At 61.9% G+C, this 54,156-nt stretch carries 59 protein-coding genes (2 of these 59 cut by a window edge); 25 read left to right on the forward strand and 34 right to left on the reverse strand.

Annotated elements, in window-relative coordinates; all coding sequences use genetic code 11:
• Positions 1-190, forward strand: the final stretch of a protein-coding gene (locus tag AB8B29_RS18865; RefSeq protein WP_037197305.1) for an HPP family protein. 314 nt of this gene lie to the left of the window's left edge; only the last 190 of its 504 coding nucleotides appear in the window; its start codon lies beyond the left edge, outside the window; its stop codon occupies positions 188-190.
• Between the two features lie 7 nt (positions 191-197).
• On the opposite strand, the gene AB8B29_RS18870 is transcribed toward AB8B29_RS18865, so the two are convergent.
• The 5 genes from AB8B29_RS18870 to AB8B29_RS18890 form a co-directional block, all read right to left on the reverse strand.
• Complete coding sequence (locus AB8B29_RS18870) at positions 198-1,487, reverse strand: RsmB/NOP family class I SAM-dependent RNA methyltransferase (RefSeq protein WP_092574464.1); 1,290 nt, start codon at positions 1,485-1,487, stop codon at positions 198-200.
• A gap of 213 nt (positions 1,488-1,700) precedes the next feature.
• Positions 1,701-2,069, reverse strand: coding sequence for a septal ring lytic transglycosylase RlpA family protein (locus AB8B29_RS18875; protein ID WP_037197308.1), 369 nt, complete (start codon positions 2,067-2,069; stop codon positions 1,701-1,703).
• Between the two features lie 398 nt (positions 2,070-2,467).
• Positions 2,468-3,340, reverse strand: a complete 873-nt coding sequence (locus AB8B29_RS18880; protein WP_092574462.1) for an SDR family oxidoreductase — start codon at positions 3,338-3,340, stop codon at positions 2,468-2,470.
• On the reverse strand, positions 3,340-4,497 hold the full coding sequence (queG, locus tag AB8B29_RS18885) for a tRNA epoxyqueuosine(34) reductase QueG (protein WP_092574461.1): 1,158 nt from the start codon (positions 4,495-4,497) through the stop codon (positions 3,340-3,342). Before queG ends, AB8B29_RS18880 begins: the two co-directional genes overlap by 1 nt.
• Before the next feature lie 12 nt (positions 4,498-4,509).
• Positions 4,510-5,202, reverse strand: coding sequence for a glutathione S-transferase family protein (locus AB8B29_RS18890; RefSeq protein WP_037197311.1), 693 nt, complete (start codon positions 5,200-5,202; stop codon positions 4,510-4,512).
• 150 nt (positions 5,203-5,352) lie between these two features.
• On the opposite strand from AB8B29_RS18890, the gene AB8B29_RS18895 reads away from it, so the two are divergent.
• Entirely contained in the window at positions 5,353-6,153 is an 801-nt protein-coding gene (locus tag AB8B29_RS18895; RefSeq protein ID WP_037197312.1) for an undecaprenyl-diphosphate phosphatase, read from the forward strand.
• A 71-nt stretch (positions 6,154-6,224) separates the two neighbouring features.
• Here the strand turns inward: AB8B29_RS18895 and AB8B29_RS18900 are convergent, their stop codons facing one another.
• The 7 genes from AB8B29_RS18900 to dnaN all read right to left on the reverse strand — a co-directional run bounded on the left by AB8B29_RS18900 (position 6,225) and on the right by dnaN (position 11,249).
• Positions 6,225-6,389 carry a hypothetical protein gene (locus tag AB8B29_RS18900; RefSeq protein WP_037197313.1) on the reverse strand — a complete coding sequence of 55 codons (165 nt, stop codon included), beginning with the start codon at positions 6,387-6,389 and terminating at the stop codon, positions 6,225-6,227.
• Between the two features lie 288 nt (positions 6,390-6,677).
• Positions 6,678-7,658, reverse strand: coding sequence for a complex I NDUFA9 subunit family protein (locus AB8B29_RS18905; RefSeq protein WP_037197314.1), 981 nt, complete (start codon positions 7,656-7,658; stop codon positions 6,678-6,680).
• 111 nt (positions 7,659-7,769) lie between these two features.
• Positions 7,770-8,057: a DUF1330 domain-containing protein gene (locus AB8B29_RS18910; protein WP_037197315.1), complete on the reverse strand. Its 288-nt coding sequence runs from the start codon at positions 8,055-8,057 to the stop codon at positions 7,770-7,772.
• Between the two features lie 27 nt (positions 8,058-8,084).
• The gene (pyrF, locus tag AB8B29_RS18915; protein WP_037197316.1) at positions 8,085-8,777 is read right to left on the reverse strand and encodes an orotidine-5'-phosphate decarboxylase; all 693 of its coding nucleotides are present in this window, start codon (positions 8,775-8,777) and stop codon (positions 8,085-8,087) included.
• Position 8,778: 1 nt separating this feature from the next.
• Positions 8,779-9,366, reverse strand: coding sequence for a histidine phosphatase family protein (locus AB8B29_RS18920; protein ID WP_092574460.1), 588 nt, complete (start codon positions 9,364-9,366; stop codon positions 8,779-8,781).
• A 9-nt stretch (positions 9,367-9,375) separates the two neighbouring features.
• A complete protein-coding gene (pmtA, locus tag AB8B29_RS18925; RefSeq protein ID WP_037197318.1) occupies positions 9,376-9,969 on the reverse strand; it encodes a phospholipid N-methyltransferase PmtA in 594 nt (197 codons plus the stop codon).
• A gap of 161 nt (positions 9,970-10,130) precedes the next feature.
• On the reverse strand, positions 10,131-11,249 hold the full coding sequence (gene dnaN / locus AB8B29_RS18930) for a DNA polymerase III subunit beta (protein ID WP_037197359.1): 1,119 nt from the start codon (positions 11,247-11,249) through the stop codon (positions 10,131-10,133).
• A gap of 251 nt (positions 11,250-11,500) precedes the next feature.
• Between dnaN and rsmI the strand changes: the two genes are divergently transcribed.
• The 6 genes from rsmI (at position 11,501) to AB8B29_RS18960 (ending at position 17,225) form a co-directional block, all read left to right on the forward strand.
• Positions 11,501-12,409, forward strand: coding sequence for a 16S rRNA (cytidine(1402)-2'-O)-methyltransferase (gene rsmI, locus AB8B29_RS18935; RefSeq protein ID WP_037197319.1), 909 nt, complete (start codon positions 11,501-11,503; stop codon positions 12,407-12,409).
• The gene (locus AB8B29_RS18940) at positions 12,402-12,770 is read left to right on the forward strand and encodes a YraN family protein (protein ID WP_037197323.1); all 369 of its coding nucleotides are present in this window, start codon (positions 12,402-12,404) and stop codon (positions 12,768-12,770) included. The genes rsmI and AB8B29_RS18940 overlap by 8 nt, the downstream gene beginning before the upstream one ends.
• A 102-nt stretch (positions 12,771-12,872) precedes the next feature.
• Positions 12,873-13,868 carry an endonuclease/exonuclease/phosphatase family protein gene (locus AB8B29_RS18945; protein WP_037197326.1) on the forward strand — a complete coding sequence of 332 codons (996 nt, stop codon included), beginning with the start codon at positions 12,873-12,875 and terminating at the stop codon, positions 13,866-13,868.
• A gap of 96 nt (positions 13,869-13,964) precedes the next feature.
• Entirely contained in the window at positions 13,965-14,465 is a 501-nt protein-coding gene (locus AB8B29_RS18950) for a cupin domain-containing protein (protein WP_173410299.1), read from the forward strand.
• Positions 14,466-14,558: 93 nt separating this feature from the next.
• Complete coding sequence (gshB, locus tag AB8B29_RS18955; RefSeq protein WP_037197328.1) at positions 14,559-15,506, forward strand: glutathione synthase; 948 nt, start codon at positions 14,559-14,561, stop codon at positions 15,504-15,506.
• 186 nt (positions 15,507-15,692) lie between these two features.
• Complete coding sequence (locus AB8B29_RS18960; RefSeq protein ID WP_047641103.1) at positions 15,693-17,225, forward strand: YifB family Mg chelatase-like AAA ATPase; 1,533 nt, start codon at positions 15,693-15,695, stop codon at positions 17,223-17,225.
• A 72-nt stretch (positions 17,226-17,297) separates the two neighbouring features.
• Here the strand turns inward: AB8B29_RS18960 and cysK are convergent, their stop codons facing one another.
• Both cysK and AB8B29_RS18970 read right to left on the reverse strand, forming a co-directional pair.
• Positions 17,298-18,266: a cysteine synthase A gene (cysK, locus tag AB8B29_RS18965; RefSeq protein ID WP_037202915.1), complete on the reverse strand. Its 969-nt coding sequence runs from the start codon at positions 18,264-18,266 to the stop codon at positions 17,298-17,300.
• 136 nt (positions 18,267-18,402) lie between these two features.
• Positions 18,403-19,020, reverse strand: coding sequence for a LysE family translocator (locus tag AB8B29_RS18970; protein ID WP_037202917.1), 618 nt, complete (start codon positions 19,018-19,020; stop codon positions 18,403-18,405).
• 129 nt (positions 19,021-19,149) lie between these two features.
• Between AB8B29_RS18970 and AB8B29_RS18975 the strand changes: the two genes are divergently transcribed.
• The 3 genes from AB8B29_RS18975 to AB8B29_RS18985 are packed head-to-tail and all read left to right on the forward strand — an operon-like array spanning position 19,150 to position 21,002.
• Positions 19,150-19,707, forward strand: coding sequence for a cysteine hydrolase family protein (locus AB8B29_RS18975; protein ID WP_037203308.1), 558 nt, complete (start codon positions 19,150-19,152; stop codon positions 19,705-19,707).
• A gap of 30 nt (positions 19,708-19,737) precedes the next feature.
• Positions 19,738-20,370, forward strand: a complete 633-nt coding sequence (locus AB8B29_RS18980; RefSeq protein ID WP_037202919.1) for a LysE family translocator — start codon at positions 19,738-19,740, stop codon at positions 20,368-20,370.
• Positions 20,370-21,002 carry a hypothetical protein gene (locus AB8B29_RS18985; RefSeq protein WP_037202921.1) on the forward strand — a complete coding sequence of 211 codons (633 nt, stop codon included), beginning with the start codon at positions 20,370-20,372 and terminating at the stop codon, positions 21,000-21,002. The genes AB8B29_RS18980 and AB8B29_RS18985 overlap by 1 nt, the downstream gene beginning before the upstream one ends.
• 2 nt (positions 21,003-21,004) lie before the next feature.
• Here AB8B29_RS18985 and AB8B29_RS18990 read toward each other — a convergent pair whose 3' ends face one another.
• Both AB8B29_RS18990 and AB8B29_RS18995 read right to left on the reverse strand, forming a co-directional pair.
• Positions 21,005-21,307, reverse strand: a complete 303-nt coding sequence (locus AB8B29_RS18990) for an NIPSNAP family protein (RefSeq protein WP_037202923.1) — start codon at positions 21,305-21,307, stop codon at positions 21,005-21,007.
• A complete protein-coding gene (locus tag AB8B29_RS18995; protein WP_037202925.1) occupies positions 21,304-22,218 on the reverse strand; it encodes a DMT family transporter in 915 nt (304 codons plus the stop codon). Before AB8B29_RS18995 ends, AB8B29_RS18990 begins: the two co-directional genes overlap by 4 nt.
• 108 nt (positions 22,219-22,326) lie before the next feature.
• Here AB8B29_RS18995 and AB8B29_RS19000 point away from each other — a divergent pair, with 108 nt between their 5' ends.
• Positions 22,327-22,791 (forward strand): Lrp/AsnC family transcriptional regulator, encoded by a 465-nt coding sequence (locus tag AB8B29_RS19000; protein WP_092574457.1) that lies wholly within the window; start codon positions 22,327-22,329, stop codon positions 22,789-22,791.
• Here the strand turns inward: AB8B29_RS19000 and AB8B29_RS19005 are convergent.
• Together AB8B29_RS19005 and dut are read right to left on the reverse strand one after the other, a co-directional pair.
• Complete coding sequence (locus tag AB8B29_RS19005) at positions 22,788-23,681, reverse strand: GNAT family N-acetyltransferase (RefSeq protein ID WP_092574456.1); 894 nt, start codon at positions 23,679-23,681, stop codon at positions 22,788-22,790. The genes AB8B29_RS19000 and AB8B29_RS19005 overlap by 4 nt on opposite strands.
• On the reverse strand, positions 23,681-24,151 hold the full coding sequence (dut, locus tag AB8B29_RS19010) for a dUTP diphosphatase (protein WP_037202928.1): 471 nt from the start codon (positions 24,149-24,151) through the stop codon (positions 23,681-23,683). The genes AB8B29_RS19005 and dut overlap by 1 nt, the downstream gene beginning before the upstream one ends.
• 90 nt (positions 24,152-24,241) lie before the next feature.
• On the opposite strand from dut, the gene AB8B29_RS19015 reads away from it, so the two are divergent.
• From AB8B29_RS19015 to tsaA, 3 genes are all read left to right on the forward strand, one after another.
• On the forward strand, positions 24,242-25,825 hold the full coding sequence (locus AB8B29_RS19015; protein WP_037202929.1) for a peptide chain release factor 3: 1,584 nt from the start codon (positions 24,242-24,244) through the stop codon (positions 25,823-25,825).
• A 159-nt stretch (positions 25,826-25,984) separates the two neighbouring features.
• Positions 25,985-27,010 carry an iron ABC transporter substrate-binding protein gene (locus tag AB8B29_RS19020; RefSeq protein WP_047641101.1) on the forward strand — a complete coding sequence of 342 codons (1,026 nt, stop codon included), beginning with the start codon at positions 25,985-25,987 and terminating at the stop codon, positions 27,008-27,010.
• Between the two features lie 25 nt (positions 27,011-27,035).
• Positions 27,036-27,560 (forward strand): tRNA (N6-threonylcarbamoyladenosine(37)-N6)-methyltransferase TrmO, encoded by a 525-nt coding sequence (gene tsaA, locus AB8B29_RS19025; protein ID WP_047556265.1) that lies wholly within the window; start codon positions 27,036-27,038, stop codon positions 27,558-27,560.
• Between the two features lie 53 nt (positions 27,561-27,613).
• On the opposite strand, the gene AB8B29_RS19030 is transcribed toward tsaA, so the two are convergent.
• Both AB8B29_RS19030 and betC read right to left on the reverse strand, forming a co-directional pair.
• Complete coding sequence (locus AB8B29_RS19030; protein WP_034489026.1) at positions 27,614-27,823, reverse strand: TOBE domain-containing protein; 210 nt, start codon at positions 27,821-27,823, stop codon at positions 27,614-27,616.
• A gap of 66 nt (positions 27,824-27,889) precedes the next feature.
• The gene (gene betC / locus AB8B29_RS19035; protein ID WP_092574454.1) at positions 27,890-29,404 is read right to left on the reverse strand and encodes a choline-sulfatase; all 1,515 of its coding nucleotides are present in this window, start codon (positions 29,402-29,404) and stop codon (positions 27,890-27,892) included.
• A gap of 162 nt (positions 29,405-29,566) precedes the next feature.
• On the opposite strand from betC, the gene AB8B29_RS19040 reads away from it, so the two are divergent.
• A complete protein-coding gene (locus AB8B29_RS19040; protein ID WP_092574453.1) occupies positions 29,567-30,493 on the forward strand; it encodes a choline sulfate utilization transcriptional regulator in 927 nt (308 codons plus the stop codon).
• Here the strand turns inward: AB8B29_RS19040 and otsA are convergent.
• Together otsA and otsB are read right to left on the reverse strand one after the other, a co-directional pair.
• Positions 30,480-31,856 (reverse strand): alpha,alpha-trehalose-phosphate synthase (UDP-forming), encoded by a 1,377-nt coding sequence (otsA, locus tag AB8B29_RS19045; RefSeq protein WP_092574452.1) that lies wholly within the window; start codon positions 31,854-31,856, stop codon positions 30,480-30,482. The genes AB8B29_RS19040 and otsA overlap by 14 nt on opposite strands.
• 49 nt (positions 31,857-31,905) lie before the next feature.
• Positions 31,906-32,700, reverse strand: coding sequence for a trehalose-phosphatase (gene otsB, locus AB8B29_RS19050; protein WP_047556260.1), 795 nt, complete (start codon positions 32,698-32,700; stop codon positions 31,906-31,908).
• A gap of 601 nt (positions 32,701-33,301) precedes the next feature.
• On the opposite strand from otsB, the gene AB8B29_RS19055 reads away from it, so the two are divergent.
• Positions 33,302-34,117 carry a class II glutamine amidotransferase gene (locus AB8B29_RS19055; RefSeq protein WP_037202940.1) on the forward strand — a complete coding sequence of 272 codons (816 nt, stop codon included), beginning with the start codon at positions 33,302-33,304 and terminating at the stop codon, positions 34,115-34,117.
• On the opposite strand, the gene coaBC is transcribed toward AB8B29_RS19055, so the two are convergent.
• Positions 34,104-35,315: a bifunctional phosphopantothenoylcysteine decarboxylase/phosphopantothenate--cysteine ligase CoaBC gene (coaBC, locus tag AB8B29_RS19060; protein WP_037202941.1), complete on the reverse strand. Its 1,212-nt coding sequence runs from the start codon at positions 35,313-35,315 to the stop codon at positions 34,104-34,106. The two genes, AB8B29_RS19055 and coaBC, sit on opposite strands and share 14 nt — an antisense overlap.
• Positions 35,316-35,559: 244 nt before the next feature.
• Here coaBC and AB8B29_RS19065 point away from each other — a divergent pair, with 244 nt between their 5' ends.
• Complete coding sequence (locus tag AB8B29_RS19065; RefSeq protein ID WP_174156930.1) at positions 35,560-36,006, forward strand: nuclear transport factor 2 family protein; 447 nt, start codon at positions 35,560-35,562, stop codon at positions 36,004-36,006.
• 161 nt (positions 36,007-36,167) lie between these two features.
• Here AB8B29_RS19065 and AB8B29_RS19070 read toward each other — a convergent pair whose 3' ends face one another.
• Positions 36,168-36,932, reverse strand: a complete 765-nt coding sequence (locus tag AB8B29_RS19070; protein WP_037202945.1) for an SDR family oxidoreductase — start codon at positions 36,930-36,932, stop codon at positions 36,168-36,170.
• A gap of 119 nt (positions 36,933-37,051) precedes the next feature.
• On the opposite strand from AB8B29_RS19070, the gene AB8B29_RS19075 reads away from it, so the two are divergent.
• Positions 37,052-37,957, forward strand: a complete 906-nt coding sequence (locus tag AB8B29_RS19075; RefSeq protein ID WP_037202946.1) for a LysR family transcriptional regulator — start codon at positions 37,052-37,054, stop codon at positions 37,955-37,957.
• Positions 37,958-38,060: 103 nt separating this feature from the next.
• Here AB8B29_RS19075 and AB8B29_RS19080 read toward each other — a convergent pair whose 3' ends face one another.
• Positions 38,061-38,936 carry a LysR family transcriptional regulator gene (locus AB8B29_RS19080; RefSeq protein WP_037202948.1) on the reverse strand — a complete coding sequence of 292 codons (876 nt, stop codon included), beginning with the start codon at positions 38,934-38,936 and terminating at the stop codon, positions 38,061-38,063.
• A gap of 97 nt (positions 38,937-39,033) precedes the next feature.
• Between AB8B29_RS19080 and AB8B29_RS19085 the strand changes: the two genes are divergently transcribed.
• The 5 genes from AB8B29_RS19085 (at position 39,034) to AB8B29_RS19105 (ending at position 42,066) form a co-directional block, all read left to right on the forward strand.
• Positions 39,034-40,317 (forward strand): MFS transporter, encoded by a 1,284-nt coding sequence (locus tag AB8B29_RS19085; RefSeq protein ID WP_037202949.1) that lies wholly within the window; start codon positions 39,034-39,036, stop codon positions 40,315-40,317.
• A gap of 15 nt (positions 40,318-40,332) precedes the next feature.
• Positions 40,333-40,719, forward strand: coding sequence for a VOC family protein (locus tag AB8B29_RS19090; protein ID WP_037202951.1), 387 nt, complete (start codon positions 40,333-40,335; stop codon positions 40,717-40,719).
• 129 nt (positions 40,720-40,848) lie between these two features.
• A complete protein-coding gene (locus AB8B29_RS19095) occupies positions 40,849-41,190 on the forward strand; it encodes an ArsR/SmtB family transcription factor (RefSeq protein ID WP_037203309.1) in 342 nt (113 codons plus the stop codon).
• Complete coding sequence (locus AB8B29_RS19100; RefSeq protein ID WP_051964460.1) at positions 41,174-41,656, forward strand: SRPBCC family protein; 483 nt, start codon at positions 41,174-41,176, stop codon at positions 41,654-41,656. The genes AB8B29_RS19095 and AB8B29_RS19100 overlap by 17 nt, the downstream gene beginning before the upstream one ends.
• Positions 41,657-41,661: 5 nt before the next feature.
• A complete protein-coding gene (locus tag AB8B29_RS19105) occupies positions 41,662-42,066 on the forward strand; it encodes a GFA family protein (protein ID WP_037202952.1) in 405 nt (134 codons plus the stop codon).
• Positions 42,067-42,180: 114 nt separating this feature from the next.
• On the opposite strand, the gene AB8B29_RS19110 is transcribed toward AB8B29_RS19105, so the two are convergent.
• The 9 genes from AB8B29_RS19110 to ubiE all read right to left on the reverse strand — a co-directional run bounded on the left by AB8B29_RS19110 (position 42,181) and on the right by ubiE (position 53,211).
• Complete coding sequence (locus AB8B29_RS19110; RefSeq protein ID WP_047556240.1) at positions 42,181-42,849, reverse strand: spermidine synthase; 669 nt, start codon at positions 42,847-42,849, stop codon at positions 42,181-42,183.
• A gap of 126 nt (positions 42,850-42,975) precedes the next feature.
• Positions 42,976-44,637 carry a urocanate hydratase gene (locus tag AB8B29_RS19115; RefSeq protein WP_047556238.1) on the reverse strand — a complete coding sequence of 554 codons (1,662 nt, stop codon included), beginning with the start codon at positions 44,635-44,637 and terminating at the stop codon, positions 42,976-42,978.
• Between the two features lie 200 nt (positions 44,638-44,837).
• Positions 44,838-45,167 carry a TfoX/Sxy family protein gene (locus tag AB8B29_RS19120; RefSeq protein WP_092574448.1) on the reverse strand — a complete coding sequence of 110 codons (330 nt, stop codon included), beginning with the start codon at positions 45,165-45,167 and terminating at the stop codon, positions 44,838-44,840.
• A gap of 17 nt (positions 45,168-45,184) precedes the next feature.
• Entirely contained in the window at positions 45,185-46,285 is a 1,101-nt protein-coding gene (locus AB8B29_RS19125; protein ID WP_092574447.1) for a DUF917 domain-containing protein, read from the reverse strand.
• Positions 46,286-46,288: 3 nt separating this feature from the next.
• Complete coding sequence (locus AB8B29_RS19130; RefSeq protein WP_037202961.1) at positions 46,289-47,563, reverse strand: Zn-dependent hydrolase; 1,275 nt, start codon at positions 47,561-47,563, stop codon at positions 46,289-46,291.
• Complete coding sequence (locus tag AB8B29_RS19135; protein ID WP_037202962.1) at positions 47,560-48,945, reverse strand: dihydroorotase; 1,386 nt, start codon at positions 48,943-48,945, stop codon at positions 47,560-47,562. The genes AB8B29_RS19130 and AB8B29_RS19135 overlap by 4 nt, the downstream gene beginning before the upstream one ends.
• A gap of 27 nt (positions 48,946-48,972) precedes the next feature.
• On the reverse strand, positions 48,973-50,556 hold the full coding sequence (locus tag AB8B29_RS19140) for an aromatic amino acid lyase (protein WP_037202964.1): 1,584 nt from the start codon (positions 50,554-50,556) through the stop codon (positions 48,973-48,975).
• Positions 50,557-50,797: 241 nt separating this feature from the next.
• Positions 50,798-52,372 (reverse strand): 2-polyprenylphenol 6-hydroxylase, encoded by a 1,575-nt coding sequence (gene ubiB, locus AB8B29_RS19145; RefSeq protein WP_037202966.1) that lies wholly within the window; start codon positions 52,370-52,372, stop codon positions 50,798-50,800.
• A gap of 62 nt (positions 52,373-52,434) precedes the next feature.
• The gene (gene ubiE / locus AB8B29_RS19150) at positions 52,435-53,211 is read right to left on the reverse strand and encodes a bifunctional demethylmenaquinone methyltransferase/2-methoxy-6-polyprenyl-1,4-benzoquinol methylase UbiE (RefSeq protein WP_037202967.1); all 777 of its coding nucleotides are present in this window, start codon (positions 53,209-53,211) and stop codon (positions 52,435-52,437) included.
• Positions 53,212-53,458: 247 nt separating this feature from the next.
• Here ubiE and mutM point away from each other — a divergent pair, with 247 nt between their 5' ends.
• A protein-coding gene (mutM, locus tag AB8B29_RS19155) for a bifunctional DNA-formamidopyrimidine glycosylase/DNA-(apurinic or apyrimidinic site) lyase (protein ID WP_112440082.1) crosses the window boundary here: on the forward strand, positions 53,459-54,156 show its 5' portion. It continues 193 nt past the right edge of the window; only the first 698 of its 891 coding nucleotides appear in the window; the start codon lies at positions 53,459-53,461; its stop codon lies off the right edge, out of view.

The raw sequence follows: 54,156 nt of genomic DNA on the forward strand, positions 1-54,156 counted from the left end.
CGCCGCGATGCTTATTTTAAGGGTGACGCATCCGCCGGCCGGCGCCGTGCCGCTGGTGGCATTCGGATCGCATCTGTCGGCGTGGACACTGTTCACCGTTGTCGGCCTTGGCGGCCTGCTGCTCATCGTCATTGCCGTGCTGCATCACCTCATCCCGCCCCGACAGCAATATCCGCTGCGGGCGGATTGATTTCACCTCACGCTTTCCGCTGCAGACGGCAGAAGAAGAAGCCGTCCGTATCGGTCGATGCAGGTGTCAGCGTAATGGTCTTGCCATCGGATGAGCGCGGCCGCGGCGCATCTTTGCCGAACAGCTTTTCCCAGGAACTCAACGCCTCCACGACGTCGAAATCCGGGTTCTGGCTGGCGAAACGGTTCACCTGCACTTCGTTTTCCTCGGGCAGCACAGAGCAGGTGACATAGAGCAGCGAGCCGCCGGGGCGGACGAATTCGCCGGCCTGGGCCAGCGCTTCCTGCTGTTGGCTGGTACGCTCGTCGAGGTTCTTCTGCGTCAGCCGCCACTTCGTGTCGGGCCTTCGGCGCCAAGTGCCCGTGCCGGTGCAGGGCGCATCGACCAGAACCTTGTCGAATTTGCCGCGCAGCGGCAACAAACCGTTGCGCTCGTCATGGACCTGGACATTGCGGGTTCCGGCCCGCTTCAAGCGCTCGATGATCGGCGCCAATCGCCGCCGGTCGGAATCATAGGCGTGGGCCTGACCCTTGTTGTGCATGGCAGCCGACATGGCGAGCGTCTTGCCGCCGCCGCCCGCACAATAGTCGAGCACTTGGTCGCCCTCTTCAGGCAGAACGAGATCGGCGACGATCTGTGAGCCCTCGTCCTGCACTTCGAACCAGCCCTTCTGGAAGGAAAGCTCGGCGGTGACGTTCGGCAACCGGGATGCACCTTCGCCGGCGGGAATACGGATGCCGAAACGGGCGAGCTTCGATGCCTGCGCGCCTGCGCGATCGAGCGCCTTCACCACCTTGGCGCGGTCCGCCTTCAGCGCGTTGGCGCGAAGGTCGAGCGTCGGGCGTTCAGAGAGGGCGTGCGCTTCGGAGAGCCAGTCTTCGCCGAAGGCGCGCTCAAAGGAAGGTTCGACCCATTCGGGGATATCGCCCTGGATGTGCCGGGGCGCATCTTCGAGCTTGCGGGCGGCAAAGGCAGCCAGCGCCTCGGCGCTCGGAGCCTCGGGGGCGAATTTGTCACCGTCGAGTTCGGCAGCCAGCGCCTCGGGCGTCAGGCCCCATTGGCGAAAGAGCACGGCATGGGCAAGTGCCGAAGGGCTGTCGTCGCCCATGAGCCAGGCATGGGAAAGCCGCATGCGTAGCGCGTCGTAGACGATATTGCCGATCGCGGCCCGATCGCCGGAGCCCGCAAAACGATGAGCGAGCCCCCAATCCTTCAGGGCGTCGGCCACCGGTCGCTTGCGCGTTTCGATATCGGCAAGAACCTCGATGGCCCCCTGCAATCGGCCGCCCAGACGCATTTAATACTCTCCTGCTTGCGCATGGTCCCGAAACTCGGTGGAGCTGTCGGGAAATGGCATGCGCTGCCAAAATGTCGCTGACGTCTCATCAATCCGCACGAATAGCGCACATGGCGGCGGATTATTGAGACGTCCCAACCGCGTGGTAGCCGCGATTGACGGAGAGAGCAAGCGTTGTGCCGAAATGCCCTATGCTTCCGGCCTGATCGCCGATTACTTCGAGGCGACGACTTCGTAGCAGACGCTGGCGGTGCCGGAGGCGACCATGCCGATATCCTGGGCCGCGGCGCGGGAAAGGTCGAGGACGCGGCCGCGAATGAACGGCCCGCGGTCGTTGATGCGAACGACGACGCTACGACCATTGTGCTTGTTGATGACCCTGAGACGCGTGCCGAAAGCAAGCGAGCGATGGGCGGCAGTAAGGTTTCTGGAACTCATACGTTCCCCGGACGCAGTTTTGGAGCTTCCTCCGTACCATGAGGCGCCTCCGCATCCATTCGAAGCTAATGCCGGTGTCGAAAGAAGAGCAAAGGAGGCGGATATAGTTGCGGCGATTGCCAAAGAACGTCTGATGTTCGTCAAACCGAATTTTCCCTCAAGCTGTTGAACTTGCGCCTTGCGTAGGCGGCGGGGCTTAAATCCGGCCAAAAATGGCGAAAAAGTGCCTGGTTTGATCACGGAATATTACAATATGTAACATTCGTGATGCAAAGCGAACTACATGACTAATAGTTGGATTTATCGATTTGTGGAAAAAATCTAATAAAATCAGTTGAAAATGGAACAATTATTCTTGTCGGCATACGGCGGCGCATAAGTTCACGAAAATCGGAAAAATAATTTTCCGGCCTTGCCACAATTGCTGCCGCATTTGGGCCAATTTAGAGGTCGTTAACCATAATTGTGGAGTAAATTGAACTAGGAGAGGCGGACAAGTAGGAATTTTCATGCGATTCCTCTTGATTGAAAGACGGGTTTTCCTAGCCGCGCCACCGCCCCGATGACCAGAGCTCCGCAAGCGACATGCGGTATTCGGGAAAGCGAAAGGCAAAACCGAGGGCGCGTAGTTTCGCGTTCGAGACGCGCTTGTTCTCGCCATAGAAGGACCGCGCCATCGGCGTGAGCTCGGCCGTTTCGAAAGGCTGTTCCGGGGGCGGTTCGACACCCATGAGACGGGCGGCTTCGGCGACTATATCCTGTGGCGGCGCGGGCTCGTCGTCCGTGACATTATATATACCGCCGAGCCTGCGGTCCGACAGGAACCGCGCGCAGGCGCCGATGTCTTCGACGCGGATACGGTTGAAAACCTGATTTGCCTTGATCAGCCGCCGCGCCGTGCCCTTTTCCAGATTGCTGAAGGCGTTGCGACCCGGGCCGTAAATGCCGGAAAGCCTGAGCACCGCAACGGGCAAGTCGAGCCTTACGCCGACGCGAAGCCAGCCGTCTTCCGCCTCGACACGCTCCACGGAGCGATCCGCGATCGGATGCAGCGGGGTCTCTTCGCTGATCCAGGCGCCCTTGTGGTCGCCATAGACGCCGACAGTCGACAGATAGCAGATCCATTCCAGCTTCGGCATCAGCGCACGCAAATTGAGCTGCGCCAGTCGCAGCAGCGGATCCCCCGCCCTGCCGGGCGCGATCGATTGCACCAGATGCGTTGCGGATTTCATCGCCTCACGGAGAGCCGGATCGAGCGTCTCGCCGTCGAAGACAAAGGCTTCGATGCCTTCCGCGGCCAATAGCTCCGCCTTGTCGGCCGAACGGGTGGTGCCCGTGATGCGAATGCCGGAGCCCGCGAAAGCCTTGGCGATGGCCGTCCCCGAGTAGCCACAGCCGAAAATCACCACATGCATCACATCGCCCCCGCTATTTTCCATTCCGCGCGAACCTCTTCGTCCGGCTCGTCATCCCTTTCTGCCGCAAATGCGCGAAATTCGCCAGCCGTCATCAGCCGCGACAGCGCCCAGACGGCCATGCCGCGCACGACGGACGAGGGGTCCTTAGCCAGATCGCGGCATAGCTCGATCAAAGCGCGTTCGCCGGAATTGCCGGCGGCGATGAGCACATTGCGGATAAAGCGGTCGCGGCCGATGCGCTTGACCGGCGAGCCGCTGAAGAAGGCGCGAAAGGCCGTATCATCCAATGTCAGCAAAAAGGCGATCGACGGCTCCTTCAGCTCTTCGCGTGCAACCAGCTTCATCTCGGAGGCAGCGCTTGCGAACTTGTTCCAGGGACAGGCGGCAAGACAGTCGTCGCAGCCATAGATACGGTTGCCGATCATCGGCCGGATCTGCGGATCGATCGGTCCCTTGTGTTCGATGGTGAGGTAGGAAATGCAGCGGCGCGCATCGAGTTGATAGGGCGCGGGAAAGGCGGCGGTCGGACAGACATCGAGACAGGCGCGGCAGGAGCCGCAATGATCGATTTCCGGCTCGTCCGGCTCCAGATCGGCCGTGGTGAACATCGATCCGAGAAACAGCCATGAGCCGTGTGTGCGGCTGACGAGATTGGTGTGTTTGCCTTGCCAGCCGAGCCCTGCTGCGGCCGCCAGCGGCTTTTCCATGACCGGCGCGGTATCGACGAAGACTTTTACGTCCTCCTTGGAGCGCGCGGCAAAGCGGGTGGCAATCTCCTTCAGTCGCCCCTTGATGACATCGTGATAATCACGGTTGCGGGCATAGACGGAGATTGCTGCCTTGTCGGTCTTCTCCAGAATGCCGCGCGGATCTTCGTCCGGACCGTAATTGAGGCCGAAGACGGCTATGGAGCGAGTCTCACGCCAGAGGACGCGCGGATCGCCGCGCCGATCGCGCGTCTCCTCCATCCAGCTCATGGTGCCGTGATGGCCCTGTTCCAGGAACTGGCCGAGCCTGACGGCTGCTTCGGGGATGGCGTCCGGTCGCGTGATGCGGCAGAGGTCAAAGCCTTGGGCGCCTGCCTCTTCGCGCAGAAAGGCGGTCAGTGCGCGCCGTCGCTTGCCGGCTTTTTCCGCTTCACGATCCTCGGGCATATCTAGCCCTCGTTAGAAATCCAGGTCGGCGTAGTGCGAAACCGGAGTTACACCGCGTACGCGCTCCGCCAGGATCGGTCGGAAGGACGGACGCGACTTCAGCCGCTGATACCATTCCTTGGCGACCGGCGATTCCGTCCAGTCGATCTCGCCGAGATAGTCGAGCACGGAAATCGAGGCGGCGGCTGCCAGATCGGCATAGCTCAGCCGCTCACCGGCGAGCCACTGCCTGGAGCCCGCAAGCCAGGAAAGATACTTCATATGCTGGCGGATATTGCCGCGCGCCATGCGCATCACCTTGGAATCGGGTGCGCCGCCGCCCTGGTCCGCGGTCATCTGCAGCTTGAAGACGCGCTCGCGCGTCAGAGGCCGCGTCACGTCCTGTTCCATCTTCTGCATGAACCATTCCGTCAGCCGGCGAATCTCGGCGCGCTGAAACGGATCCTCGGCCAGAAGGCGGCGATCCCGCTTCAGGACGCCGTGCGTCTCGTCGAGATATTCGGAAATGACAGTCGCGCCACAGAGCGCCCTCATGCTGTCATCGACATAGACGGGCAGGGTTCCCGCGGGATTGAGCGCCAGGAAGTCGCGGCGCTTTTCCCATGTCTGCTCCTCTATCAGCTCCGTCTGATAGCCATATTCGGTCAGGATCAGACGGACGAACCGTGAAGAAGATGACATTGGGTGATGATACAGCGTCGGCATTGATACTCGGGTGTTTCCAATTGGTGCTACGGAGTTTTTCGGGTCGCGATCCTGCGGCCCTAGTCATTTGTCATGGGTTGAAGCTATAGGAGCTTGGCCTAGTTTGCACAAGCGAATCGGGCCGCCCTGCCGTTTGACAAAGGACACGATATGGCTGAACAAATTATTATCGCGCTGGTTTTGGGTCTTGTGGAGGGGCTTACGGAGTTCATTCCCGTCTCCTCCACCGGCCACCTGATATTGCTCGGACACTTCCTCGGCTTCAAGGAAGCCGCCACATTCGACGTTCTGATCCAGCTCGGTGCGATTCTCGCCATCCTGCTTGTCTATTTCAATCGCCTCGTTCAAATCGCCAAGGCGCTGCCTGTGAGCGTCAAGGCCCGCCATTTCGTGCTGGCTGTTCTGTTCGGCTTCCTGCCGGCTGCCGTCATCGGCGCGCTCGCGCATGACTTCATCAAGACCGTTCTGTTTGATTCACCGCAGCTTATCTGTATCTCGCTGATCCTCGGCGGCATTGTGCTGCTCGTCATCGACAAGATCCAGTTCAAGCCCAAATATACCAGCGCCTATGAGTTCTCCTGGCCGATGGCGATCAAGATCGGCTTCTTCCAGTGCCTGGCAATGATTCCGGGAACGTCGCGTTCGGGCTCCACCATCGTCGGCGCCTTGTTGCTCGGAGCCGACAAGCGATCGGCCGCAGAATTTTCCTTCTTCCTCGCCATGCCCACCATGGCGGGCGCCTTTGCGCTGGATCTTTGGAAGAGCCGACATGATCTCAGCACGGACCAGGGTCTGCTGATCGTCATCGGTTTCGTCACCGCCTTCATATCGGCGCTGCTCGTCGTGCGGGCGTTGCTCGACTTCGTCTCACGCCGCGGCTACGCCCCCTTTGCATGGTGGCGCATTGCCGTCGGCACCCTCGGCCTGATCGGACTTTACACGATCGGCTAATACGGACGGACTGACGTCGCAATCCTGGAGAAAGATGGGGGCCGGTGAGAACCGGCCTTTTTCATGCTCGATCAGTTCGACGAGGAAGCGCCGATGGAGCCTGTCGTGCAGGGGTCGACGCCATAGGCCGGCGCACATTCGCCCTTCACTGAGGCGATGCTGCCGCGGGCCATGAAGGATCCGGCGAGAATCACCAATGCCGCGCACGCAAACAAAAGCGCGATAGACTTACCCATCGAAGAATGCCTTTCCGCAGAAGTGTGAAGCGCCCCTCAGACCAGCTCACTGTCCAAGCCTGAGACGCGCGGTTGTGTTAGTCAGTGGAATGAGCAATAGCAATAAATGTTCATATTAAATTTGACGTTAATGCTACTATTTCCACACTGCGTCTTTTGAGCAACGCTGAGCTGTGAATGACGGTGCTCTGCCAGCCTGCTGGAGCAGGTTTCTGCCGTTAAGGAGCAATAAAAAACGCCGCTCGGCAAAGCCGGGCGGCGCGTGAATTTCGTGGAATGGCCGAATCGTTAGGCTGCTTTGCCCGAGCCGGTGAACTGACCCTGCGGACGATAGCGGACCAGATAGGACGGCAGCACGGAGATGAGCAGCGTCGGCAGCAGGCCGATGTCCTTCAGCGTCCGTCCTTCCGCCTCGGCCTGCTTGGAAACGACATTGTCGCTCTTCAGCAGCGTGACCTGGTCTGGCGTGATCGGCGGCGTGATGAGCGGCACCAGCGACGCGATCGAGCCGATCAGCGAGGCGACGGCGAACGGGATCGAGACGAGCGTCTTCTTCCGGTTGATGACGGACAGCGTGGTCTCGAGACATTCGCGGAAGGTAAGCACTTCCGGGCCGCCCAGTTCGTAGGTCGTGCCGGCCTTCAGCTTGCCGTCGACGCTGCGCGCAACGGCCTCGGCGACATCTTCGACGTAAACAGGCTGGAATTTGGTCTCGCCGCCGCCGATCAGCGGCAGGAAGGGTGCCGTGCGCGACATATCGGCGAACTTGTTGAAGAAGCCATCTTCAGGTCCGAAGACGATCGAAGGCCGCATGATCACTGCATCCGGCTTTATCGACAGGATGGCTGCCTCGGCGCGGGCCTTGGTGCGGGCATAGGCCGAAGCGGAATTGGCATTGGCGCCGAGCGCGGAAATATGCGTCAGCGAAGCGCCGACGCCGCGCGCGGCCTCAGTGATGGCCTTGGCGCCGAATTCCTGCACGGCGTCGAAGGTGTTGCGGCCGCTTTCGGCCAGGATACCGACGCAGTTGACGACATGCTGCGCGCCTTCGACGGCGCGGTCGATGGAATTGCGATAGCGCACATTGGCCTGGACGATCGAAATCTGGCCGAGATTACCGGCCGGCACCAGGAAACCGGCAAGGTCGGGACGGCGTACGGCGACGCGGATGCGATAGCCACGCTTGGCAAGCGTGCGCACCACATGCCGCCCGATGAAGCCTGATCCTCCGAACACGGTAACGAGCGGCGGGAGGTCGGACAGGGTCATGGCAGGCTCCTCGAAAGGCTTTGATTGGGCTGATCTGATTTCGTCTTAACCGATCGGAGCGCCGAGGTGAAGTGCTATCGCGCTGCATCGCAGCGTCACATTTCGAAGGGATCAAATCCCTTCGACGACGACCATTTCCGCATCCGCTACTTCATGGCGGATTTTGGCGGCCGCCTGGTATTCCGGCGAGTTGTAGCAATCGACGGCATGTTGCAGCGACGGAAATTCGATGACGACGTTGCGGCCGCGGGCCTGCCCCTCAAGCGGGGTGAATGCACCACCACGGGCAAGGAAATTCGCGCCGTATTTCTCGAAAGCCGGCTTGGCGCCGGCGACGTAGTCCTTGTAGCGCTCGAGGTCGCGAACATCGACGCGTGCAATCCAGTATCCCTTTGCCATATTTGCCTCCCTGTTTCCCGTAATGATCTAGAGTGCGGCGTCGATCTCGGCGAGGATGGCCCGGGCCGCCTCCTTGGGATCGGCTGCCTTGACGATGGGCCGGGCGACGACGAGATGGCTCGAGCCGGCCTTGATGGCGGCGGCCGGCGTCATCACACGCTTCTGGTCGCCCTTGTCGCTACCATCAGGCCGGATGCCGGGAGTTACCAGCGCCATGTCCGGGCCGATGATCTTGCGCACGGCGGCTGCCTCCTCGGCCGAACAGACGATGCCGCCCATGCCGGCGAGACGCGCCTGCTCGGCGCGGCGCAGCACCAGCGTATGCGGATCATATTCATAGCCGGCGGCAATCAGATCCTCTTCGTCCATCGACGTCAGCACGGTGACGCCGAGCAGGCAAAGATCCGATCCCTTGGCTGCGGCGACGGCCGCTTTCATTGCCTTTGGATAGGCATGCAGCGTCAGCATCGACATGCCCATCTTGACGATGTTCTCGACGCCGGAGGCCACCGTGTTGTCGATGTCGAGCAGCTTCATATCTAGGAAGATCCTCTTGCCGTCGGCGGCGAGATCGCGCGCGAATTCCAGGCCGCCGGCAAAGGCGAGCTGATAGCCGATCTTGTAGTGGAGGATATCGTCGCCGAGGGCGCCGACCACTTTTTCGGCCTCCGGAAGGTTTGGGACATCCAGTCCAACGATCAAGCGGTCGCGTGCGGTCATCTCAAGCCCATCCCATCCAATCTTCCATGGGTGTCCAGTCGCATGAGACGACACGCTTCGCAAGATCGAAACAGAAAAGATTGCCGCCGCCGGGAGGCTGATCGGCCTGCCGCGCGATCGGCTTTCCTTCCAGATGGCATCTCAGCAGCGTGCCGACGCCGCCATGCCCGACGAAGGCCATCGGCACCTGCGGATCATGCCGCGAAAGTACGGCATCGACATTGGAGACGATCCTCGCCTGCGCATCGATGGCGCGCTCCCAGCCTTTGAAGCTCTCGTGCGGATGGGCAAAGAACCAGTCCGCCGCCTTCTCGAATTCCGGCGGGGTCAGGAAGCCCGTGGCGCTGCGGTCGTTTTCATGCATGGCCTCGATGATTTCGACCGATGCACCGCTTGTGGCCGCGAGAATTTCGGCTGTTTCTATCGCCTTGCGTTCGCCGCTGGAGACGATCAGGCCGAGCCTGTGCGCCCAGGGGTGTGTCGCCGCCAAGCGTGCTCTTGCCGCGCCGATCTCGGAAAGTCCCCATTGCGGCACGGGAATGTCCGGGTCGATGCGCACCTGGGGGTGCGTGACATAGAGGGCGTACATGGGATTGCCTCAACCGCGGCTGTAGATCCAGAGCTGGGCCGGCGGAATATTGCGGACGATGAAGTCGAAGTGGCGGATGTGATAGCGATCCGGCCTGGCGATGATCGGCGAGACCGGCCCATAGGAGATCTGCACGACGGGACGGCCAGGCGGCATGCGGTCCAGCAGGCTCTCCAGCAGCGCGACACGCGCCTGCATCGGGAAATTAAGGAGCGGAATGCCTGACACGACGGAATCGAACGTCTGGCCGCGCAGGACGCCGAGCGTCTTGTCGAGATCGAAGGCATCGCCATTGATGAAATGGACGCCGGGATAGAGCTTGACGAGGTGATTGTAGAAGTCGGTGGAATATTCGATGGCGACGAGGTTCTGGGGCTCAACGTCGCGCGCCAGGATTGCCTTGGTGATGGCTCCCGTACCCGGGCCTAATTCCAGCACCGGCAGCCCGGATTGCGTGTTGATGATGCTCGCCATCTTACGGGCGGTGATCGAGGACGTCGGGGCGATCGAACCGACTGTCTTCGGCCCCTGCATCATGCCCTTGAAGAAACGGATCTCCTCGTCGAATTTCTTGCCCAGCCGTTCCTTGAGACGCAACGCCATGCTCTCCCCCACCAGATGTTATGGTCGCGACTTACATACCGCTTATCGCGAATCTTGCAATGCGATGACGCAATAACAAGAGAAAATGTCGCAATCCACAAAGGAAAAAATAAAAGCACCCTTTGCGTCTGAGAAACGCATGAAAGGGCGCTTTGGTTTCGTCAGACGCGCATCGGCATCAGAACATACAGCGCGTCGTCGCCGGCCGTATCGCGAATGAGGGTCGGCGAGCCGGCGTCGGCAAGCAGGAATACCGCCGATTCGCCCGAGAGCTGCGCCGTGATATCGAGCAGATATTTGGCGTTGAAGCCGATTTCCATCGGATCCATCTCGTAGCCGACAGCCACTTCTTCCGTCGCACTTCCCGAATCCGGATTGTTGACCGTCAGCAGCAGCTGACCGTCGGACAGCGCCAGCTTCACCGCGCGGCCGCGCTCCGAAGAAATGGTCGACACACGATCGACGGCCTGGGCGAAGGACTGGCAATCGACCCGCATTTCCTTGTCGTTGTTGGTCGGTATGACCCGCTGGTAATCGGGGAAGGTGCCGTCGATCAGCTTCGATGTCATGACGATGGACCCGATCGTGAGGCGGATCTTGGCGTCGGAGACCTCGACGGTCACGATCGCATCCGGCGTGTCCACCAGCTTCTGCAACTCGCCGACCGTCTTGCGCGGGATGATGATGCCAGGCATGCCTTCGGAGCCCGAAGGGGCGGTGACATCGGCGCGGGCAAGGCGATGGCCATCGGTGGCGACGGCCCTCAGCTTCAGGTCGCCATCGCTTTCGATCGTGTGGAAAAAGATGCCGTTCAGGTAATAGCGGGTCTCTTCGGTGGAGATCGCGAACTGCGTCCGGTCGATCAGCATCTTCAGATCCGCCGCCTTCAGCTTGAAGGAATGGCTGAAGCTGCCGGCGGTGAGATCCGGAAAATCGGATTCCGGCAGGCATTGCAGCGAGAATTTCGACCGGCCGGAGGCAACCGTCATGGAGCTGCCGTCGGGGTTGGTGGCGAGAAGCACTTCCGATCCATCGGACAGCTTGCGCACGATATCGTAGAGCAGGTGCGCCGGCACGGTGGTGGCACCGGCCTGCTCGACATTGGCGGGCGTCGCCTCGGTGATTTCGAGATCGAGGTCCGTCGCCTTCATGTCGAGGCTTGCGCCCTCGGCCTTCAGCAGCACGTTGGACAGGATCGGGATCGTATTGCGACGCTCGACCACGCGATGCACGTGGTTCAGCGACTTCAGGAGGTTCGACCGCTCAATTGTAATACGCATGGATGCTACCGCTTTCGACCGTGACTTTCCGGGCGGCCCGAAGCGCCCGAATGACATGTTTTCGGACGAGGCCCGAAAGATTGGACGGGCAAAATGGCAGACTTCAGCATGCGAATGCAAGAGGCATGGGGCGTTTGTCGCGTGCCAATTGAACATTTGGCCGACAATGCTCACAGGATTTGCACCGCTCTTGCCGTCGGGCCGAGCCTCGCCCATAAAGGCGATGAATCCGAGGCGAATTCAGGACAGGCATGAACGAAGACCATTCAAGCGGCGGGGCGCGCAGTTTCCGCCTGCATAATACCACGGTTCCAGCCCGTCCTCTCGAACCGGCGCTCTACCTTGTCGCCACGCCGATCGGCAATCTCGGCGATATCACGTTGAGGGCGCTGGAGACGCTGGCGGGCGCCGATGTTCTGGCCTGCGAGGATACCCGCGTCACCCGCGTCCTGCTCGATCGCTACGGCATCCAGAACAGGCCTTATGCCTATCATGAGCACAATGCCGATGAAGCAGGGCCGCGTCTGCTGCAGGCGCTGGAGGCCGGCCGTTCAGTGGCGCTGGTCTCCGACGCCGGCACACCGCTCGTCTCCGATCCCGGCTATAGGCTGGCCCGGCAAGCCATCGAGGCGGGATACAAGGTCGTTCCGATTCCGGGCGCCTCGGCGCCGCTGGCGGCTCTCGTCGGCTCCGGCCTGCCCAACGATGCCTTCTTTTTTGCCGGCTTTCTGCCAGCGAAAGACAAGGGCAAGAGGGACCGGCTGGCGGAGCTTGCGGGCATCCCCGCGACCCTCATCTTCTTTGAATCGCCGCATCGTATCGCCGCCACGCTTGCCGCCGCCGCCGATGTGCTCGGGGCCGAACGCCCAGCCGCCGTCTGCCGGGAGCTCACCAAGACCTTCGAGGAATTCCGCCGCGGGTCGCTCGCCGACCTCGCCGCCTTTTACGACAAGGTCGACAACGTCAAGGGCGAAATCGTCTGGCTCGTCGGCCCGCCGGCGGAGAGCGTGACGGCCGAGGCTGATGTCGATGCCATCCTTGCCGACCTCGCGGGAACAATGCCGACGGCGAAGGCCGCAGCGGAAGCCGCCCGGCTGACCGGCCTGCCGCGCAAGGAGCTTTATCAACGGCTTCTCGACATGAAGGGGCCGCATGGGTGAGCCGGGCGAAAGGCTGAAACGGCGAAAAGCCTGGCGCCGCGGCCATGTGGCCGAATATCTGGCGGCGGCCTTTCTGCTCTTCAAAGGTTATCGCATCCTGGCCGTCCGTCATCGCACCAAGCTCGGAGAGATAGACATCGTGGCCCGCAAGGGCGATCTCGCCGTCTTCGTCGAGGTCAAGTCCAGGCGAGGCGCGCAGGAGGCGATCGACGCCGTTTCCTTCTCTTCGCAAAAGCGCATCCGCGCCGCCAGCGACCTCTGGCTGGCGCGGCAACCGGATTTCGCCCGTCTGTCGCAACGCTACGACATCGTCGCCATGCTGCCCGGACGCTGGCCGCGGCATTTTCCGGATGCCTTTTGAGGACAGCGTTACAGGAACGTCACAAAATCAGCCTATTGGCGGGCGAAACGCGTTCGCGATCTTTTCGGCGGCGCTCTTCATCTCGTTTCGACAGGCTTCCCCATGATCCGCAGCACCGTTTCCGCTTTCTCCGTTCCTTCGCAAGAGGAGCGCAAAAGCTTCATCTCGCTCGAAAAGACGCCGGCCGTTCACGCTGCTGTCCTGGCATCGCTTGCCTGCATGAACACGGTGCGGATCGGCGGCGCCACGGCGAAGACTGGCGCTTTGTCCTTCCCCTTCACCGTCGCGGCCTGGAACCTCGAACGTTGCCTTTTTCCGGAGGAAGCCGCGGCCAAGCTGCGGACGACTGAAGCGCCGCTGGTGCTGCTTTCGGAGATGGACTACGGCATGGCCCGCACCGAGCAGCGTGACCCGACCGCCGTCATCGCCGGCGAACTTGCCATGAACTACGCCCATGGCGTCGAATTCCTGGAACTCAGTCTCGGCTCGGAAATCGAGCGTTCCTACTGCCGTGACGACTTCAACGAAAAGGGCTTTCACGGCAATGCTTTGATGGCTTCCGTTGCCCTCACGGATGCTTTCCTCTTCCGGTTGCCGGGTGAAGCCGTCTGGTTCAATGACGACAATGAGCAGCCGCGTGTCGGCGATCGCTGCGCCGTCGGCGCGATCGTCGAAACCGAGGCCGGCCCTTTCGTCGCCGTTTCGGTCCATCTCGAAAGTGTGGCAACTGCTGCCTATCGCGAGCGGCAGACGGCGGCGCTGATCGACGCCGTCGAGGCCTTCGCGCCCGGCCTTCCGATCCTGATCGGCGGCGATCTCAACACCGGCAATCATACCGGCGGCGACTTCTCGACCGATACTCTCTTCGCGATGGCGGAGAGCCGCGGCTTCGAATGCCATGGCGGCCCGCTCGATCAGACAAGCACGCGCCCAAGCCTTATCACCCGCTTTCCCGATCGCGCCATGAAGCTCGACTGGTTCCTGAGCCGGGGCCTGAAGATCAGCGAAAGCCATCTCGTTTCCTCGCTGAACGAGGACGGCAAGCCGCTTTCCGATCATGACATGATCGTCTGCACCATCGAGGGTTTTGTTGCCTGATCGTTGCAACTGTTAAAATGCGAGGTTTTTCCTGAACCGCGCCGTTACCTCTTCCATGCCATGAAGGTCGTGACGCGCATGGAATTGGGGGATTGCATGGTCTTGAAATTGATGTTGGCAAGCATGGCCGCATTCGCGGTTCGTGCCGCTCCGGTGGTGGCATTGCCACAATCGAAGAACTTCGTGGCCGGTTCTGCCGGTGAGATGGAAATGAAACCGGCGCCGATCGAACCGTCCTGGATTGTGGCCGGCGCGCCGGTCGCCCGCATTGCCGAGCATTCGCGCGGGCAGGACGATGCCGCGTTGACGGCGCTGTGGGATTGCACGGCGGGCGAGTTTCGCTGGTACTTCGGCTGGGACGAAACGGTGATGATCCTCGAAGGCGAGGTGCATATCACCACGGAGGACGGCGTCGAACGCACGCTCAATGCCGGAGACGTGGCTTATTTTGCCGGCGGCACATGGGCGACGTGGCGCATCGATCGCTATCTGCGCAAGGTGGCCTTCTGCCGCAAGCCGTTCCCGAAGCCGTTGACCATGGCCTATCGCCTGCGCAATCTCGTCAGGCAGGGCGGCACCCAGGGTCTCGCGGCCTGAGCGCGGCGAGCCTCTGCGGAAGCTCTTGAATAGCCGTTGCGTTTGAAGGCGGGCCGACCTACATCTGTCCGCGAATTCGAGCGAGGGCTGACTATGGCGAAGATTAGGAATGTCGCGGTCCAGATGGACCATGTCCGGGGCATCAACATTGCGGGCGATTCGACCTTCGCCATGAGCCTCGAGGCCCAGAACCGCGGCTACAAACTTTTCCATTATACGCCGGAACAGCTGAGCATGCGCGACGGCAAGGTCTATGCCTCCGTCGAGCCGATGATCCTGCGTGACGTCAAGGGCGATCATTTCGAGCTTGGCGAGCCGGAACGTGTCGATCTCTCAACCATGGATGTGGTGTTGCTTCGCCAGGATCCGCCCTTCGACATGGCCTACATCACCTCGACGCATCTCTTGGAGCGCATCCATCCGAAGACCCTCGTCGTCAACGATCCCGCCTGGGTGCGCAACTCGCCGGAAAAGATTTTCGTCACCGAATTCGCCGATCTGATGCCGAAGACGCTGATCACCCGCGATGCCGGCGAAATCCGCCGCTTTCGCGAGGAGATGGGCGATATCATCCTGAAGCCGCTTTACGGCAATGGCGGCGCCGGCGTTTTCCACTCGACGCGCGACGACCGCAATTTGTCATCTCTGCTTGAAATGTTCGGCCAGCTCTTCCGCGAGCCCTTCATCGCCCAGCAATACCTGCCTGACGTGCGCAAGGGCGACAAGCGCATTATCCTCGTCGACGGCGAGCCTGTCGGCGCGATCAACCGCGTGCCGGCCGAACATGACAGCCGCTCCAACATGCACGTCGGCGGTCGCGCCGAGGCCACCGAGCTGACGGCGCGCGAACAGGAAATCTGCGCCCGCATCGGTCCGGCGCTGAAGGCCCGCGGCTTCCTGCTCGTCGGCATCGATGTCATCGGCGACTATATGACCGAGATCAACGTCACCTCGCCAACAGGCATCCGCGAAGTGAAGCGTTTCGGCGGCGTCGATATCGCCAGCCTGCTCTGGGACGCGATCGAATCCAAACGGGCCTGATCGGCGGATCTGTCCACTCATTCCAGCCCATGACCTGAGAAGCCGGCGCTTGGTCTCCGGCCGATTTATGATGTCTATGTTCATTTATTGTTCTTGTTTCATTCCCTGTCTTGTGCCAGATTGCAACCCGTGGTTTGCTGCGTGGGGCAAATAGCGGCAAACGAGTCCGATGACAGGGGGCAGGGCATGGTGGCGCGCGTCAGTACGGTTGCGTTTCAGGGTATCGAGGGCGTGCCCGTCGAGGTTCAAGTGATGATCGCGCCGGGCAAGGTGCTGATGCACATCGTCGGCCTGCCTGACAAGGCGGTGGCCGAAAGCCGCGAACGGGTCCAGGCCGCACTCCACGCCTCCGGCCTGGCGCTGCCGCCGAAGAAGGTGACGGTCAACCTTGCGCCGGCAGACCTGCCGAAAGAAGGCAGTCACTTCGATCTTGCCATCGCTCTCGGCCTGATGGCAGCCCTTGGCGCAATCCCGGCCGATGCCTTGTCCTCCTATGCGGTCATCGGCGAGCTCAACCTCGATGGCACGATTGCTCCCGTCGCGGGCGCCTTACCGGCGGCCATCGCCGCCAATGCCGTGGGCAAGGGGCTGATCTGCCCCGCCGAGAGCGGGCCGGAAGCCGCCTGGGCGGGCAAGGAGATCGATATTCTCGCGCCCCGCAGCCTGATCGCGCTCGCCAATCATTTCCGCGGCACACAGGTCCTGTCCCGCCCGGAGCCGTCGATCCGCGCCGCCGCCGCCAATCTGCCCGATCTTGCCGACATCAAGGGGCAGGAGAGCGCCAAGCGGGCGCTGGAAGTGGCGGCAGCAGGCGGCCACAATCTGCTTTTCGTTGGCCCGCCCGGTTCCGGCAAGTCGATGCTCGCCTCGCGCCTGCCGTCGATATTACCGCCATTGTCGACGGCGGAACTGCTCGAAGTGTCGATGATCCATTCCGTCGCAGGCCAGCTTTCGGGCGGCAAGCTCTCCGACCGGCGGCCCTATCGCGCGCCGCATCATTCCGCCACCATGGCAGCGCTCGTCGGCGGTGGTCTTCGCGCCAAGCCCGGCGAGGCCTCGCTCGCCCATCACGGCATTCTCTTTCTCGATGAGCTGCCGGAGTTCTCGCCGCAGGCGCTCGATGCATTGCGCCAGCCGCTGGAGACCGGCGAATGCGTCATTGCCCGCGCGAACCATCGCGTTTCCTACCCCGCCGCCATCCAGCTCGTCGCGGCGATGAACCCTTGCCGATGCGGCATGGCCGGCGAACCGGGCCACACCTGCGCCCGCGGGCCGCGCTGCGTGAGCGATTATCAGGGACGCATTTCCGGCCCCTTGCTTGATCGCATCGATATTCGCATCGACGTGCCCGCCGTTTCCGCCGCCGATCTGATCCGGCCGACGACGGCGGAAAAGAGCGCCGATGTTGCGTTGCGTGTTGCTCGCGCCCGGGAGCGGCAGCGAGAGCGTTTCGAGAGCGCCGGCATGAAGGGGATCGTCACCAATGCCCGCTGCTCGACCGCGATGATCGAAACCATCGCCGAGCCGGATGCCGCCGGTCTGCAATTGCTGCGGGATGCGGCGGAGAAGATGAAGTTTTCGGCTCGCGGCTATCACCGCATCCTCAAGGTGGCGCGCACGCTCGCCGATCTCGACGACAAGCCGACCGTCGGGCGCATTCATCTGGCCGAAGCCATCTCCTATCGCATTGCTGGCGAGCGGCTGACCGCGGCTGCGTGAAACCCGCAAGGACCAGAAATGACAAAGGGCGCTGCGGCGCCCTCTGAATGCTTGGCAAGGGGGTAGGTCTTGTCAGCCGCCCAGACCCTCGAACAGCGCCGTCGACAGATAGCGTTCGGCGAAGGAGGGTATGATGACGACGATGGTCTTGCCTTCGGTTTCCGGGCGCTGGCCGACCTTGATGGCCGCTGTCAGCGCAGCACCCGAGGAGATACCGACCGGCACGCCTTCGAGCTTCGCCACGAGCCGGGCCAGCTGGAAAGCCTCGTCATTGGTGACGGTGACCACCTCGTCATAGACATGGGTGTCGAGGATCTTCGGCGCGAAGCCGGCGCCGATGCCCTGGATCTTGTGTGGGCCGGGATTGCCGCCCGAAAGAACCGGTGAATCCGCCGGCTCGACAGCGATGACCTTGACGTCAGGATTGCGGGCCTTCAGCACCTGGCCGACGCCGGTGATCGTGCCGCCAGTCCCGATGCCCGACACGAAGATATCCACCTTGCCCTCTGTGTCGTTCCAGATTTCCTCGGCCGTCGTCTTGCGATGGATTTCCGGATTGGCCGGGTTTTCGAACTGCTGCGGAATGATGGCGTCCGGCAGCGTTGCGGCCAGTTCCTCCGCCTTGGCGATGGCGCCCTTCATGCCTTTCGGCCCTTCGGTCAGCACCAGTTCGGCGCCGAGCAGCGCCAGCATCTTGCGGCGTTCGATCGACATGGTCTCCGGCATGGTGAGGATCAGCTTGTAGCCCTTGGCGGCGGCGGCGAAGGCGAGCGCGATGCCGGTATTGCCTGACGTCGGTTCGATCAGCACGGTCCTGCCGGGGGCGATCTTGCCCTGGCTTTCCAGGCTCTCGATCATGGCAACGCCGATGCGGTCCTTCACGGAGGCGATCGGATTGAAGAATTCGAGCTTTGCCAGGAGGTTGGCCTTGACGCCCTTCTCCCTCGCCAGCTTGTCGAGACGGACGATCGGCGTATCGCCGATGGTCTCGGTGATCGAGGCGTAGACGCGGCCGCGGCCTGGTTTGCGGGTGTCGGACATGGGTAGCTCTCCCTATATTTGAATTGTGGAGTGACAATAGGATCAAACGCCTGCGGAAACCAGAGTGCGCTCATTCTCCCGGCTTGTCGCCCGTGAGAAAAGAATCTCTCAAGAGGCCTGTTCAGAGAAGGTTTTTTCAGGCCGCGCGGGCGGCGATAAAGGCGGCCGTGCCGGCGAGAATGCTGGCGGCGACCCTGTTCAATATCCGCAGGGCTCTCGGCTTCTTCAGAAAGGTTCGAGCCCGCGAGGCAAGCAGCATGTAGGGCACGAGGACGATCAGAAGAACGACGAAGGTTGCAGCCAGCAGCATGGCATATTCACGCAGGCCGATATTGCCGATGTCGATGAGCGTCGGCACGAGCGCGACATAGAAGAGCATGGTCTTCGGGTTGCCGAGCGTCACCAGCAAGCCCGAGAGAAAGGCCATGCCGGCGCCGTTCGATTTCTTCGCCACGACATCGGTCGACAGCAGACCGGCGGTCCAGAGCTTCCAGGCGATATAGCCGAGATAGAGGGCGCCGGCGATCTTGATGACGAGAAAGACCTCGGTAAAGGTCTGCGCCACGAAGGCAAGGCCAAGGACGACTGCCGTCAGGTAGATGGTGTCGCCGAGCACGAGGCCAAGGCCCATGAAGAAGGTCTCGCGGAAGCCGGAGCCGAGCGCGCGGGCCACGATCGCCGTAATGCCCGGGCCGGGAATTGCCGCGGCGATGAAGAGAGCGCCGCAATAGGCGAGCAGGGATGCAAGCGTCATGGCAATTTCCTCCTCAGATGGTGCTTGCTCTATCGCACCACCTTTGCGTTTTCAAGCGATTGCGCTGATGCTGCGAACAGATTACCAAGGAGTTAACGGCGCGTCGAAACCGCTTTGCCCAAGGATATCATGTCTTCTGCATTGCTCCTGATCGATCTTCAGAATTCCATCCTGACCGGCCTCGGCAAGCCGGGCCGGCAGCCGGCGATCGATGCGGCACTGGAGGCGGTCGTCGCAAAGCTTGCGGCGCTGAAGCACAGGGCGCGTGCCGCCGGCATCCCGGCCTTCATCGTCCAGCATGATGGCGGTCCGGGTCATCGCCTGGTCAAGCGCAGCGAAGGCTGGCAATTGCGCCGGGAAATCGCCCCCGAGGCCGGCGATGTGGTGGTGCACAAGGCGAGCTGCGATTCCTTCTTCGAAACCGATCTCGAGACGAAGTTGCGGGCCCGAGGCGTTACCCGTCTTTTCCTCGGCGGCTGCATGACGCAATTCTGCGTGGACACGACAGCGCGCCGCGCCGTTTCTCTCGGCTTCGACGTCTCGCTGATCTCGGATGGTCACACCACTGCTGACATGGGCAAGCTGGCATTCGAAGAGATTGTCTCCCATCACAATATGCTGCTTGACGGCTTCGATGCCGGGCCGCATGAAATCAACTTGATCGCGTCTAGCGAAATTCTCTTCTGAATTCCTTCGTCCCGCCGCCGGAGCTCCCCGATGCCGCATCTGACCAGCATGATCGCCTTTGCCTTGATCGCTCTCGGCATGGTTTTGACCCCCGGGCCGAATATGATCTATCTGGTGTCGCGATCGATCTCGCAGGGGCCGGCGGCAGGGCTGATCTCGCTCGGCGGCGTGGCCTTGGGCTTCGTCTTCTACATGCTCTCGGCCGCGCTCGGCATCACAGCTTTCGTCCTCGCCGTGCCCTTCGCCTATGATGCATTGCGGCTGGCAGGCGCCGCCTATCTCGCTTGGCTGGCCTGGAATGCGCTGAAGCCCGGTGGTCGTTCCGCCTTTCAGGTCCGCGAGCTGCCGAAGGACAGCAAGCGCCGGCTGTTTTCGATGGGACTGGTGACCAGCCTGCTGAACCCGAAGGTCGCAGTGCTTTATCTTTCGCTGCTGCCGCAGTTCATCGATCCCGCCAACGGCAGCGTCTTCACGCAATCCGTCGTCTTCGGCTTCGTCCATATCGCCGTCAGCCTGACCTTCAATGCCATTTTCGCGCTGACCGCCGGTTCCGTCGCGCTGTTCTTCGTCCGCCGCCCGTCCTTCGCGCTGGTGCAGCGCTGGTTGATGGGCACGGTGCTGGCGGGCCTTGCTGTTCGTATGGCTTTCGAAGCGCAGCGTTGATGCGGAGGCTTCCGCTGCGGCTGGCCGCAGGCTTGCTTGCACTCGCATCATGCGGTTTTGTCTCCGCAGCTTCCGCGGCGGAGACGTCGACACGCACGATCGTTTTCCTGCGCCATGGTGAAAAGCCGGAGGCCGGTCTCGGCCAGCTGAGCTGTCAGGGGCTCAACCGCGCGCTCGCCTTGCCGCCAGTGCTGACGCGGCTCTTCGGTCATCCCTCAGCGATCTTTGCGCCCGATCCATCGAAACGGAAGGAAGACTCCGGCACCTCCTACGATTATGTGCGCCCGCTCGCGACCATCGAGCCCACCGCCATCGCACTCGGGCTGCCGGTCGATACCAGCTTCGGCTATGAGGATATCGACGGCCTGAAGGCCGCGCTCGAAAAGCCTGATTATGCCGGCAAGCTGATCTTCGTCGCCTGGGAGCACAAGCAGATTGTCGATCTCGCCCGTCAATTGATGAGTGAGAATGGCGGTGACGCCAAGGCGGTGCCGAAATGGCATGGCAAGGATTTCGACAGTCTCTATGTCCTGCATCTCGGCGGAGACGGGACGAAGCCGAGCGCGAGTTTCGAGAAACTGACCGAGGGTCTCGACGGCCAGCCGGAAACCTGCCCGCAACCAGCCAAATAAGCCTAGAAGACCGGCCGCATGAAGCTGCGTTCATAGCTGACGATGCAGCGCGTTTCCTCGCCATAGGCAAAGGCGGCGCGGCATTCCGCATCCTCGGCCATCTCTTGCCGATAGTTCTCGTAGGCGGCAAGGCTCGGGAAGCTGAACAGCGCCAGCGCGATGTTATTGGCACCTTCATGCGGCATGAAATAGCCGTGATGCGTGCCGCCCAGCCGGTTGACGAGCGGGATCCAGAGCTTGGCGTAATGTTCGAATTGGGCGAGCTTGTAGGGATCGATCGTATAGCGCAGATAGCAGGTGATCATTCGGCTGTTCCCTTTGATAGACGCCCGCTTTTAGGACGGGGCAGGGGGATCGTCCAGCCGAGATTCATGCCCGCCGCAGCCCCCAGAATGACGACGGCACCGGTGATCTGCGTGACGCCGAGCACATGGCCGAAGGCGAAGCGATCGACGACGATGGCGGCGATCGGATAGATGAAGGACAGCGCGCCGGTAAGGTGTGTCGGCAGCCTCTGGATGGCGCCGTAGAGCAGCACGTACATCAGGCCGGTATGGACGATGCCCATGGTGACGAGGATGGACCATCCGCCTGCATCACGCGGCACGGCGGCGAAATCGGTGAAGGGAATAAGCATCAGGACGCCGGTGGAGACCTGGATAAGCGCGATCAGGTGCGGCGGCGTACCCTTCAGCCATTTTGCGGCAATTGCCGCCAGCGCGTAGAAGAAGGCAGCACTCAGCGAGAGCAGGATGCCGATCGCATAGCTTGCCGCGCCGCCCGTTTCCGTCGGCTTGCCCTCGACGATGACGACCATGCCCGCAAAGGCGAGGCCGAGCCAGAAGAGCTTTGTGAGCGTGATCTTTTCGCCGAGGAATAGCGCGCCGAGCCCGAGAAGCATGAAGGGCTGCGTGTTGTAGACGGTCGTGGCGATCGAGATCGAGGCATGCGAATAAGCAGCGAAAAGCAGCAGCCAGTTGAGGACGATGGCGACCCCGCCGGCAACGGCGATCGAAAATGTTTTCGCGTTGAGCATGCCGGGGCGCAGCAGGCCCATGGCCGCGCAGACGACGAGAAGCGTCATCGCCCCGAAGAGGCAGCGCCAGAATACCACGCCGGTCACCGCCTGCCCCGACATCAGAACGAACCAGCCGATCGTCCCCGAAATCAGCATGGCCGCCGTCATTTCCATCGTACCGCGTCTTATCTCGCTCATTGCCATGGCTCCCGCTTGTGGGAGCAAATAATATTGCCAGGGAAGCCTTGATGATATAGTTTAGATAAGGAATTATGGCCATTTTTCCTAATTATATAAGGACAAAACATGGGTGTGCCTAATGCGGCGATCGGTCTTGATGAGACGGACCAGCGGATGCTGGAGGCGCTGGCGCACAACGCCCGGATCTCCTTGAAGGAGCTGGCGGAGGCGGCCGGCCTGTCGTCGCCGAGTGCTGCGGAGCGGCTGCGTCGGCTGGAAGAGCGCGGTGTCATTTCGGCTTTCACGGTGGATATCGCGCTGGAGGCGATCGGTTACCCCATGCAGGCGATCGTCCGCATCCGGCCTCTGCCCGGGCAACTGCACGTCGTCGAGCGCATCATTCAGGAAACGCCGGAATTCATCGAATGCGACAAGGTGACCGGCGATGATTGCTTCATCGGCCGCCTGGTGGTGCGCTCCATGGGCGAGCTAGACGGCATTCTCGACAAGATCACCGAGCGGGCGGAGACGAATACGTCGATGATCAAGGCAACGCAGGTCAAGCGGCGCCTGCCGCCGCTTTCGCGCTAAAATTCCGCCATAGGCGAGAGCATGATCGGCCCGACAATATCGTCTGCCGCTTTGCCGCGCACCATCAGCATCGTGTAGCCCTCATAAGGCTCCAGCGATACCTCGCAATCCAGGCGATCCGGACAAAAGCAGATCTCGATGCGATCGGGTTCGATATCAAGCGCGGGCAGGATGGTCGACAGGGACGGAATAGCCGTTCCCGCTACATCCAGAAGCCAGAAAGTTGCGCCATCAAATGTCCATGCAATCACCGCCTCATCCCCGATTGCCGTCAGGCGGATCGCAGGATTGAAGCAGGCATTCAGCAAAAACATCTCCATCTGCCTGATGACGGCAAAACGGGCGGAAACCGGCTGCCGACCTTGTAGAAGCGTCTTGATCAGGCGCAGATCATCAGGCGCTTCCAAGGAGAGCTGCCGGGCAGTCCAGTCGGATTTCTGGGGCTTCGGCGCCTGCGCAATGAAGACATGCTGCGGCAGGGTTCGAAAACCGTAACGCTCATACAGCGCCGGCTTGTCGGTGAGCAGGAGATCGAGTTCGTAACCCTCGGCTGAGGTTCGATCAAAGGCGCGCTGCATGAGGTCGCGATAAAGGCCGCGTTCGCGCCATTCGGGCCGAACCGCACCGGATTGATAGCCCGCCGCTTTGATGGCACGGCCATTGATCATCATCGGCATGGAGAAGGCGCTGAAGTTGGCGACGCAGCGACCGTCGGCATCGAAATAGCCGAACGGCATGCTGCTGGGATCAGGACCGCCGAATTGATCTTGCACACCGACGTCGATGGAAAACGTGTCTTGCAAAAGATCAACCAGCCCCTTCCAGGCGAGGGGATCGCCGAAATAATCCTGGCGGAAGGTCAGGCCATGCTGTCCGGCGAGATCCGTCATCACACGCCGGTGGAGCCGAAGCCGCCGGCGCCGCGCGCGGTCTCGCTGACTTCGGTGATCTCCGCAACACGCACTTGCGTGACCGGAGCGATGACCATCTGAGCGATTCGCATACCGCGCGTGATCTCGAACGGCTCTTCGCCAAGATTGACCAGTAGAGCGTTCACTTCGCCGCGATAGTCGCTGTCTATGGTGCCGGGGGAATTCAGGCAGGTGATGCCGTGCTTGAATGCAAGGCCGGAGCGCGGGCGGATCTGCGCCTCATAGCCTTCCGGAATCTCGAAGATAAAGCCTGATGGAACGAGCGCCCGTTTGCCGGGAGCGAGCGTCAGCGTTACGCCGTCCTTGAGGGCTGCGCGCAGGTCCATGCCGGCCGCGCCCTTGGTCTCATAGGCGGGCATATCAAGGCCTTCGCCATGTGGCAGGCGGATAAGGTTGAGGGTCGGACGGGTGTCTGTGTGAATGGTCATGCGGCATTAGTTTGCGCTCGAACGGCCAAGGTCAATTGCAATCCAGCCTCTGAAACGCTAGATACGCCGCAATTCACAGGATTCACACGCATGGCCGAAAGTCTCGCCGAGGCGGTCTCCCGCCGCCGCACATTCGCTATTATCGCCCACCCGGACGCGGGCAAGACGACGCTCACCGAAAAGCTGCTGCTGTTCGGCGGCGCCATTCAGCTTGCCGGCGAGGTCAAGGCGAAGAAGGATCGCATCCAGACGCGCTCCGACTGGATGAAGATCGAGCGCGAGCGCGGTATCTCGGTCGTCACCTCGGTCATGACCTTCGAATATGAAGGCAATGTCTTCAACATTCTCGATACGCCCGGCCACGAAGACTTCGCCGACGACACCTATCGCACGCTCACCGCCGTCGACGCCGCCGTCATGGTCATCGATGCCGCCAAGGGCATCGAGCCGCGGACGCTGAAGTTGTTCGAAGTCTGCCGCATGCGCGATATCCCGATCATCACCTTCATCAACAAGATGGACCGCGAAAGCCGCGATCCCTTCGAAATTCTCGATGAGGTGGAAGAAAAGCTGGCGCTGGACACGGCGCCGATCACCTGGCCGATCGGCCGGGCGAAGAGCTTTTGCGGCTCCTATCATCTGGCCGATAACACCGTGCGCGGCTCAGACAGGGAAATCGAACCGACCCACGTCAACGGCCCGCAAGCCGTTGCCGACAGGCTACCGGAAAACGAGCGGCAGGCCTTCATCGACGAAACGGAACTGGCGATCGAAGCCTGCCGTCCCTTCGATCGGCAATCGTTCCTCGAAGGTCATATGACGCCGGTCTTCTTCGGCTCGGCGTTGCGCAATTTCGGCGTTCGCGATCTCATCAATGCGCTCGGCGAATTCGCACCGCCGCCGCGCGATCAGGTCGCCGATATCAGGACGGTTCACGCAACCGACGACAAGATGACGGCCTTCGTCTTCAAGATCCAGGCCAATATGGATCCGAACCACCGCGACCGCATCGCCTTTGCGCGCATCTGCTCGGGCAAGCTGGAGCGAGGCATGAAGGCGCGTCTGTCACGCACCGGCAAGCAGCTCGGCCTGACCGCGCCGCAATTCTTCTTCGCCTCGCAGCGCCAGCTTGCAGATACGGCCTATGCCGGTGACGTCGTCGGTATTCCCAACCACGGCACGCTCCGCATCGGCGATACGCTGACGGAAGGCGAACCGCTGGTCTTCCAGGGCGTGCCGAATTTCTCGCCGGAAATCCTGCGCCGCGTGCGTCTCGAGGATGCCATGAAGGCGAAGAAGCTCAAGGAAGCGCTGCAGCAGATGGCCGAGGAAGGCGTCGTGCAGCTCTTCTCGCCGGAAGACGGCTCGCCCGCCATCGTCGGCGTCGTCGGTGCACTGCAGCTCGACGTGCTGAAGGAGCGGCTGATGGGGGAATACGGCCTGCCGGTTTCGTTCGAGATGTCGCGTTTCTCCGTCTGCCGCTGGGTCTCCGCCGACCAGGCGGCCGACCTCGAAAAATTCGTTACTGCCCGCCGCGGCGATATCGCCCGCGATCTCGACGGTGACCCGGTTTTCCTCGCCCAGGATGGTTTCTCTCTGCGATACGAGTCCGAACGTTATCCGGCTATCAAAATGGTCGCCATCAAGGAATATCACGCTGTCAAGGCGGCGTGATATTTGCGACCATTGCTCTGCCGCTGTCCGCTCTACTGAGCGGCGTTCATCGGTTCGACGTGTTTGGCTTTGGAATAGTGTTGTCGCGATGTTCCATCCAATATAGCGCTATGCCATAGTGCCGCCCCGGGATCTCTTCGATCATAGCGGGCGACTTTCATGATGAAATTTTTTGCGGTTCTTGCTCTGGCATTTGTCGGACTATTGCCTGTTCCGGCCGAGGCACGAATCATCACCGACGCGGCGGGGCGTACGGTATCGGTGCCGGACAAGATTAACCATATCCTGGTTGCCGGGCCGCCGGCCGCCGTTTTGGTCTATGTTCTCGCACCGGAGAAGCTGGTCGGCTGGGTTCACGCCCCCGATGATGCCGCGAAAGCCTATCTGATGCCGTCGGTGCGCGCGCTTCCGACCATCGGGCGCCTGACGGGCAAGGACGGCATGATCGGCTCGCAGGCCGTGACGGACGCCAAGCCGGATATCATCCTCGATGCCGGCACGGTCGATCCCACCTACAAGGCGCTGGCCGACAAGGTGCAGGCCGAGACCCATATTCCCTATGTCCTTATCGACGGCAGCTTTGGCCGCACCGGCGACACAATTCGCGATGTCGGTGCTCTCATCGGCGTCGAGGATCGTGCCAACAAGCTTGCGGATTATGCCGATTCGGCAATCAAGGATCTGAACGACAAGCTGGCGACGTTGCCGAGCGATCCGCGGCCGCGCGTCTATTACGGCCGCGGCGCCGATGGCCTGGAGACGGGATTGTCAGGCTCGATCAATCTCGAGATCCTCGATGTTGTGGGTACGATGAACGTCGCGGCCGCCGCCGGCAAGGGTGGATTGACCAAGGTGACGCCGCAGCAGGTCGTCGGCTGGAATCCGGATATCATCATCGCCGATGACCCAAATTTCGCGGCGTCGGTGAGGAGTGATCCGCAGTGGGCAGGCATCAAGGCCGTCAAGGATGGCAAGATCTTCGTGCCGCCGTCCATGCCTTTCGGCTGGTTTGATTCGCCGCCCGGCGTCAACAGGCTCCTCGGCGTGCGCTGGCTGGAAAGGCTGCTCTATCCGAAGCTCTTCAGAAGCGATTTCGCCGGCGACGTGAAGACGTTCTACAAGCTGTTCTATCAGGTCGATTTGACGGATGCTCAGCTGGCCGCCCTGCTGAAGGGCGTGAAGTAACCGGCACCGGTGAAGGAGGCAATCCATGGTCCGTGAGAACGAGATTCGCGACAACGAGGTGGCCGTCGAGCCACCTACGGCATCGGATGCCGGTCTCACCTTCATCGGCCGCATCTCCACGCCCTGGACATCCCGCATGGAGACGCCGCGCCAAGGCCGGCATGACGGGCCGCTGTGCCGGATCGAGATTTTCGACCCCTGGGTGCCGGCGCTGACGGGCGTGGAGGCTTTCGAGCGCCTGGAAATTCTCTATTGGCTGGATCGTTCGCGCCGGGATCTCGTGCTGCAGAGCCCGGCGAGCAACGGCAAGGTGCACGGCACCTTCTCACTGCGCTCCCCGGTTCGGCCCAATCCCATCGGCACATCGATCGTCAAGCTCGAAGCCGTGGAGGGTGCCGTATTGCTGGTGCGTGGGCTCGATTGCCTGGACGGAACGCCCTTGCTCGATCTGAAGCCGGATCGGACGCTGTTCAAGCCGATCGCGCCGCCGCAGCCTGGCGATTTCCAGACCGGCGACGGCGGGACGGCGCATTACTGCCAGAAGGCCTAGGCATCTTCCCAAGGCACGGAACGGCCTTCGAGGGATCATGCCCGCTTCTGATATCAGTCGACGGCGACCATGACGTCGGATGCCTTGATCACGGCATAGGCCGCTGATCCCACAGTCAAGCCCAGTTCGTCGACCGCCTCGTTGGTGATGGAGGAGGTAACGATGGAGCCGTTGCCGATATCGATGCGGACATGGGCCGTCGTCGCGCCCTTGGTGATCTCGACGATCTTGCCCTTGAGACGGTTTCTCGCGCTGATTTTCATGGATATTTTCTCCCTTGTGCCGGCGCGACGATATCGTCTCGGTTTGCGGCGGGCTACCCCGAGATCCTACTCGCCGCGCGGAAAGCGCTTGTTCTCCTCCAGGACGTTGAGATCCATGTGGTTGCGCATGTATCGCTCCGAGGCCTTCTGCAGCGGCTGATAATCCCAGGGATAGTACGCGCCGTTGCGCAGCGCCGCATAGACGACCCATCGCCGCGCCTGGCTTTCGCGCACCGCCGCGTCGAAGCTCGCCAGGTTCCAGCGCTCCATGGCCTGCGCGGTCAATCGGTGCAGCGTTTCGGCATGGGCGGGATCGCCGGCGAGATTGGTCATTTCCTTCGGATCGGCCTCGACATCGAAGAGCATCGGCGGGTCCTTGTCGCACAGCGTCAGCTTGTATCGGCCATCGCGCAGGCCGACGAGCGGAGCTTCGGACCCTTCTGCGGCATATTCCATCGGCACGAGATTGCGGCTTCCGGTTCCAAGGGCAAGCGGACCCAGGTCCTCGCCATCGGTCCAGCGGCGCAACGATGTGATATCGAGCCCGGCCAAGCCGGCAAGCGTCGGCGTCACGTCGAGCGTCGAAACCGGCTGATCGATCCGTCTCGGCTGCCAGCCGGGTGCCATGATCATCAGTGGCACGCGCGCGGAGCCTTCGAAGAAGTTCATCTTGAACCAGAGGCCGCGTTCGCCGAGCATGTCGCCGTGGTCTGAGACGAAGAGAATGATGGTGTTGTCGGCCATGCGGCCGCGCTCCAGCGCCTCCAGTATCTCGCCGATCTTTTCGTCGACATAGGAGATATTGGCGAAATAGCCGCGCCGCGCCCGGCGTATCTGCTCCGGCGTGATGTCGAAGGCGGTATGATCGCATGCCTTCATCAGCCGCTGGGAATGCGGATCCTGCTTGTCGAAGGGGATTTCGCCGACTTCGGGGTCAAGCGCGGGGCAATCCTCATAAAGATCCCAGAAGCGGCGGCGCGCAACATAGGGATCGTGCGGATGGGTGAAGCTGACCGTCAGGCACCAGGGCCGATCGTCCTGGCCACGCGAAAGATCGTAAAGCTTGCGGGTGGCGTGATAGGCAACCTCGTCGTCATATTCCATCTGGTTGGTGATCTCGGCGACGCCGGCCCCGGTCACCGAGCCGAGATTGTGATACCACCAGTCGATGCGCTCGCCGGGCTTGGTGTAGTCAGGTGTCCAGCCGAAGTCGGCGGGATAAATGTCGGTCGTCAGCCGCTCCTCGAAGCCGTGCATCTGATCGGGACCGACGAAATGCATCTTGCCTGACAGAGCCGTCTGATAGCCGGCGGCGCGTAGATGATGAGCGAAGGTGGGAATATCCGAGCAAAATTCCGCTGCATTGTCATAGACGCGCGTGCGGCTCGGCAATTGGCCGGACATGAAGGAGGCCCGCGCGGGGGCGCAGAGCGGGCTTGCCGTATAGCTGTTGGCAAAGCGCACGGAGCGTTGCGCCAAGGCTTTCAGAACCGGCGCATGCAGAAACTCCGCCGGCCCGTCGGGAAACAATGTCCCGTTGAACTGATCGACCATGAGAATGAGGATATTCGGGCGCGACATGTAAGTGTTTTCCTTGGAAATCAGAGGCCGGCTGCGAGCCAACCCATGGCGGAAATGCGCATGATGATAGCTCCCTTCTTGCTATTGGATTATTTTATTGAACATCACTAGCGTTCTTGCTGTAAAGCGGGCATTTTTTGATGGATGCCAAAAGGAAATTCTATGGCTGAACGTTCGGTCGATCTTGGCTGGCTGCGAATTTTCCTGGAGGTCGGGCGCTCCGGCAGCCTGTCTTCCGCGGCCCTGGCGCTTGGCCTGACGCAGCCGGGCGTCAGCTACCAGATCCGTCGCATCGAGGAGCAGATGGGCGTGTCCCTGTTCCACCGCCAGCATCGCGGCGTCAAGCTCTCGCCTGAGGGACAGCGTCTGCTCGAAATCGTCGAGAAGGCAGTCGGCGGCGTCGATATGCTGGTGCGCAGCTTTCGCGCAGAGGCGGAGCGCCCTTCGGTCAGGCTACGAACCGACTACGCCTTCTCAGCACTTTGGCTGATTCCCCGTATGCATGCCTTCCGGCTGCTTCACCCTGAAGTGGATATCCAGATCGTCGCGACACAGCGGCTCGATCGCGGCGCACCGGAAAGCAGCGATATCGTCGTCGTTTTCGGCGCACGAAACGAGTTCGGTCCGGGAGCAACGCTGCTGTTGCCGGAAAAGGTCGTGCCGATCTGTACCCGTGGCTTCGCAGATCGCCACGGCCCATTCACCGATCCCTCGCAACTGGCGCGCGCCACGCTCGTGCATCTCGATTCCGATATGCCGTCGCCATGGTTCGACTGGGAAAGCTATCTTGCGGCATTCGGCATTGCCCGCGACAGCTATGCCGGCCGTGGCGACCTGCGCTTCAATACCTATTCCCTGGTCGTGCAGGCAGCACTCAGCGAGCAAGGAGTTGCGATCGGCTGGATGGGCCTCATCGATTCGCTTCTCACCGCACGTACGCTGGTGACGGCAGGTCCGATGCTGGAAGCACCGGGGCGCGGCTATTGGCTCCTGCCGCCGGCAGCGCCGAGCCTGCATGCGGAGCGGCTGGCTCAATGGCTGCTGGCAGAGGCGGCCATCGCTGAGCCGCAATCGCTTACTCCGCCGTAAGATCGGTCAGAAATGTCTCGCACCAGTGCAAGACATCGTGTTCCAGCAGGTAGTCCATCATGCCGCGCCACCGTTCCTGTCGCTCCTGCAGCGGCATGTTGACGGCGCGCGCCAATGCGTTGGCAGTTCCGTCGACGTCATAGGGATTGACCAGCAAAGCACCGTGCAGCTTGCGCGCCGCGCCGGCAAACTGTGACAGCACCAGCACGCCGGGATCTTCCGGATCCTGCGCCGCGACATATTCCTTGGCGACGAGGTTCATGCCGTCGCGCAGCGGCGTCACCAATCCGACCTTGGCGAGCCTGTAGAGACCGGCCAGTATCGGGCGGCTGATCGAGCGGTTGATATAGCGGATCGGCACCCAGTCGACTGTGCCGATGGCGCCGTTGACCCGGCCGGCCTGTTCGGCGACGGCGTGCTGCATCGCCTCGTATTCCGGCACTTCCGAGCGCGATTTTGGGGTGATCTGCAGATAGGTGACGCTGCGCTGGTGAGCCGGATTGTTGGTGATGAACCGCTCGAAGGCGTCGATGCGCTGCGTGATGCCCTTGGAGTAATCGAGCCTGTCGACGCCGAGGATCAGGTCGCGGCCTTCGATGCTCTTTCGCGCCTTTTGCACCATGCTGTGCGACGCGGCCTTGCGGGCGAAGGCAGCGAAGCCTGCCGTTTCGATGCCGATGGAATAGGCGCCGCCGCGGAAGTCGTGGCCGTGGGCGTTGAAATGGCCAGGACTTTTCTCGATGCCCATGCCCTCGCGCTTCAGGCAGCCCGCGAAGTTTTCAAGATCATGATCGGTCTGAAAGCCGAGCAGGTCGTAGGAGGTGAGGCCGCGCATGATTTCTTCATGCACCGGCATGGCTTGCACAACGTCTGCCGGCGGCCAGGGAATGTGCAGGAAGAAACCGATGCGGTTTTTCAGCCCCATCTGCCGCAGCTCGGCCGCCAGTGGAATGAGGTGATAGTCGTGAACCCAGATGACGTCGTCGGGTTTGATCAACGGCGCAAGCCGGTGGGCAAAGAAGCGGTTGACCCGGAAATAGCCGGTCATTTCCTTGCGGGCATATTCCGCAAGATCGAGCCTGTAGTGGCAGATCGGCCAGAGCACACGGTTGGCAAAGCCCTGGTAATATTCCTCGACGTCGGTCTGGGTCAGATCGGTCAGGGCATAGGTGATATTGCCGTCCTGCGTCAGCTGCAGCGGCTCCGGCTCAGCCTCGCCGCTCGATTTGCCGGACCAGCCCATCCAGACGCCGCCGCGTTCGGCAAGGGCTGCCTGCAGCGCCACGGCAAGGCCGCCCGCAGCTGCGGCACCCTTGTGATCGGGCACGGAAACGCGATTGGAAACGATGATGAGACGACTCACGGATTATTCCTTTCAAGAGGGCTGGGAGGGCGCCGCAATGATTGGGAGATTATTTGACGAGCGTTCCCAGCACGTCCCTTAAACGCGCAGGCGAGCCAATGGATGCACGTGCCAGCGTTTTTCCGTTGCCGTCGCCGATGCGCACGGATTGACCGCCCAGCCGGTTGGCGGCGGCGAACATCGTCTCATCGGTCACGTCGTCGCCGATCGTGACTGGACGGCGCCCCTCGAAAGGAGCCTCACCGAGGAATGCCTCGATGGCGTGCCCTTTGCTGGCATGGGCAGGGCAGATTTCAACCACCATCTTGCCGTGCTGCAGGCTCCAGTCGGGGCCGGCATCCTCAAGGTGGCGCTGCATCGCCGCGGCGATCTCGGCTTCACTCCCAGGCGCATGCCGAAAGTGAACCGCAACGGCGGCACCCTTGTCCTCGACGATAGCGCCCGGCCAGGCATGGGCCTCGCGAGCGATGGTCTGCTTCATCTGCTGGAAGGCAGGCGGAATATGCGTGCGCCGCAGCCGTCCGGCCGCATCGCGCCGCTCCGCGCCGTGCAGGCCGGCAACCGGAAAACGGAAAGGCGCAAACAGCGGATCGACAAATTCGATCGAGCGTCCCGTCACCAGCGCCAGCGCGCCGCCGAGCTGGCGGGAAAGCGCATGGAGCGTAGCGGGAAGATGGTCCGGTATGACGATCGCCTCGGGCCTCTCGGCGAGATCGAGCAATGTTCCATCGATGTCGAGGAACAGGGCCCAGTCCCGAGGATACAGTGAGAGTGCGGTGAGTGCCGGCTCTTTGAGCGGCCTCGGTTCGGCTTCGCCCTGATCGGGCTGTTCCTGAGAAGACATGTATAGTTAGCTAAGGCGCTGTTCCCATTCGGCAAGGAAAAAAACGAACTTGTTATGGATCAAGGTCGGCAGCGATCTGCTGAAATCGTCAGGATACTGATGCCCAGGAATGCAAAAAGGGGCCGCGTTAGCGACCCCCCATGAGCTTTGGCCCGTAACTGGCCTGAAGCGCCAGGCGCTTCCGGAAGGCGTTGATCAGTGCGAGGGCTGCCTCGCAACGTTCACGACCATTTCCATGCCCGGTACGAAGACCGAAATCTCACTAGACATTGGATCACCTTCCTTTCGTTACGTTTCAGATATGACAAACGTAGCTCAAATTTCACCCAATGCAAGGGTTTCGGCGCCGGCGAACTTCACACTTCTTGTCGCAGCGAAATGCTTTTCACGAGATTCCTTCGACGAAAGCCTTGCCGGCATGGGCTCACGAAGAAAATGTTGCGATGCGAAATGTGATCGGACGAGGCGTCAAATATCTGTCATCTTGGCTGTCAGGGAATGGAAAATTAAGAGTTTGTTACCCATTCTGCATGAACAATCGTCCAAGATTTGCCATTCTCTCGCGGGACAGAAAAACAGCCGGAATCGGAGTGAAAGACGCATGTGTCGCTGGGCAGCCTATCGTGGAGACCCCCTCTATCTGGAGGAGCTGGTGTCTTCGCCCGCCCACTCCCTGATCGAACAATCCCATTGCGCCACGCGCGCCAAGACGGCGACCAACGGTGACGGCTTCGGCATCGCCTGGTATGGTGATCGGCCGGAGCCGGGCCGCTATCGCGACGTCCTGCCAGCCTGGTCCGACTGCAATCTCAAGAGCCTGGCGCGGCAGATCCGTTCGCCGCTCTTCCTCGCCCATGTCCGTGCCGCCACCGGCGGCGGCACGCGGCGCGACAACTGCCATCCCTTCGTTCTCGAGAACTGGACGTTCCAGCACAACGGGCAGATTTCCAACTTCGACCGTCTGCGACGTCCGATGGAAGCCATGCTCGATGACAGGCTGTTCCACGCGCGCAGCGGCACCACCGATTCCGAGCTTCTGTTTCTGCTGGCGATGCAATTCGGCCTGGCGGCCAATCCGGTCGCGGCGATCGCGGAGACCATCGGCTTTGTCGAAGGCTTGTCGATCCATCTGACCGGCTCGGCGCTCGTGCGATTCACGGCAGCCTTCTCCGACGGCAAATCGCTGCACGCAATACGCTATGCCACCGACCGCAAGGCGCCAACGCTCTATGCATCGCCCGTCGGCTCGGGATACTGCCTGGTATCGGAACCTCTGAACGACGATATCGACGCCTGGCGGGAAATTCCCGATGGCAGCGCCGTGCTGATCGACGATACCGGCGTTCATGTCACGCCCTTCCAGCCGGAAGAACGCGCTTCCGGCGAGAGCCGGACGCCAGCCGCTATCCCTGCTTGAACTGCTCGGCGATCAGCGCCGCCAGCCGCACCGCCACGTCGTCCTTGTCTAGATCTGGCCATTGCTCGACACCGTCGTGACGGATGATCTTCACGCGGTTGCGCGTGCCGCCCATGATGCCGGTCGCGGGCGAGACATCGTTGGCAACGATGATATCGGCGCCCTTGCGCTCCAGCTTTGCCCGCGCATTGCTCTCCACGTCCTGCGTCTCGGCGGCAAAACCGATGACGAGCTTTGGCCGCTGCGTATGATGGCCGACGGTCTTCAGGATGTCGGGGTTTTCCGTCAGCGCCAGCGTCGGGAGGGATTCGCCCGGATGCTTTTTGATCTTCTGGTCCGAGGCGGAAGCCACCTTCCAGTCAGCGACGGCGGCGACCATGACGGCGATGTCGGCCGGCAGCGCCGCCAACACGGCATCGCGCATGTCGTCGGCGCGCTCGACATGGATGACGTGCATGCCCGCCGGATCGGGAATGGTGACAGGCCCCGAGACCAAGGTGACATCGGCGCCGAGCGCTGCCAGCGCTGAGGCGATGGCATGGCCCTGCCGGCCCGACGAGCGGTTGGCGATGTAGCGCACGGGATCGATCGGTTCGTGCGTCGGGCCCGAGGTGATGATGGCCTTCTTTCCGGCAAGCGGCTTGGCACCGTCATGGAGCCGCATCTCGACGGCAGCGACGATCTCAAACGGTTCCGCCATCCGGCCCGTGCCTGTCTCGCCGCTTTCGGCCATTTCCCCCTTCATGGGGCCGACGAAAGCGATGCCGTCGCCACGCAACATCTCGACATTGCGCTTCGTTGCGGCATGGGCCCACATTTTCGGGTTCATGGCCGGCGCGGCAAGCACCGGCCGGTCCGTGGCGAGCAATATGGTGGAGGCGAGATCGTCCGCCAGCCCGTTTGCCATCTTGGCGAGCAGATCGGCGGTCGCGGGCGCGATCAGCACGAGGTCGCAGTCGCGTGCAAGCCTTATGTGGCCGACATCCTGCTCGTCCTGGCGGGAAAACAGATCGGTGAAAACGTGATCGGCGGCGAGGGCTCCGACGGCAAGCGGCGTGATGAACTGCTGGGCGCCCGCCGTCATGACAGGGCGCACGCTCGCACCGCGTTCGCGCAGTCGGCGGATCAGATCGAGGCTCTTATAGGCCGCGATGCCGCCGGAGATGATGAGAAGGATGCGCTTTCCTGCGAGAACCATGGTTGAACCCGTCGCCTGTTCTTTTGGCAATCAGCCTAAGCCTTTGGCGGATAATAGGCAATCGCAGCGTTCCGGCATCGTCGTCAATGCTCCGGCGGTGGGCGGCAATGACGTTCAGATCGAGCAGCTCGGCCAAGGTCTCCAGGCAGACGGTTACCGGGCATCACAGCCTTGTCATTTGCGACGCTCGTCCTGCTCAACGAGACTGACCGGGTCTGATCGAAGGAGTAACGCTTTGAAATTGATGAAAGTTGTGATGATCGCCCTGCCGATCGTGGCCGCCGCCGTGCCGGCTTTGGCGGAGCGGGCCTATTCGCCGCAGGAGCAGAAGAACAAGGAGATCGTTCTGGATTTCTACCAGAAGGCGCTGAATGACAAGAACTTCGACGCCGCCTCCAAATATCTCGGCAAATATGTCCAGCACAACCCGCTGGCTGCCGATGGTCCGGAAGGCCTGCGCGGCTTCCTCGAGTACCTGAAGAAAGACTATCCGCAGTCGAAGAGCGAGATCAAGCGCGTCATGGTCGACGGTGACTTTGTGATCCTGCGTGTCCACACTATTCGCCAACCGGGTGATAGGGGCAGCGCCATCGTCGATATTTTCCGCGTCGAGAACAACAAGATCGAGGAGCACTGGGACTCGGTGCAGCCGATCCCGGAAAAATCGATGAACAATAATACGATGTTCTGAACGGAAAGGCTGCCGCGGGAGCAGAACCCACGGCCAGTTCCTATCCATTCAGAGCATTCCAGCGACATGATCCCGCAGCCAATTCAGGCTTTGCGGGATCATATCGGCGTTCTCTAGATTGCTGATGCCGCCGACGATAATTGCGTCATGAAAAGGGGCGGTCAGGTGCGCGTGATCGATACGCCGCCATCGACGAGCGACGCCGTGCCGGTGACGAAGCTTGCGTCATCGGAGGCGAGATAGAGGACCGAGCGGGCAATTTCTTCGGGACCGGCGACGCGCTTCAGCGCATGCAGATTGGTTATGAAAGCCTGCTTGTCGGATGTGTCGTTCATCTCGCGATACATATCGGTATCGACCGCGCCTGGCAGTATAGCATTGACGCGCACATTCTGCGGGCCAAATTCCGCGGCAAGTGTTTGCGTCAAGCCGATCAGGCCGGACTTGCTGGCGGCATAGGCGGCAACGCCTGGGAAGCCAACGGTATGGCCGACGAAGGTCGAGGTGAAGATCACCGAGCCGCCGCCGTGCTTGACCATTTCGCCGATCTGGTGTTTGGCGGCCAGGAACGATGCGGTGAGGTTGATCGCCAGGGCTTCGGCAAAGCCTGCCTCTGAAACCTCGGTGCTGGGACCGGCCTCACCGAGCGTGCCGGCATTGTTAAAGGCGATATCCAGCTTGCCATAACGCTCGACCGCAAGGGCAACCAGCGCCTTGTGGTAGTCTTCCGAGCGGACATCGCCGGCCAACGCGGCCGCATCGCCGCCCGCGGCTTCGATGTCCGCGACAAGGCTTTCCAGTTCCGCGCCGCGGCGGGCGCCGACGATAACCTTGGCGCCTTCGGCGGCGAAAAGCTTTGCGGTGGCGCGGCCGATGCCGGAGCTGGCGCCGGTGACGATCGCGACTTTTCCATTCAAGCGGTTCATTGTTCCATCTCCTGTGTGAGGACGTGTCTTTCGGTCTGCCCGATACGCGGAAGATGGTCTTTTCCGATCGTTCGGATTAGTCTTCAAATCATGGAACTCGAATTCGGAATCGCCGAACGATGTTGAAGATTGACGGGATCACTGCCTTCGTCGCCGTTGCCGAGGCGGGGTCGATCAGCGAAGCGGCGCGACGCCTGCGCCTGTCAAAATCCGTCGTCAGCGAGCGCCTGTCGGAAATGGAGAAGGCGTTGGGGGCGACATTGCTTCATCGCACCACCCGCAAGCTGACCTTGACGGAGGATGGCGCCGCCTTTCTGGAGCGAGCGACACGTATCGCCCACGAGGTACGCGAGGCCGCTGCCGATCTTGCTGAACGGCGCGGGACATTGACAGGACCGCTGCGCATCGCAGCGCCCGTCACCTTCGGCCGCAAGCATCTCGGCCCGGCTCTCTATCCGTTTCTCGCCGATCACCCCGGGATCGAGCTGACATTGGACCTTGACGACCGCCGGGTCGATGCAGCATCGGAAGGCTATGATGCGATCATACGCCATGGGTTGATTGCCGATTCCCGCTTAGTCGCATGGACGCTCGCCCGCAGCCGCCGTCTTCTCGTTGCAGCACCGGACTATCTCAGCCGCTACGGCAGGCCTGCCTCATTGGCCGATCTCGAAAACCATCGCGGTATCTTCTACGCCAATCGTGGCGTCGCCGATTGGCGTTTCCAGGGGCCGGATGGCGCCGTCATCATCAGGGGAAAGCTGGCATTCGGCGTCAACAATGGCGACGTCATGCATGATGCGGCAATTGCGGGGCTGGGGATCGCGCTGTTGCCGACCTTCATCGCGGGTCCGGCGATAAAGGAGGGGCGGCTCGTCGAAATCGATGTGGGTTGTCGGCCGGAGGCGGAGTTCATCTTCATGGCGCATCCCGAGGGGCGCAATCCCTCGGCAAAGCTGCGCGCCATCGCCGATCACTTGAGAAAGGCGTTCGGCGATCCGCCCTATTGGGACCGGGAAGGATAGAGCGGTTTCGCTTTTCTTCGAATCGCGAAAACGCTCTATCTTTTTGTTTCTTTACGCATTCCAGACGGAAAACCGCTTCGCACTTTTCCTGGAATTGCTCTAATCAGGCAATCAGGCTCATGAGGTTGGCGACGACGGGCGAACGCTGCGCCTTGAGGCTGGCAAGGCCGAGACGCGCGGCGAGCGCCGGCCCGTCAATGGGGCGATAGGCGACGCCGTCGAGCTTGATCTGCGCGATCGAGGCGGGAACGATGGAAACGCCGAGATTGGCGGCGACGAGATTGACGACGGACGGGATCTGCGGCGCCTCCTGCGTCACGACCAGCTCGAAGCCGGCCTCGCGGCAGGCCGCGACGATATCGTCATAGAGGCTGAGGCCGACCATGCGCGGGAATAGAATGAAAGGCTCGCCGGCAAGCGCTGCGACCGGCAGGCGATCTCTAGCGGCAAGGGGATGATGGGCCGGCAGCGCAATCAGCATCGGCTCGTCGGCAAAACGCTTCAACCGCACATCGCGCGGATCTTCCAGACCTGGCCGGATGAAGGCGGCGTCGATCTCGCCGCGTATCAGCCGCTCCATCAGCGCGTTGGTATTCATCTCGGTGAGCGACAGCCGTACCTCAGGCCAGTGATCGCGAAACTCGCGGATGGTCGCCGTGACGATGGTGTTGAAGGCGGAGGAGGCGGTAAAGCCGAGCGACAGGCGGCCGATCTCGCCGCGATTTGCGCGCTGAGCTGCAAGCTTCGCCTTTTCCGCCGCATCGACGGCGGTTTTCGCCTCGGCCAGAAAGGCTTCGCCGGCCGCCGTCAGCTCGGCACCATGCGGCACGCGGTGAAACAGCTGCGCCCCCACCTCGTTCTCCAGATCCTTGATCTGCTGGCTGAGCGGCGGCTGCCCGATGCCGAGCTTGGCGGCGGCGCGGGTGAAGTTCCCTTCTTCCGCGAGCGCCAGAAAATAGCGGATATGACGCAACTCCATCGCTATCTCCAAAACCTATTGAAATCGCCTGTTCCATATATTGGACTAATGAAGCGCTATTGACTAGATTTCTGGACAACAAAGGTTGGATCCCCCCATGTTCGGCGCTGCTGAAAAGCAAGAAATCACCGCTTCCGAAGTTCCCTCCCGTCCGGAATTGACGCTCGTCAGGAGCGCGCCAACGGTTGAGCCCCGTCAATACCTCACGCGCGGTACGCCCGCATTCCGGCGCGCGACCATTGCGCTGTTCCTCTCCGGTTTCGCCACCTTCTCGCTGCTCTATTGCGTGCAGCCACTGATGCCGATTTTCTCGCAGGATTTCGGCGTTACGCCGGCGGCCAGCTCGCTGTCGCTGTCGCTTTCGACCGGCTTCCTCGCCTTTGCGATCTTCGGCGCGGCCGCCGTTTCCGAAAGCCTCGGCCGCCGAAGCCTGATGTTCATATCGCTGCTGGGTGCTGCCCTTTGCACGCTCGTCTGCTCCGTCTCACCGAACTGGCATGTCCTGCTGGTCTTCCGCGCCCTCGAAGGCTTCCTCCTGGGCGGCGTGCCGGCAGTTGCCATGACTTATCTGGCCGAGGAAATCGAGCCGCGCGGCCTCGGCGGCGCCATGGGCCTCTATATCGCCGGCAACGCCTTCGGCGGCATGGCCGGTCGGGTCGTGACGGGCACGATCGCCGAATTCTTCAGCTGGCGGCCGGCACTGGCCGCTGTCGGCATTCTCGGGCTGATCGCCGCCACCGGCTTTCTCTATCTGCTGCCGCCGTCGCGCAATTTCACGCCGCGCAAAGGTTTCGATATTGCCTTCCACGTAAAGGCCTGGAGCGGCCATTTCGGCAACCCGGCGCTGCCTCTGCTCTTTGCCATCGGCTTCCTCGTCATGGGTTCCTTCGTCACAGTCTATAACTATGCCGGCTTCCGCCTCGTCGCCGCTCCCTATAACCTCAGCCAGACCGAACTTGGCCTGATCTTTACCGCCTATCTCTTCGGCATCGTCGCCTCCTGGGCAGCGGGCCTCCTCGGCGATCGCATCGGTCACTTCGTCGTGCTGCCGGCCGGCGTGCTGATCGCAGCACTTGGTGCGGCCGTCACGCTCGCCACGTCGCTGCCGCTGATCATCCTCGGCATCGTTCTGGTGACGATCGGTTTCTTTATGACCCATTCCGTAGCCAGCGCCCTTGTGGGACGGCTTGCCCGCGGCGCCAAGGGGCATGCCTCCTCGCTCTATCTGCTCGCCTATTATCTGGGCTCCAGCATTGCCGGTTCGCTCGGCGGTTATTTCTGGCTTGCAGACGGCTGGAATGCCGTGGTTGCCTTCATCCTCATCATGCTGGCGATCTGCCTTGTCAGTGCCTTTGCGGTCGCAAGGCTGGCTCGCCGCTAAGGCCGGAGACTGAAAATGATCCGCATCGACCATCTCGATCATCTCGTGCTGACAGTCGCGAGCATCGAGCAAAGCTGCGATTTCTACGCCCGTGTCCTCGGCATGGGCGTGGAGACTTTCGGTGAAGGCCGCAAGGCGCTGGCCTTCGGCAACCAAAAGATCAATCTGCATCGCGCGGGGCATGAATTCGAACCGAAAGCCGATCGACCGACGCCGGGCTCGGCCGATCTCTGCTTCATCAGCGACACGCCGATCGACGATGTCATCGTTCATCTGCAGGCCGAAGGCGTCGCGATCGAGGAAGGCCCTGTACGCCGGACCGGTGCGACCGGCCCGATTCTCTCGGTCTATTTCCGCGATCCGGATCACAATCTGATAGAAGTTTCCAATCCCCTTTCCTGAGATGACGCGCGCTGTCGAGCTCGCGTTTCGTTTGCATGGCAAGTCAGCCCAGCTTTGGGTTACTTGACATGTCTCGGCCGGGGATATATTAAACTAATAAGTTAATTAACTTTATGGTTTATGACCTGCATGGACGCGTTGAGCATGACACTATCCGCCCTTGCCGATCCGACCCGCCGGGCCATTCTGGCGCGGCTCACGACCGGCGAGGCCTCCGTTTCCGAGCTGGCCGAACCGTTCGACATGTCGCTGGTTGCCGTTTCCAAACATCTGAAAGTGCTGGAGAAAGCCGGCCTGATCTCGAAGGGCAGGGAGGCGCAGTGGCGTCCATGTCGGCTGGAAACCAAACCGCTCATGCAGGTGGATGACTGGCTGGAAAGCTATCGCCAATTCTGGAACGAAAATCTCGATCGCCTGGAAGCCTATGCCGCAGCCTTGCAACGGGGAGGAGCTGATGACCGCAACAAATGAGATCCGGAGCCCGCGCCCGCTGCGCGAGATCGTGCTGACCCGCGAAATTGCCGCGCCGCGTACCTTGCTGTTTCGCCTCTGGACGGAGCCCGAGCATCTGATGCGCTGGTGGGGTCCGCAGACCACGACGGCCTCAGCCGTCTCGGTCGATCTGCGGGAAGGGGGAGCCTGGCGGCATTGCATTTTCACGGCGGAGGGCAAGGAATATTGGAGCCATGGCCGCTATCTCGAGATCGTCCCGCCCGAGCGTCTCGTCTTTACCTTCGCCTGGGAGGACCAGCACGGCAAACCCGGGCACCAGATGAAGGTCACGGTGGAATTGCACGAGCTCGGCGACAAGACGCGCCTCGTCTTCCGCAAGGTCGAGCTGCCTGACGATACCGAACTGAAGCTGCAGACCGGCGGCTGGGAGCAAGCCCTCGACAAATACGTCGCCTATGCGGAAGCCACCTCAAGGGAAGGATGAGTGTGATGAAGAAGACCTATCACGGAAGCTGCCATTGCGGCGCCGTCAGCTACGATGCCGATCTCGACCTGCAGGGCGGCACCTTCAAGTGCAATTGCTCGATCTGCAAGAAGAAGCGCAATTGGCTGGCTGTGGCAATACCCGCCGATTTCCGCTTGGTTTCGGGCGAAGACAGCATCGGTGAATATCAGTTCGGCCCGCGCATCCTGCATCATCTTTTCTGCAAGAATTGCGGCGTCAGTTCTTTCAACTGGGGCGAAAACCCTGCGCTTGGCGGCAAGTTCTATGCGGTCAGTATCAGCTGCCTGGATGACGCCACCGACGAGGAGCTCGCCTCCCTTCCCGTCGGCTATTTCGATGGCCGCGACGATCGTTTTGACAAGGCGCCGGAGGAAACGCGCTATCTTTAGTGGGTGCGGAGCTAGAGCGTTTTCGCTTTTCTTCGAATCGCGAAAATGCTCTATCCTTTTGTTTCTTTACGCATTCCAGACGGAAAACCGCTACGCACTTTTCCTGGAAATGCTCTAGGCTTTCGTCGCCAGCCAAATAACGTGACGCGCGCCGCTCTTGCCATTGGCGCGGGTGTTGACCACCTCAGCGGCAAAGCCGCTATCGCGCAGGCGCCGTGTGAAGCGTTCGTCGGGTCCGGAAGACCAAACGGCGAGAATGCCGCTCGGGCGCAGCGCATTATGGGCGGCCTTGAGGCCCCGATAATCGTAGAGGCCGTCATTGGCCTCCTGCGTGATGCCGTCAGGACCATTGTCGACATCGAGGAGGATGGCGTCATAGACCGCCTTTGCGGTACCGATGAGCGGGCGCACATCGCCTTCGTGAATGGCAACGCGCGGATCGTCGAGGCAGCCGTCGAACACGGTGGCCATCGGTCCGCGCGCCCAGGCAACGACGGCCGGAACCAGTTCCGCGACCGTCACCTTGGCGTCCGCACCCAACTCGCCGAGGGCCGCACGCAAGGTAAACCCCATGCCGAGGCCGCCGATCAGCACATGCGGCGCTTTCCGGGCCTTGATCTTTTCGCAGGAGAGCGTGGCAAGCGCGCGTTCCGAGCCGCTGAGGCGGCTGTTCATCAGCTCGTTGGTGCCGAGCATGATGGAAAATTCCTGGCCGCGCTGCTTCAGCCGCAGCTCGCCGCCGCCGGGGATTTTCGCAGTGTCGAGCAGGGTCCAGGGGATCACGGGCAACTCTCCAAAGCAATTCCAGGAAAAGTGTGTGGCGGTCTTCCGCCCGGAGTTGCGTGTAAAACAGGTCATTTCGAATTGCCCGGGACCATAGTCGGTCACTGTTCCGAAGAACAGATGTGCTCATCCAAGACGGATATAGGGCACATCCTTTTTCGCCACTTCGTCCAGGGCCTCCTCATAGCCCGCGTCGGCATAGCGCATGACGCCGAGCGCCGTGTCGTTGGTGAGCGCGTGGTCGAGCCGCTCGTCGGCGGCCGGCGTGCCATCGGCAACCACGGTAACGCCGCAGCTCGTCATGTAGCCGGCATAGCCGCCGCCGCCGGAATGGACGACCACGAGATCGGCCATGGACGAGCAGAGCATCATGGCGTCGATCAACGGCCAGTCGGCGATAGCGTCGGAGCCGTCCTTCATGCCTTCAGTCATGATGTTCGGATGTGCCATCGCGCCGGCGTCGAGATGGTCGCGCGAAAAGGCGATCGGGCCTTTCAGCTCGCCGCTTGCCACAAGCTCGTTGACGCGCCGGGCAAGTGCCGTGCGTTCGCCATGGCCGAGCCATGCAATACGCGCCGGCAACCCCTCGAAGGGCACGTGCTCGCGGGCAAGGCGGATCCAGTTGGTGACGATCTTGTTGTCCGGGAACATTTCCAGCAGCAGGTCGTCGATGCGGGCGATATCGCTTTCCTCGCCCGAAAGCGCCATCCAGCGGAAGGGGCCGATGGCGCGGCAGAAGAGCGGACGCAGATAGGCTTCGGTGAAGATCGGGATATCGAAGGCATTCGCCACGCCGCCTTCCTTCGCCTGGGTGCGGATCAGGTTGCCGTTGTCGAAGACTTCCGAGCCTTGTCTCTGGAAATCGAGCATGGCCTTCACATGCTCGACGATCGAGGCGCGGCTTGCCGCCATGAGCTGGCCCTGGCCGTCGTCGCGCAGGTCTTTGACCTGTTGCAGGCTCATGCCCTTCGGCACATAGCCATAGACGAGGTCATGGGCCGATGTCTGGTCGGTGACGATATCGGGCACGATGCCGCGCCTTGCGATCTCGGGATAGATCTCCGCGGCGTTGCCGACGAGGCCGACCGAGAGCGCCCGCTTCTCCTTGACCGCAGCATCGATCATCGCCAGCGCGGAATCGAGGTCCGGCGCGATCTCCTGCAGATAGCCGATCTCCTGGCGCTTCTTCGCCCGCTCTGCGTCGATATCGACACAGAGGATGGCAGCACCCGCCATGCGGCCCGCCAGCGGCTGCGCGCCACCCATGCCGCCAAGCCCGGCAGTCAAAACGAAGCGGCCGAAAAGATCGCCGCCGAAGCGGCGCTCGGCGATGCGCATGAAGATTTCGTAGGTGCCCTGGATGACGCCCTGGCTGCCGATATATTGCCAGGCGCCGGCCGTCAGACCGCCCCAGCAGATCAGGCCTTTGCGCTGCAGTTCATAGAAGACTTCCGCCTTCGCCCACTGCCCGACGATGTTGCAATTCGCCATGATGACCAGCGGCGCCTTGTCATGCGTGCGCACCAGCCCGATCGGCTTACCGGATTGAATGAGCAGCGTCTGATTCTCATCCATCTCGGTCAGGGCCTTGACGATGCCCTTGTGCGCCGCCCAGTTGCGCGCCGCCTTGCCGAGCGCGGCATAGACGACGAGGTTGTCCGGATCTTCGCCGACAGAGAGCACGTTTTCGAGCAGGCGCAGCAACGCTTCCTGCCGCCAGCCCTTGGCGCGCAGCTCCGGACCGCCCGGTATAGGGAATTTCGGATGACGTGGATTGGCTTTCGGCATGGTTGCTCTTACCTCTGGTTTGGTGGTTCTCCTTCTCCCCGCTAGGGAGAAGGTGGCCCGAAGGGTCGGATGAGGGGGTAGTGCGGCATATGCCGTCTTTGCTTCTCCCTCAGACGTTCACTCCTTCGTCGCTCACCCCTCATCTGTCCTGACGGGCATCTTCTCCCCGCTGGGGAGAAGAGGGCGGCGCCGATAGTCATTCATTTCGGCGGCAGGCCTTCGACGAAGTCCAGCGCGGCAAGAAGCAGCCGCTTGCGCAGCATGTCGTTGCCATAGGCTTCCGGCCCGGCGCGCACCCAGCCCTGTATTTCACGGCCACCTGACAGCATGGGCTTGATGTCGTGCAGCTCCAGCGCCCAGGCGTCGTTGCCCTTGCCGAGGCGTATCAGCAGACCGTCTTCGCGCGCGCCGCAAAGGAGGTGGCCGTTGAGCAGAAAGGCCCAGCCGCCGAACATCGCTTTCTCGCTAAGCCCGGGCCGCTGCCCGAGCTCTTCTCTCAGCAATTCTTCGAGACCGGCGTCACGGGCCATTTAAGCCTCCGCGCTCCTCAGCTCTTCTTGCCCGCCAAGGCGTATTTCGCGATCTCGATCCCCATCGCCTTTTCGACGGAAGGGTAGACGGTGGGGTCGAGCACGCTGGCGGAAAGCGGAATGATGTCCATCGGCACATGCAGGATGAAGACGTTCATCCCCTCATGCAATTGGCCGACGCTCAAGGGCTCGCCTTCCGGCGAGAGCGTGGTGATGACGGAGGGGAATGTCGCGAGGCGCTTACCATTGGTATCTTCGACGGCCATGTATTCGTTCATCACATGCATGACCACGGCCTTCTCGCCGGAGCCGACCGCGATGGTGCCGATATCGAAGGCTTCCTTCGTATAGACAACATCCTTCCTGGTGATCGTGCCCTCGGCAAGGATATGGCCACCGGTCGTCTTGCAGATGGCGTCGATGACGGCGCTGCCGCCCTTCTTTTCCGCCTCGATGATAGCCTCGCCAAGCGAGAGCGCCATGGAGATGCCGCCCAGCGCCGCATGCGTGCGGACATAGGAGGCGCGCAGCGGGTTGCGGCAGGAGGCGATGAAGCCGCCGGATTGGTCGGAAGCCGCGCGCAGGATCGGCGAGATCTTCGCCGTCGCACCCTTCACCACGAGTTCGATATAGCGGTTCTCGGCGCGATTGCCGCCGACAGCGGTCTGGATCATCTGCTCGGGCGAACCTGCCATGCCGATCGACCCCATGTCGCCTGTGGGATGGGCGCGGATATCGCCGACCGCATCCACCACCTTGGTGCCCAGGATGGCCGACGGCAGCCAGCCGTTCAGCGTCGACGACTTACCGTTCTGGCCGATGATCAGGCCGGAGAGCTTTTCGCCGAGTTCGTCCTGGAGTAGCTGCGCTGCCTTGACGTAGTCTATGCCCTGCATTTCCCAGGGGGTCGTGGAGGCCGGCGCGCCGATGGCGGCTGCCGTCGCGATCCAGTCATTGTCGTTAAGCTCGTCGATCGACACCAGCTCCGGCTTGCCGACATTGACTGCGGCATAGCCGAGCATGCGGCCGTGATCGGCCCAGCCGCCGCCACCGGCGGCATAAACGGAACCACCCTTGACGGCCGCTTCCACATCCTTGGCAACGAGTACGCGTCCCATTGGCTACTCCCGGTTCTGTTTGAGGCTTTTATCCATGTCGCGCACGGCTTCGAAGAGCACGGCGGCGCCCATGGCGATATCGTCATTCTCGGCCCATTCCTCGGCGCAGTGGCTGCGGCCTTCCTTGCAGGGCACGAAGATCATGGCGGCAGGCGCGACCTTGGCGATCCAGGCGGTATCGTGACCGGCGCCCGAGGCCATGCGGCGATGCTTGGCGCCGACGGTTTCACAAGCGCGCTCGAGCGTTTCGAGCAGGTTCGGATCGCCCGGCGTCGGAAAATTGTCTGAGACGCGGACAGGTGGCTTGATCGTCACACCGTAAGCCGTCGCTATCTTTTGCACCGCGCCATCGATCCAGGTCAGGAACTGTTCCATGTCGCCGCGAATTTCGGCACGGCCGTCGATCAGCAGCACCACCTTAGACGGCACGACATTGGCGGCATTCGGCTCGATGCGGAATTCGCCGACCGTGGCCGCAAAATGGCCTGGCGTCTTCGCCTGCTCGGCCGCCCGCTCCCTGATATCGAGCACAAGCTGGGAAGCTGCGACAAGCGCATCGGCACGGCGATCCATCGGCGTCGTGCCGGCATGGTCGGCGCGGCCTTCGACGGTGATTTCGATGCGGGTGATGCCGGCAATCGCGGTGACGATGCCGATATCCTTGTTCTCGGCTTCCAGCACGGGGCCCTGCTCGATGTGCAGTTCGAGGAAGCCGGCGAGATCGGGACGTTTCTGCGCGAGCAGCACGGCGGGATCGCCGCCGACTTCCGCAATGCCCTGCGCAAGGGTGCGCTCGCCGCTGGTGCGGGTGAGCCATGCCTCCGGTATCTGCCCGGTCATGCCGCGGCTGCCGATGCAGGAGACGCCGAAGATGCTGACTTCCTCCGCCAGGAAATCGACGATCTCCAGATCGTGGTCCAGCTGGATATCGCGACCCTTCAGGGAGCGGGCGACTTCCAGCGCCGCGATCGTGCCGGCAATGCCGTCGAACCGGCCGCCATCGGGAACGGTGTCGGAATGCGATCCCACAAGGATCGTACCGAGGCCGGGTTTTGCGCCGGCGCGCCTGCCGATCAGGTTGCCGCCGGCGTCGATGCGCGTCTCCAGCCCGGCTGCCTTCATGCGCGCCTCGATGTAAGCGCGGCCTTCCAGAAAGAGCGGTGAGAAGGCCCGGCGTGTCCAGGGGTGCCCGGGCTCGGTAATGCCGGCCAGCGCGTCGATGTCCTCGGCGATGCGGTCGGCGTTGACGGGCAGGTTGTGGCGCTTCAGTTGGTTCATCGGGCGGCTTCTCCGGCAAAGATTTGGCGAGGCAAGGGACGCACGAAGCTGCCGGAGCCGGGTTCGGCCAACACCTTCTGTCCCTCGGTAATCTTTCTGCCTCTAAGGTAAGCGGCGGATACCGTCCAGGGCAGGCGGATGCCATGATAGGGGCTCCAGCCGACGACGTTGTTGCCGCTTGCCGCTGCGTCATAGATCATCTCGCGCGGTTCCAGCACGACGATATCGGCATCCTTGCCCGGTGTCAGTGCGCCCTTGATATGGTCGAGGCGGAAGTGCCTGGCCGGATTTTCCGCCATGAGCTTCGCCGCCCAGGTCAGTGGCACGCCGCGCTCCAGAGCACCCTTTACGAAGAGCGGCACCATGACCTCCAGTCCCGGCACGCCGGAAGCATTCGCCAGCATATCCGGATTGTTCTTGCGGTTTTCCGACCAGCTGACGTGGTCGGTCGAAACCAGCCAGACATTGCCTTCCGCCACCTTGCGCCACAAGGTTTCCACTTCGGCGCGCGGGCGGATCGGCGGATTTATTTTCGCCTTACCGCCGAGGCGTCGAACATCGTTTTCCTCGTCGAGCGTCAGATAGTGGATGCAGCATTCAACCGTCGCCTCGAAGCCGTCGCGGCGATAGGCACGCGCGATGTCGTAGCCGCGGCCGAGCGAGCAGTGCACGACATGGGCCGGGCAGCCGGTGTCGGCGCCCGTCTCGAAGATCGTGTGCATGGCAAGCAGCTCGGTGATCGGCGGCCGCGAGAGCCCATGGGCGCGATAGTCTGTCACGCCGCTGGCTTTCACCTGCTCCATGTAGGTCCGAACGGCTTCGTCATCCTCATTGTGCACGCCCGCGGTCAGCCCGGTCGGCGCGATCGCCGCAAAGCAGGCGTCGAGCAGGGCAGGCGGGATGCGCGGGAAACGCTTGGGGTCCGTGCCGAAGGTGGAGAACTTGAAGGCCGCGACGCCGGCCTCGACCATTTCGGCGATGCGCGCCGGGCCTTCTTCCGGGTCGATCGTGCCATAGAGGGCGAAATCGACGCGGGCCTGCGGCGAGGCATGATCGATCTTCTTTTTCACCGCTGCGGCGGAGCAGACCAGATTGCCTTCGTCATAGGGCATGTCGACGATGGTGGTCACGCCGCCGGCCGCTGCCGAGCGGGTTGACCAGATGAAATCCTCCTGATCCTTCTGCGAGAGCGAATGCACCTGTGCGTCGATCGCGCCGGGCAGGATCAGCGCCTTGCCGAGCAGATGCCGCTCACGCGCCGCCGGCGGCACGCCGATGCCGATCTCGGCGATCCTGCCGTCGCGGACTGCGACATAACCCGCTTCCACGATGCGCTCGGGCAAAACCACGGTGCCCTGCAGAACAAGATCGAAATCCGCCATGTGCGTTCTCTCCGCTTATCGGTTGGTTCAGATAACGACGGTGTCGCGATAAAGCCGTTCCTCGAGCCGCTCCAGCGAGCCGAGCGCGAAGAAATCATCATAGGCAAGGATCGGCTTGTGGGCGATCATTTCTGAAACGAAGGCCTCGGACGCAAGTTCCTCTTCGATCGCCTCGACTTCTGCCGAAAGCGGCCGGTCGACCACATAGAAATCCGCATGCTTGCGCACCACCTCGTAGAGCATGCGCGCGACGCCTTCCGGCTTGTCGCCGAGAATATCCATCGCCTGGGCCGAAAGCAGTGCTTCCAATGCAGCAAGGCGCTTCAGTGCCCGCGTCTGCCGCTCGAAACGTTCGATGACGAGCGGCAGGAAGGCCGCCTCGTCCTCCATGCCGGCCGCGACCACCAGCGATTGCGCCGAGACCGGGTTGGACATGGACAGGACGCGCGAAAAGATCTCGCCTGCGAGCTTGATGATCGGGCCGAAGCCGGTCGCGATCCTGCCTTCCGGCACGAGATTGACCGGCAGGCCGCGCCGCTGGCCGTTGCCGAGCAGGACGCAGTGGTTGAAGGCATTGCGAGCGGCGTGCGCCATGCAGATGACGGCGGCCTCGAGAAGGATGGTGACGTCGAGCGGCAGCGAGCCTCCCGACGTCATGACGCGCCCGTCGACGATGACGGGATTGTCGTCGGAACGGCCGGTGGCGGCCAGGATCTTGTGGCCCGCGGTCAGCAGGTTCTCGATGACAGCGCCGTAGACTTGGGCGATCATGCGCAGGCTCAAAGGATCCTGCACATGCGTTGCGACGGGCCACGGCCATTCGTCCGAAGCGTTGCAGAGCCATGCGCCGATCAGCGCTTCGCGCGCCGTGCCGACATGACGCACCGCATACCAGGGATCACGCGAGGCCCCGAGCGCGCCGGCTGCCATCATGCTGGTCGCCAGCAGCACGCGGATCGAGGAGGCGGCATTGCGGGTGGTCTCCGCCGCCGCCGCGAAGCTCACGGCATTGACGCTGAGCGAGGCGAGGCTGTCACGCGGCAGCATCTTCACCGGATTGATACCGGCAGCGGTAAAGGCATCGGCCGCCTGCATGCGCCGGCCGCGATAGACCGCCTCGCCGACCCCGGTCAGTACCGCGCCGATCTGGCCCATCAGGCCGATATCGGCGCAACCGATCGAGCCGGTACGGCGAACCACGGGAATGACATCCGTATGCAGAAGCTGAAGATAGGCGTCGATCAGCCCCGGCGAGCAGCCGACTTGACCTGTTAGCGCCGTGTTGACGCGGATCGCCATGGCATTGCGCACGACCGACATGGAAAAGGGTGCGCCGGTGCCGAAATGATGGGCGCGCACCAGGCCTAGATTGAAGGCATCGAGATCTTCCGGCGACCATTCGACATCCTTCATGGCCCCGACGCCGGTCGTGGAGCCGTAGACCGGCATGCCGGACTGGATCGTGCTTTCGAGAACGCCGCGCGCCAGGCGCACCCGCGCCATGCCGCTTTCCGATGCCGAAGGCATGGCGGTGCCAGCGCCGATCCGCACCAGATCGCTGAACCCCAAGGGTTGCCCGGTGAGTTCGATGCCGGCTCTCTGACGCTCCATTGTCCTTGTTCTCCTTTTTCGCAAGGCTATGCGAGCCTTATCGCAAATGGGATATCCCAAATGACGAACACCTCATTCGGCGGCGCTTTGAATTTTGAGGCGAGTCCGGCTGCGATGCAACTCGGTGTTTGCACGGGTATGTTGTCATCGCCAAGCAAAGCGCGTGCAGGAGGAAGTGATTACCTCTCGCATCAATGGCGGCAATCTTCGCAGATGCGCGAGCGCCAGGGAGCGCTGAAGGTCAGCTCAGTTGCCAGGCGATATAGAGGAGCGTCAGCGCGATCACCCATAGCGCGAGGCGGCCGGAGCGGCTGTGCTTGGCCTCCGCCTTGCCGATCGCCTCTGTGGTCTGCGGGTCGAAGCGAAGACCGTTCTCGCTCATGCGCAGCAATTCGTGATGGAATTTCTCCGTCTTGGCGGCAATTTCGGGCGCTGCCTCGGCGAGTTTCAAGGCCGCCTTCAAACCGTCCTTGAGGTCGGTTACGATGCGCTTCGGGCCGAGATTGGTGCGGATCCAGTCTCCGACGACGGGTTCCGAAGCCTTCCACATGTTGAAGCGCGGATTGAGCATGCGTGACACGCCCTCGACCACGACCATGGTCTTCTGCAGCATAACCAGCTCCGGCCGTGTCTCCATGTCGAAGAGTTGGGTTACTTCGAAGAGCAGTGTCAGCAGCTTGCCCATGGAGATCGTCTCGGCCGGCTGACCATGGATCGGCTCGCCGATGGCGCGGATCGCCTGTGCGAAACTCTCCGTATTGTGATGAGCGGGCACATAGCCTGCCTCGAAATGCACCTCGGCGACGCGGACGTAATCGCGGGTGATGAAGCCATAGAGGATCTCGGCGAGGAAACGGCGTTCCTTGTTGCCGAGGCGGCCGACAATGCCCATGTCGACGGCGACGATCGTGCCGGCGGCATCGACGAAGAGATTGCCGGGATGCATGTCGGCGTGGAAGAAGCCGTCGCGCAGCGTATGGCGAAGGAAGGATTGGATCAGCGTATCGGCGAGCGTGTTGAGATCGTGCCCGGCGGCTTTCAGCCCCTCGACATCTGACATCTTGACGCCGTCGATCCACTCCATGGTGATGACGTCGCGGCCGGTGCGCTCCCAATCGACCTTGGGGACGCGGAAGCCCGGGTCTTTCTCGGTATTTTCAGCGATTTCGGAAAGGGCCGCCGCCTCCAGGCGCAGATCCATCTCGACCTTGGTGGTCTGCTCGAGCGTCCGCGTCACCTCGACGGGCCTGAGGCGCCGACTGGAGGGAAGGAAGCGCTCCTGCAGGTTGGCGACGAGATACATCGCCTTGATATCGTTTACGAAACGCTGGCGAACGCCGGGACGGATCACCTTGACGGCAACGCGCTTGGTCCCCCCCGGCGTCTCTACCTCGGCCGGATGCACCTGGGCGATGGAGGCGGCCGCGATTGGTTCGCCAAAACTGACATAAAGCTCGTCGAGTTTGCGGCCGAGTGAGCCTTCGATCGATGATTTCGCGGCGGCATGGGGAAAGAAGGCCATGCGGTCCTGCAGCTGCGACAGGTCGTTGGCCATGTCGACGCCAACGACGTCGGGCCGCGTCGCCAGGAACTGGCCGATCTTCACATAGGACGGCCCGAGCCGTTCGACAGCTTTGGAAAGCCGGTCGCTGCGGGCCTGGTTCTTGGCACTCTTGCGGGCAAAGATACCGACGAAGGATTTGGCGAGGCTGACGGAAGGCGGCAGGCCTTCCGAGGGAAGCGCAATGACCACGCCCTCGCGCACCAGCACCCAGCCGACCCTGAGAAGGCCGAAATATGCGTTGAAAGCACTCATAGCGTCTCAAGGTCTCGGGAAATGGAGGCCGTCGACCGCGTCACATGGCTCGACATCATGCTTTAGAGCTTCCAGCCGGAGTGCAGGGCGGCGATGCCGCCGGTATAGTTGGTGAAGCTCACGCGCGAGAAGCCGGCCTCGCCGATCATCGTCGCAAAATCCTGCTGGTTCGGGAATTTGCGGATCGATTCCACCAGATACTGATAGGGCTCGGCCTCGCCGGTGATCGCCTTGCCGAAGCGCGGAATGGCGTTGAAGGACCAGGCGTCATAGACGCGGTCGAGCAGCGGCAGGTCGACCTCGGAGAATTCGAGCACCAGCAGCCGGCCGCCGCGCTTCAGCACGCGATAGGCTTCCTTCAGCGCCACGTCGATATGAGGGACGTTGCGGATGCCGAAGGCGATCGTATAGGCGTCGAACGAGTTGGGCTCGAAGGGCAGTTCCTCGGCATTCGCTTCGACGAAGGTGAGATTGTCGGAGAGCTTCTTCTTTTCCGCGCGTTCCGCGCCGACGCCGAGCATCGAGCCGTTGATGTCGAGCACCGTCGCATGCGCCAGCCGGTTCGAGGCTTCGACGATGCGGAAGGCGATGTCGCCCGTGCCGCCGGCAACGTCGAGGACCTTGTAGGTCGCATCCTTGCGCGGGTTGAGCGCTGCGATCATGGCGTCCTTCCAGGCCCGGTGCAGGCCCATGGACATGACGTCGTTCATGACATCGTAGCGCTTGGCAACCTTGTGGAACACCTCGTTGACGAGGCCCTGCTTTTCGCCATCGGCCACTTCGCGAAAGCCATAGGATGTTTCCATGCCGCCATCGGCGGAGGTGCGGCTGTCTGCCATCGGCTCAACTCCGTTACACTATAGCGCCGCGTGTCATATGTGACGCGCAAAGGTCGCTGTAGCCCTTTAAATTTGCTGCATAATTTTATCCTTAAATCGATTCCGATCTAAGGAATTACGCAGTATTCAGCGGCGGACCATAGCGAAATCGCGTTTGCCACGCTATCTCATCAGCCAGATCACCAGCCGCAATGCCCTTGGGCTATAGCCCAGATCATAAGCGGTTGAAACATAAAGATGGATAGCCATGCCGGAATTACCAGAGGTCGAGACCGTCAGACGAGGGCTGGCGCCTTCCATGGAGGGCGCCCTGTTGAAAGAGCTGGAACTGCGCCGCGGCGATCTGCGCTTTCCGTTCCCGGCCGGCTTCTCGCAAGCGGTCTCGGGGCGCGGCATCACGTCGCTGTCGCGCCGCGCCAAATATCTGCTGATCGACCTCGATGACGGCATGACGATCGTCGCGCATCTCGGCATGTCCGGTTCGTTCCGGATCGAGGCCGGCCCGTCGGCGGAGACGCCCGGAGCATTCCACCATCCGCGTTCCAAGGACGAGAAGCACGATCATGTCGTCTTCCATCTGGCGGGTGCAGGCGGTGACGCGCGCGTGATCTACAACGATCCGCGTCGCTTCGGCTTCATGGATGTCGTCAGGCGAGCCGATATCGCCAGCCACCCCTTCTTCCGCGATCTTGGCCCGGAACCCACCGGCAACGAACTGGGCGCCGACTATCTGGCCGAACGCTTCGCCGGCAAGGCGCAGCCGCTGAAGAGCGCGCTGCTGGATCAGAAGAATATCGCCGGCCTCGGCAATATATATGTCTGCGAGGCGCTGTGGCGCTCTCATCTGTCGCCCCTGCGCGCCGCCGGCACGCTGGTCACCGACACCGGCGGCCCGAAGGAGGAGCTGTTGAGGCTGGTGGCCGCGATCCGCGCTGTCATCGCCGA

This window comes from Rhizobium sp. 11_C7_N12_5, from assembly GCF_051811145.1.
Classification (GTDB): Bacteria; Pseudomonadota; Alphaproteobacteria; order Rhizobiales; family Rhizobiaceae; genus Rhizobium; species Rhizobium lusitanum.

Excerpts from the sequence above, each read along its gene's own strand:
- AB8B29_RS19105 (WP_037202952.1), top strand. The coding sequence starts at position 41,662 with ATGAAGAAGACCTATCACGGAAGCTGCCATTGCGGCGCCGTCAGCTAC.
- rsmI (WP_037197319.1), top strand. The coding sequence starts at position 11,501 with ATGAACGAAGACCATTCAAGCGGCGGGGCGCGCAGTTTCCGCCTGCAT.
- otsB (WP_047556260.1), bottom strand. The coding sequence starts at position 32,700 with ATGTCTTCTCAGGAACAGCCCGATCAGGGCGAAGCCGAACCGAGGCCG.
- AB8B29_RS18920 (WP_092574460.1), bottom strand. The coding sequence starts at position 9,366 with ATGTACGCCCTCTATGTCACGCACCCCCAGGTGCGCATCGACCCGGAC.
- AB8B29_RS19075 (WP_037202946.1), top strand. The coding sequence starts at position 37,052 with ATGTTGAAGATTGACGGGATCACTGCCTTCGTCGCCGTTGCCGAGGCG.
- AB8B29_RS18945 (WP_037197326.1), top strand. The coding sequence starts at position 12,873 with ATGATCCGCAGCACCGTTTCCGCTTTCTCCGTTCCTTCGCAAGAGGAG.
- AB8B29_RS18950 (WP_173410299.1), top strand. The coding sequence starts at position 13,965 with ATGGTCTTGAAATTGATGTTGGCAAGCATGGCCGCATTCGCGGTTCGT.
- AB8B29_RS19140 (WP_037202964.1), bottom strand. The coding sequence starts at position 50,556 with ATGGAGCGTCAGAGAGCCGGCATCGAACTCACCGGGCAACCCTTGGGG.
- AB8B29_RS19090 (WP_037202951.1), top strand. The coding sequence starts at position 40,333 with ATGATCCGCATCGACCATCTCGATCATCTCGTGCTGACAGTCGCGAGC.
- queG (WP_092574461.1), bottom strand. The coding sequence starts at position 4,497 with ATGCCCGAGGATCGTGAAGCGGAAAAAGCCGGCAAGCGACGGCGCGCA.
- AB8B29_RS18905 (WP_037197314.1), bottom strand. The coding sequence starts at position 7,658 with ATGACCCTGTCCGACCTCCCGCCGCTCGTTACCGTGTTCGGAGGATCA.
- AB8B29_RS19130 (WP_037202961.1), bottom strand. The coding sequence starts at position 47,563 with ATGAACCAACTGAAGCGCCACAACCTGCCCGTCAACGCCGACCGCATC.
- AB8B29_RS19000 (WP_092574457.1), top strand. The coding sequence starts at position 22,327 with ATGGGTGTGCCTAATGCGGCGATCGGTCTTGATGAGACGGACCAGCGG.
- AB8B29_RS18995 (WP_037202925.1), bottom strand. The coding sequence starts at position 22,218 with ATGAGCGAGATAAGACGCGGTACGATGGAAATGACGGCGGCCATGCTG.
- tsaA (WP_047556265.1), top strand. The coding sequence starts at position 27,036 with ATGGTCCGTGAGAACGAGATTCGCGACAACGAGGTGGCCGTCGAGCCA.
- AB8B29_RS19135 (WP_037202962.1), bottom strand. The coding sequence starts at position 48,945 with ATGGCGGATTTCGATCTTGTTCTGCAGGGCACCGTGGTTTTGCCCGAG.
- AB8B29_RS18990 (WP_037202923.1), bottom strand. The coding sequence starts at position 21,307 with ATGATCACCTGCTATCTGCGCTATACGATCGATCCCTACAAGCTCGCC.
- AB8B29_RS18900 (WP_037197313.1), bottom strand. The coding sequence starts at position 6,389 with ATGGGTAAGTCTATCGCGCTTTTGTTTGCGTGCGCGGCATTGGTGATT.
- AB8B29_RS18940 (WP_037197323.1), top strand. The coding sequence starts at position 12,402 with ATGGGTGAGCCGGGCGAAAGGCTGAAACGGCGAAAAGCCTGGCGCCGC.
- AB8B29_RS19125 (WP_092574447.1), bottom strand. The coding sequence starts at position 46,285 with ATGGGACGCGTACTCGTTGCCAAGGATGTGGAAGCGGCCGTCAAGGGT.
- AB8B29_RS19095 (WP_037203309.1), top strand. The coding sequence starts at position 40,849 with ATGGACGCGTTGAGCATGACACTATCCGCCCTTGCCGATCCGACCCGC.
- AB8B29_RS19005 (WP_092574456.1), bottom strand. The coding sequence starts at position 23,681 with ATGACGGATCTCGCCGGACAGCATGGCCTGACCTTCCGCCAGGATTAT.
- AB8B29_RS19085 (WP_037202949.1), top strand. The coding sequence starts at position 39,034 with ATGTTCGGCGCTGCTGAAAAGCAAGAAATCACCGCTTCCGAAGTTCCC.
- AB8B29_RS19020 (WP_047641101.1), top strand. The coding sequence starts at position 25,985 with ATGATGAAATTTTTTGCGGTTCTTGCTCTGGCATTTGTCGGACTATTG.
- AB8B29_RS19120 (WP_092574448.1), bottom strand. The coding sequence starts at position 45,167 with ATGGCCCGTGACGCCGGTCTCGAAGAATTGCTGAGAGAAGAGCTCGGG.
- cysK (WP_037202915.1), bottom strand. The coding sequence starts at position 18,266 with ATGTCCGACACCCGCAAACCAGGCCGCGGCCGCGTCTACGCCTCGATC.
- AB8B29_RS19100 (WP_051964460.1), top strand. The coding sequence starts at position 41,174 with ATGACCGCAACAAATGAGATCCGGAGCCCGCGCCCGCTGCGCGAGATC.
- AB8B29_RS19040 (WP_092574453.1), top strand. The coding sequence starts at position 29,567 with ATGGCTGAACGTTCGGTCGATCTTGGCTGGCTGCGAATTTTCCTGGAG.
- AB8B29_RS19070 (WP_037202945.1), bottom strand. The coding sequence starts at position 36,932 with ATGAACCGCTTGAATGGAAAAGTCGCGATCGTCACCGGCGCCAGCTCC.
- ubiB (WP_037202966.1), bottom strand. The coding sequence starts at position 52,372 with ATGAGTGCTTTCAACGCATATTTCGGCCTTCTCAGGGTCGGCTGGGTG.
- AB8B29_RS19065 (WP_174156930.1), top strand. The coding sequence starts at position 35,560 with ATGAAAGTTGTGATGATCGCCCTGCCGATCGTGGCCGCCGCCGTGCCG.
- AB8B29_RS19015 (WP_037202929.1), top strand. The coding sequence starts at position 24,242 with ATGGCCGAAAGTCTCGCCGAGGCGGTCTCCCGCCGCCGCACATTCGCT.
- AB8B29_RS18890 (WP_037197311.1), bottom strand. The coding sequence starts at position 5,202 with ATGCCGACGCTGTATCATCACCCAATGTCATCTTCTTCACGGTTCGTC.
- AB8B29_RS18910 (WP_037197315.1), bottom strand. The coding sequence starts at position 8,057 with ATGGCAAAGGGATACTGGATTGCACGCGTCGATGTTCGCGACCTCGAG.
- AB8B29_RS18880 (WP_092574462.1), bottom strand. The coding sequence starts at position 3,340 with ATGCATGTGGTGATTTTCGGCTGTGGCTACTCGGGGACGGCCATCGCC.
- AB8B29_RS18970 (WP_037202917.1), bottom strand. The coding sequence starts at position 19,020 with ATGACGCTTGCATCCCTGCTCGCCTATTGCGGCGCTCTCTTCATCGCC.
- AB8B29_RS19030 (WP_034489026.1), bottom strand. The coding sequence starts at position 27,823 with ATGAAAATCAGCGCGAGAAACCGTCTCAAGGGCAAGATCGTCGAGATC.
- AB8B29_RS18960 (WP_047641103.1), top strand. The coding sequence starts at position 15,693 with ATGGTGGCGCGCGTCAGTACGGTTGCGTTTCAGGGTATCGAGGGCGTG.
- AB8B29_RS18980 (WP_037202919.1), top strand. The coding sequence starts at position 19,738 with ATGCCGCATCTGACCAGCATGATCGCCTTTGCCTTGATCGCTCTCGGC.
- ubiE (WP_037202967.1), bottom strand. The coding sequence starts at position 53,211 with ATGGCAGACAGCCGCACCTCCGCCGATGGCGGCATGGAAACATCCTAT.
- betC (WP_092574454.1), bottom strand. The coding sequence starts at position 29,404 with ATGTCGCGCCCGAATATCCTCATTCTCATGGTCGATCAGTTCAACGGG.
- AB8B29_RS18975 (WP_037203308.1), top strand. The coding sequence starts at position 19,150 with ATGTCTTCTGCATTGCTCCTGATCGATCTTCAGAATTCCATCCTGACC.
- dnaN (WP_037197359.1), bottom strand. The coding sequence starts at position 11,249 with ATGCGTATTACAATTGAGCGGTCGAACCTCCTGAAGTCGCTGAACCAC.
- gshB (WP_037197328.1), top strand. The coding sequence starts at position 14,559 with ATGGCGAAGATTAGGAATGTCGCGGTCCAGATGGACCATGTCCGGGGC.
- coaBC (WP_037202941.1), bottom strand. The coding sequence starts at position 35,315 with ATGGTTCTCGCAGGAAAGCGCATCCTTCTCATCATCTCCGGCGGCATC.
- AB8B29_RS18870 (WP_092574464.1), bottom strand. The coding sequence starts at position 1,487 with ATGCGTCTGGGCGGCCGATTGCAGGGGGCCATCGAGGTTCTTGCCGAT.
- AB8B29_RS18985 (WP_037202921.1), top strand. The coding sequence starts at position 20,370 with ATGCGGAGGCTTCCGCTGCGGCTGGCCGCAGGCTTGCTTGCACTCGCA.
- dut (WP_037202928.1), bottom strand. The coding sequence starts at position 24,151 with ATGACCATTCACACAGACACCCGTCCGACCCTCAACCTTATCCGCCTG.
- pyrF (WP_037197316.1), bottom strand. The coding sequence starts at position 8,777 with ATGACCGCACGCGACCGCTTGATCGTTGGACTGGATGTCCCAAACCTT.
- AB8B29_RS19055 (WP_037202940.1), top strand. The coding sequence starts at position 33,302 with ATGTGTCGCTGGGCAGCCTATCGTGGAGACCCCCTCTATCTGGAGGAG.
- AB8B29_RS19115 (WP_047556238.1), bottom strand. The coding sequence starts at position 44,637 with ATGCCGAAAGCCAATCCACGTCATCCGAAATTCCCTATACCGGGCGGT.
- AB8B29_RS18895 (WP_037197312.1), top strand. The coding sequence starts at position 5,353 with ATGGCTGAACAAATTATTATCGCGCTGGTTTTGGGTCTTGTGGAGGGG.
- AB8B29_RS19080 (WP_037202948.1), bottom strand. The coding sequence starts at position 38,936 with ATGGAGTTGCGTCATATCCGCTATTTTCTGGCGCTCGCGGAAGAAGGG.
- pmtA (WP_037197318.1), bottom strand. The coding sequence starts at position 9,969 with ATGGCGTTGCGTCTCAAGGAACGGCTGGGCAAGAAATTCGACGAGGAG.